39 protein-coding genes, 2 tRNA genes and 1 pseudogene are annotated in these 41103 nt (G+C 63.4%); 25 read left to right on the forward strand and 17 right to left on the reverse strand.

What is annotated here, in order from left to right; all coding sequences use genetic code 11:
* Positions 1-110 precede the first annotated feature (110 nt).
* On the forward strand, positions 111-509 hold the full coding sequence (locus G520_RS0112305; RefSeq protein ID WP_028535932.1) for a helix-turn-helix domain-containing protein: 399 nt from the start codon (positions 111-113) through the stop codon (positions 507-509).
* 37 nt (positions 510-546) lie between these two features.
* A pseudogene (locus tag G520_RS24470) lies at positions 547-1040 on the forward strand (transposase); the annotation flags it as partial.
* Positions 1041-1166: 126 nt separating this feature from the next.
* Here the strand turns inward: G520_RS24470 and G520_RS24945 are convergent.
* Positions 1167-1796, reverse strand: a complete 630-nt coding sequence (locus G520_RS24945; RefSeq protein ID WP_028535934.1) for a hypothetical protein — start codon at positions 1794-1796, stop codon at positions 1167-1169.
* Between the two features lie 255 nt (positions 1797-2051).
* On the opposite strand from G520_RS24945, the gene G520_RS22655 reads away from it, so the two are divergent.
* Positions 2052-2513 carry a glycoside hydrolase family 73 protein gene (locus G520_RS22655; RefSeq protein ID WP_036666233.1) on the forward strand — a complete coding sequence of 154 codons (462 nt, stop codon included), beginning with the start codon at positions 2052-2054 and terminating at the stop codon, positions 2511-2513.
* Positions 2514-2568: 55 nt separating this feature from the next.
* On the opposite strand, the gene G520_RS0112325 is transcribed toward G520_RS22655, so the two are convergent.
* The 3 genes from G520_RS0112325 to apaG form a co-directional block, all read right to left on the reverse strand.
* Entirely contained in the window at positions 2569-4020 is a 1452-nt protein-coding gene (locus G520_RS0112325) for an aminoacyl-histidine dipeptidase (protein WP_028535935.1), read from the reverse strand.
* 81 nt (positions 4021-4101) lie between these two features.
* Positions 4102-5898, reverse strand: a complete 1797-nt coding sequence (locus tag G520_RS0112330; protein ID WP_028535936.1) for an ABCB family ABC transporter ATP-binding protein/permease — start codon at positions 5896-5898, stop codon at positions 4102-4104.
* Positions 5899-6003: 105 nt separating this feature from the next.
* Positions 6004-6384 carry a Co2+/Mg2+ efflux protein ApaG gene (gene apaG, locus G520_RS0112335; protein WP_028535937.1) on the reverse strand — a complete coding sequence of 127 codons (381 nt, stop codon included), beginning with the start codon at positions 6382-6384 and terminating at the stop codon, positions 6004-6006.
* A 103-nt stretch (positions 6385-6487) separates the two neighbouring features.
* On the opposite strand from apaG, the gene rpe reads away from it, so the two are divergent.
* Together rpe and G520_RS0112345 are read left to right on the forward strand one after the other, a co-directional pair.
* A complete protein-coding gene (gene rpe / locus G520_RS0112340; protein WP_028535938.1) occupies positions 6488-7168 on the forward strand; it encodes a ribulose-phosphate 3-epimerase in 681 nt (226 codons plus the stop codon).
* Between the two features lie 34 nt (positions 7169-7202).
* Positions 7203-7883, forward strand: a complete 681-nt coding sequence (locus G520_RS0112345) for a phosphoglycolate phosphatase (protein ID WP_036666235.1) — start codon at positions 7203-7205, stop codon at positions 7881-7883.
* A gap of 130 nt (positions 7884-8013) precedes the next feature.
* On the opposite strand, the gene G520_RS22660 is transcribed toward G520_RS0112345, so the two are convergent.
* The 3 genes from G520_RS22660 to G520_RS0112365 all read right to left on the reverse strand — a co-directional run bounded on the left by G520_RS22660 (position 8014) and on the right by G520_RS0112365 (position 9615).
* Entirely contained in the window at positions 8014-8313 is a 300-nt protein-coding gene (locus G520_RS22660; protein WP_036666237.1) for an H-NS family nucleoid-associated regulatory protein, read from the reverse strand.
* A gap of 50 nt (positions 8314-8363) precedes the next feature.
* Positions 8364-8993: a TetR/AcrR family transcriptional regulator gene (locus tag G520_RS0112355; RefSeq protein ID WP_028535940.1), complete on the reverse strand. Its 630-nt coding sequence runs from the start codon at positions 8991-8993 to the stop codon at positions 8364-8366.
* A 361-nt stretch (positions 8994-9354) separates the two neighbouring features.
* Positions 9355-9615 (reverse strand): hypothetical protein, encoded by a 261-nt coding sequence (locus G520_RS0112365; protein ID WP_028535942.1) that lies wholly within the window; start codon positions 9613-9615, stop codon positions 9355-9357.
* 313 nt (positions 9616-9928) lie between these two features.
* Here G520_RS0112365 and G520_RS22665 point away from each other — a divergent pair, with 313 nt between their 5' ends.
* The 7 genes from G520_RS22665 to trpE all read left to right on the forward strand — a co-directional run bounded on the left by G520_RS22665 (position 9929) and on the right by trpE (position 18586).
* Positions 9929-10570, forward strand: a complete 642-nt coding sequence (locus G520_RS22665; protein ID WP_051229367.1) for a TetR/AcrR family transcriptional regulator — start codon at positions 9929-9931, stop codon at positions 10568-10570.
* Positions 10552-11535 carry a secretion protein HlyD gene (gene hlyD, locus G520_RS0112375; protein WP_028535943.1) on the forward strand — a complete coding sequence of 328 codons (984 nt, stop codon included), beginning with the start codon at positions 10552-10554 and terminating at the stop codon, positions 11533-11535. Before G520_RS22665 ends, hlyD begins: the two co-directional genes overlap by 19 nt.
* A gap of 5 nt (positions 11536-11540) precedes the next feature.
* Positions 11541-13286 (forward strand): ATP-binding cassette domain-containing protein, encoded by a 1746-nt coding sequence (locus tag G520_RS0112380; RefSeq protein WP_028535944.1) that lies wholly within the window; start codon positions 11541-11543, stop codon positions 13284-13286.
* On the forward strand, positions 13283-14401 hold the full coding sequence (locus tag G520_RS0112385; protein WP_028535945.1) for an ABC transporter permease: 1119 nt from the start codon (positions 13283-13285) through the stop codon (positions 14399-14401). The genes G520_RS0112380 and G520_RS0112385 overlap by 4 nt, the downstream gene beginning before the upstream one ends.
* A 13-nt stretch (positions 14402-14414) precedes the next feature.
* Positions 14415-15515 carry an ABC transporter permease gene (locus G520_RS0112390; RefSeq protein WP_028535946.1) on the forward strand — a complete coding sequence of 367 codons (1101 nt, stop codon included), beginning with the start codon at positions 14415-14417 and terminating at the stop codon, positions 15513-15515.
* A 13-nt stretch (positions 15516-15528) separates the two neighbouring features.
* Positions 15529-16992 (forward strand): efflux transporter outer membrane subunit, encoded by a 1464-nt coding sequence (locus G520_RS0112395; protein ID WP_028535947.1) that lies wholly within the window; start codon positions 15529-15531, stop codon positions 16990-16992.
* Between the two features lie 130 nt (positions 16993-17122).
* A complete protein-coding gene (gene trpE, locus G520_RS0112400; protein WP_028535948.1) occupies positions 17123-18586 on the forward strand; it encodes an anthranilate synthase component I in 1464 nt (487 codons plus the stop codon).
* Between the two features lie 30 nt (positions 18587-18616).
* Here the strand turns inward: trpE and G520_RS24015 are convergent, their stop codons facing one another.
* The 3 genes from G520_RS24015 to G520_RS0112415 all read right to left on the reverse strand — a co-directional run bounded on the left by G520_RS24015 (position 18617) and on the right by G520_RS0112415 (position 21805).
* The gene (locus G520_RS24015; protein WP_028535949.1) at positions 18617-19249 is read right to left on the reverse strand and encodes a class I SAM-dependent methyltransferase; all 633 of its coding nucleotides are present in this window, start codon (positions 19247-19249) and stop codon (positions 18617-18619) included.
* Between the two features lie 260 nt (positions 19250-19509).
* A complete protein-coding gene (locus tag G520_RS22675; RefSeq protein WP_051229368.1) occupies positions 19510-20520 on the reverse strand; it encodes a GAF domain-containing protein in 1011 nt (336 codons plus the stop codon).
* A gap of 127 nt (positions 20521-20647) precedes the next feature.
* Positions 20648-21805 carry an iron-containing alcohol dehydrogenase gene (locus tag G520_RS0112415; RefSeq protein WP_028535950.1) on the reverse strand — a complete coding sequence of 386 codons (1158 nt, stop codon included), beginning with the start codon at positions 21803-21805 and terminating at the stop codon, positions 20648-20650.
* A gap of 246 nt (positions 21806-22051) precedes the next feature.
* Here G520_RS0112415 and G520_RS0112420 point away from each other — a divergent pair, with 246 nt between their 5' ends.
* The 5 genes from G520_RS0112420 to G520_RS25375 all read left to right on the forward strand — a co-directional run bounded on the left by G520_RS0112420 (position 22052) and on the right by G520_RS25375 (position 24941).
* A complete protein-coding gene (locus G520_RS0112420) occupies positions 22052-22297 on the forward strand; it encodes a hypothetical protein (RefSeq protein WP_028535951.1) in 246 nt (81 codons plus the stop codon).
* Positions 22298-22424: 127 nt separating this feature from the next.
* Positions 22425-23432 carry a sulfate ABC transporter substrate-binding protein gene (locus G520_RS0112425; RefSeq protein WP_028535952.1) on the forward strand — a complete coding sequence of 336 codons (1008 nt, stop codon included), beginning with the start codon at positions 22425-22427 and terminating at the stop codon, positions 23430-23432.
* A 38-nt stretch (positions 23433-23470) separates the two neighbouring features.
* On the forward strand, positions 23471-23743 hold the full coding sequence (locus G520_RS24475; RefSeq protein ID WP_084637613.1) for a DUF2325 domain-containing protein: 273 nt from the start codon (positions 23471-23473) through the stop codon (positions 23741-23743).
* Entirely contained in the window at positions 23740-24288 is a 549-nt protein-coding gene (locus tag G520_RS0112435) for a hypothetical protein (RefSeq protein ID WP_028535954.1), read from the forward strand. The genes G520_RS24475 and G520_RS0112435 overlap by 4 nt, the downstream gene beginning before the upstream one ends.
* 281 nt (positions 24289-24569) lie before the next feature.
* Positions 24570-24941 (forward strand): helix-turn-helix domain-containing protein, encoded by a 372-nt coding sequence (locus G520_RS25375; RefSeq protein ID WP_211222824.1) that lies wholly within the window; start codon positions 24570-24572, stop codon positions 24939-24941.
* A 42-nt stretch (positions 24942-24983) separates the two neighbouring features.
* On the opposite strand, the gene G520_RS0112445 is transcribed toward G520_RS25375, so the two are convergent.
* On the reverse strand, positions 24984-26879 hold the full coding sequence (locus G520_RS0112445; protein ID WP_028535955.1) for a methyl-accepting chemotaxis protein: 1896 nt from the start codon (positions 26877-26879) through the stop codon (positions 24984-24986).
* Between the two features lie 818 nt (positions 26880-27697).
* On the opposite strand from G520_RS0112445, the gene G520_RS24020 reads away from it, so the two are divergent.
* The 3 genes from G520_RS24020 to G520_RS0112460 all read left to right on the forward strand — a co-directional run bounded on the left by G520_RS24020 (position 27698) and on the right by G520_RS0112460 (position 30641).
* Positions 27698-28780 (forward strand): porin, encoded by a 1083-nt coding sequence (locus tag G520_RS24020; protein ID WP_028535956.1) that lies wholly within the window; start codon positions 27698-27700, stop codon positions 28778-28780.
* Positions 28781-28972: 192 nt separating this feature from the next.
* On the forward strand, positions 28973-30007 hold the full coding sequence (locus tag G520_RS0112455; RefSeq protein ID WP_028535957.1) for a collagen-binding domain-containing protein: 1035 nt from the start codon (positions 28973-28975) through the stop codon (positions 30005-30007).
* A gap of 97 nt (positions 30008-30104) precedes the next feature.
* A complete protein-coding gene (locus G520_RS0112460) occupies positions 30105-30641 on the forward strand; it encodes a phospholipase D family nuclease (RefSeq protein ID WP_028535958.1) in 537 nt (178 codons plus the stop codon).
* Here the strand turns inward: G520_RS0112460 and G520_RS22690 are convergent.
* Positions 30603-32735 (reverse strand): EAL domain-containing protein, encoded by a 2133-nt coding sequence (locus G520_RS22690; protein WP_051229369.1) that lies wholly within the window; start codon positions 32733-32735, stop codon positions 30603-30605. The genes G520_RS0112460 and G520_RS22690 overlap by 39 nt on opposite strands.
* Positions 32736-33050: 315 nt before the next feature.
* On the opposite strand from G520_RS22690, the gene G520_RS0112470 reads away from it, so the two are divergent.
* A complete protein-coding gene (locus G520_RS0112470) occupies positions 33051-33284 on the forward strand; it encodes a hypothetical protein (RefSeq protein WP_028535959.1) in 234 nt (77 codons plus the stop codon).
* Positions 33285-33461: 177 nt separating this feature from the next.
* Here the strand turns inward: G520_RS0112470 and G520_RS24025 are convergent, their stop codons facing one another.
* Positions 33462-34013 carry a phasin family protein gene (locus G520_RS24025; RefSeq protein WP_084637615.1) on the reverse strand — a complete coding sequence of 184 codons (552 nt, stop codon included), beginning with the start codon at positions 34011-34013 and terminating at the stop codon, positions 33462-33464.
* A gap of 810 nt (positions 34014-34823) precedes the next feature.
* Positions 34824-35348: a glutathione transferase GstA gene (gene gstA, locus G520_RS22705; RefSeq protein ID WP_246542652.1), complete on the reverse strand. Its 525-nt coding sequence runs from the start codon at positions 35346-35348 to the stop codon at positions 34824-34826.
* Between the two features lie 132 nt (positions 35349-35480).
* Between gstA and G520_RS0112490 the strand changes: the two genes are divergently transcribed.
* On the forward strand, positions 35481-36371 hold the full coding sequence (locus tag G520_RS0112490; protein ID WP_028535960.1) for a LysR family transcriptional regulator: 891 nt from the start codon (positions 35481-35483) through the stop codon (positions 36369-36371).
* 421 nt (positions 36372-36792) lie between these two features.
* Here G520_RS0112490 and G520_RS0112495 read toward each other — a convergent pair.
* A tRNA-Leu gene (locus tag G520_RS0112495) sits at positions 36793-36877 on the reverse strand.
* Positions 36878-37108: 231 nt separating this feature from the next.
* Between G520_RS0112495 and G520_RS0112500 the strand changes: the two genes are divergently transcribed.
* Positions 37109-37801 (forward strand): Bax inhibitor-1 family protein, encoded by a 693-nt coding sequence (locus G520_RS0112500; RefSeq protein WP_028535961.1) that lies wholly within the window; start codon positions 37109-37111, stop codon positions 37799-37801.
* A gap of 152 nt (positions 37802-37953) precedes the next feature.
* The gene (locus G520_RS0112505; RefSeq protein WP_028535962.1) at positions 37954-38559 is read left to right on the forward strand and encodes a hypothetical protein; all 606 of its coding nucleotides are present in this window, start codon (positions 37954-37956) and stop codon (positions 38557-38559) included.
* Here the strand turns inward: G520_RS0112505 and tilS are convergent.
* Together tilS and G520_RS0112515 are read right to left on the reverse strand one after the other, a co-directional pair.
* Positions 38493-39887: a tRNA lysidine(34) synthetase TilS gene (gene tilS, locus G520_RS22710; RefSeq protein ID WP_084637617.1), complete on the reverse strand. Its 1395-nt coding sequence runs from the start codon at positions 39885-39887 to the stop codon at positions 38493-38495. The genes G520_RS0112505 and tilS overlap by 67 nt on opposite strands.
* Positions 39859-40824 carry an acetyl-CoA carboxylase carboxyltransferase subunit alpha gene (locus G520_RS0112515; RefSeq protein ID WP_028535963.1) on the reverse strand — a complete coding sequence of 322 codons (966 nt, stop codon included), beginning with the start codon at positions 40822-40824 and terminating at the stop codon, positions 39859-39861. The genes tilS and G520_RS0112515 overlap by 29 nt, the downstream gene beginning before the upstream one ends.
* A gap of 203 nt (positions 40825-41027) precedes the next feature.
* On the opposite strand from G520_RS0112515, the gene G520_RS0112520 reads away from it, so the two are divergent.
* Positions 41028-41103 (forward strand) — tRNA-Val (locus G520_RS0112520).

The raw sequence follows: 41103 nt of genomic DNA on the forward strand, positions 1-41103 counted from the left end.
AAACGCCTGGAGCGTGAGATCCTGCGTAAGGACAAGGCTCTGGCGGAGGCAGCGGCATTACTGATTCTGCAAAAAAAAGTGCGCGCCCTTTGGGGCGACAACGAGGACGATTGACCCTGCTGGAGCACCGTGAGCAGCTCACCGACTGGGTACAACAGGCATGCAATGACGGCGCTTCGCTGTACCGTTCTTGCGCGGTGGTCGGCATCTCGGTGCATAGCTGGTATCGCTGGCGGCAAGATGGCGTCGTCAGCCCCGACCAGCGCCCTCTGGTTGATCGACCCGAGCCCGCCAACAAGCTCTGCGCCGCGGAACGACAGGCGGTGCTGGCACTGTGCAACAGCCCGCGCTTTGATAGCGTGCCGCCGAGCCAGATCGTGCCGATTTTGGCGGATGAAGGCCGCTATGTCGCCTCCGAATCCACCATGTATCGGGTCCTGCGCGCGGCCGCGATGCTGCACCAGCCCCGCCCCCCCGGTGTTAGGGTAGTTGTCGTGTCTTCAGATTGAATGGATTCATCATCCGGGGGCGGGGAAAGTTTTTGCTATGGCACGTTACTCACCTGAGCGCCGTGAGGCCTTACTCAAGAAGCTGTTACCACCTTTCAACATGACCGTGGCTGAGCTGGCACGTCAGGAAGGTCTCTCCGAGCAGACTCTGTACAATTGGCGCAAACAGGCCAAAGCCGGAGGAGCCGCAGTGCCAGGAGACAAGAATCGCGCCGAGGATTGGCCCGCTGAAGCCAAGCTGGCGATCGTTATCGAAACCGCCTCGCTTTCGGAGATCGAGCTGAGCGAGTATTGCCGCAGCAAGGGTCTGTACCCGGCGCAAGTTCAGGCTTGGCGCCAAGCTTGTCTCACTGATCAGCATTCAAGCCGAGAGCCGCGCTTGAATGAGCAGGCACAGTCCCGGGCCGACAAGAAACGCATCAAGGAACTCGAACGCGAATTGCACCGTAAGGAGAAAGCGTTGACGGAGGCCGCTGCGCTCCTGGTGCTGCGAAAAAAACTGGATGCCTTCTGGGAGGACGACAGCCTGGTATCACGTCTGGTGCCGTACCGGTTTGCGCCTCATCCTCGACCACGTCCAGCCCGAACAATTTGCGATCCTCTGGCAGGGAGAGGACGGCATCCATCATGGCGCTTGCCGCCGCAGCCGACCTCGCGCTATGACCCCACCCCGCCACCCAGCCACGCGCCATACACGAACAGCGGCAGGAAACCCGCGCCGGCCGCCAGATACAGAATCAGCAACACCTCCCGGCCGCGCGCGAGCCGACCGAACAGCCGCGTCATCACCACGGCGATGGCGCCGGTGGCGATGTACACGCCGACGCACAGCAGCAACTCGTACAGCGCAAAGACGATACCCGGCCACGGGGCGACGCTCCGCGCGGCAGCATAGCGCGCGATAAAGGCCAGCAACGCACCGCCCAGGGTCAGGCTCTGAAACGCATGGACTTCACCGAGCACAGGCAGGCGCGGCAGCAGCAGCGTCGCCGCGAACAATCCCGCCAGCAGGGCCGCCGTCGCCGACGGGTGGCCGAAGAACGCATGCAGACCCCGGCTCCACGGCGCATCGACGCCGAGCATATGCGGCCACATGAGCAGCACGAAAGTCAGCTGCGCGGCGACAAGCGACAGCGAGTGGCGCAGCACCTCGCGCAGCGGGCCGCCCTCCCCCAGGAACCAACGCCAGGATGGCGCCGAGGCGATCGCCAGGAACAGCGCCACTCCCCCGGCATTCTGCCAGCCGCGCATGCCGCGCACGGCAGCCGTCATGCAAGCCAAAAACATCGCGATTGCTCCCCCTCCCTCTCTCCGACCGGCACATGCCTGCGGCGCCGTCGGTCTCCCTTGATCGATCACTTGGCCCCGATCCAGGCAGCCGATTCTGCTTATTTAGACCCCTATCACGATGCCAGAAGCTATTCCAACCGCGTGACCTTTACCGGCGCTTGCGCTTCGCGTCCACTAGCCGGTGATCGAGCCGTTTTCATCCCCGGCCGGCGCGCCGCTCGATGGCGCCGCCGGCAGTACGAAAGGAGCGCAATGACCCCGCACGCATTCATCGCCTTGATCGGTCCCGCCGCACAGGCCTCGTCCCGCGCGAGCGACATCCCGGCCAGCTTTACCGTGGCGCAGGCGGCACTGGAATCCGGCTGGGGCGAGTCCCGCCTGGCGCGCGAAGCGAAAAACCTGTTCGGCATCAAGGCCGGGCCGGCGTGGCCGGGCGAGATCCTGACGCTGGAGACGCGCGAATTCATCGCCGGCGAGTGGGTGATGCAGACCTCGCACTGGCGCAAATACCCGAGCTGGCGCAGCGGCATGGACGACCACGCGGCATTTTTATGCGACAACCCGCGCTATGCGCGCTGCTTCGACCATCGCAGCGGCGAAGACTTCGCCGCTGCCGTCGCGCGGGCCGGCTACGCCACCGACCCCGACTATGCGGCCAAGCTGCAGGCCATCATCGTCCGCTACCGGCTCGGCGAACTCGACAGTGTCGCCTGACGCGAAAACGACGGGGCGGACCTGCCCCCATCCCGCCGGCCTGCGCCCGGCCCGTCTAGCGCGCGTCGACCGCGGCCAGGATGGACTTGAGCAGCGACCAGGCCTGGCCGACCGATTCCACGCGAACGCGTTCGCCCGGCGCATGCGCGCCGCGGATGTCCGGACCGAACGACACCATGTCCATCTGCGGATACTTCGACCCGATCAGCCCGCACTCGAGCCCGGCGTGGATGACCTGCACGCGGGCAGCGTGGCCATGCTCGCGCTCGAACACCCGGCGGCACAGCGCGAGCAGTTCGGACTCGGGGTTGGGTGCCCAGCCCGGGTAGCCGCCCTCGAGTTCGATCTCCGCGCCGATCAGGCCGAACAGGCTTTCGATTTCGCGCGCGAGCATCCAGGTGCCGCTGTTGATCAGCGAGCGCACCATCATGTTGGCGAACAGGCTGCCGTTTTCCAGCGTGACCACGCCGAGATTGTTCGAGGTTTCCACCACGCCCGGCACGCGCCGGCTCATGGCCTTGACCCCGTGCGGAGCGGCGTGCAGCGCGGCCATGATCGCGCGCTGATCGTCCCGCGCCATCACCTCGGCGCCGTCGGCCGCGGCGATGGTCAGCGCGATCGCGTCGTCGACACCGGTGTACTCGTCGCGCAGCACGCCTTGCAGCGTATCGCCGAGGGCGGCGAATTCGGCTTCGCTTGCGGCCGGAAAGGCGACCACGGCAAACGCTTCGCGCGCGAGCGCATTGCGCGCGGTGCCGCCGTTGAGGCTGACGACGCGCAGGTCGAGTTTGGCTTCCAGTTCGCGCACCCAGCGGATCAGCGCCTTGATGGCGTTGGCACGGCCGAGATGGATGTCGGCGCCGGAGTGGCCGCCGGTCAGGCCGGAGACGGTCAGGCGGCGCACCGCATAGCCGGCGGGCAGCGCTTCGCGGCGATAGTCGCGGCGCACGTTGACGTCGATGCCGCCCGCGCAGCCCATGTAGAACTCGCCCCACTCTTCGGTATCGAGATTGATCAGCAGGCTGCCTTCGAGCAGGCCCTGCTCGAGGCCGAGGGCGCCGCCCATGCCCTGCTCTTCGTCGAGCGTGAACAGCGCTTCCAGCGGGCCGTGCGCGATGTCCTCGCTCTCGAGCGCAGCCAGCGCCAGCGCCACGCCGATGCCGTTGTCGGCGCCCAGCGTGGTGCTCTCGGCGACCAGCCAGCCGTCTTTCAGCACCGGACGGATCGGGTCCTTGAAAAAATCATGCACGGTGCCGGCGTTGGCCTGGCACACCATGTCGAGATGGCCTTGCAGCACCACGCCGGGCCGGTTTTCCATGCCCGCCGTCGCCGGCTTCCTGATGATCAGGTTGCCGGCCGCGTCGATACGGCTCTCCAGGCCGCGCAATTCGGCCCAGCCCCGCAGATAGTCGCGCAGCGCCGTCTCGTGCTTGGACGGACGGGGGATGTCGCACAGGGTCTGAAAATGCGCCCACACCACGGCGGGTTCGAGTTCTGCCATCGTCATTGCATGTTTCCTTGCATTCGTTCAAGCGCGCAATGTACCACGCCACGGCCGCGGCTTAAACCGCGCCCGCGTTTTGTACACTCACCAGCCGGCCTCGACCGCGCTCTCGCCCTGCTGTTGCAGGCGCCACATTTCGGCATAGCGGCCGTCGCGCTCGACCAGTTCGCGGTGGGTGCCGGATTCGATCACGCGCCCGCCGTCGAGCACCGCGATCTGGTCGGCATCGACGATGGTCGACAGGCGGTGGGCGATCACCAGCGTGGTGCGATTGGCCGAGATTTCGGCCAGTTCGTGCTGGATCGCTTTTTCGGTGCGCGAGTCGAGCGCGCTGGTCGCTTCGTCGAAAATCAGGATGGGAGGGTTCTTGAGCAGCGCACGCGCGATCGCGACCCGCTGTTTCTCGCCGCCCGACAGTTTCAGCCCGCGCTCGCCGACCATGGTGTCGTAGCCGTCGGGCAGCCCCTGCACGAAGTCATGGATATGCGCCGAGCGCGCGGCATCGAGCACGTCCTCGCGCGCGGCATCGGGCCGGCCGTAGGCGATATTGTAGTAAATGGTGTCGTTAAACAGCACCGTGTCCTGCGGCACGATGCCGATATGGGCGCGCAGCGAGTCCTGCGTCATGTCGCGCACGTCGACGCCGTTGAGCGCGAGACGGCCGCCGCTGACGTCGTAGAAGCGAAACAGCAGCCGCGCGAGCGTCGACTTGCCGGCGCCGCTGGTGCCGACCACGGCCAGCGTCTTGCCGGCCGGCACATGCAGATCGACGCGGTGCAGGATCTGGCGCTTGGGGTCGTAGGAGAAGTCCACCCCTTCGAAATCCAGGCGCGCGCTCGTCGTCGCGAGGATCTGAGCGCCCGGTCGATCCGACACTTCCGCATCGGATTTCAAAATATCGAACATGCGCTCCATATCGGCCAGCGAGTGCTTGATCTCGCGGTAGACGAAGCCCAGAAAATTCAGCGGTGCGTACAGCTGCGTCAGGTAGGCCGACACCAGCACCACGTCGCCGACGCTCATCTCGTGCCGCACCACGCCGCGCGCGGCCATGGTCATGATCAGGGTCACGCCGATGGCGATGATCGCGCCCTGCCCGGCATTGAGCATGGACAGCGACACCTGGTTCTTGGTGGCCGACGCTTCCCACGCGGCGAGATTCGTGTCGTAGCGCTCGGCTTCGAAGCGTTCGTTGTTGAAATACTTGACGGTTTCGTAGTTGAGCAGCGCGTCGACGGCGCGCGCATTCGCGCGCGAGTCGAGGTCGTTCATGCTGCGGCGGAATACGGTGCGCCATTCGGTCACCACCAGGGTGAAGACGATATACAACACGATGGTGCCGAGCGTCACCAGCGCGAACGCGCCCTGGTAGCGCGCGAGCAGGATGCCGGTCACCAGCGCGATTTCGAACAGCGTCGGCAGGATGTTGAACACGGTAAAGTTGAGGACGAAGCCGATGCCCTTGGTGCCGCGATCGATGTCGCGGCTCATGCCGCCGGTCTGGCGCGTCAGGTGGAACGCGAGCGACAGGCGCAGCAGGTGTTCGAACACCGAGCGCGCGACGCGGCGCACCGCCCCCTGGATCACGCGCGCGAACACCGCGTCGCGCATTTCGCCGAGCAGGCTGGCGGCGAGCCGGGCGATGCCGTAGCCGATCAGCGCGGCGACCGGCAGCATCATCGCCGTCGCCGGCAGCGACAACCGATCGATGATGTTCTTCAGGTACAGCGGGACCCAGACATTGGCCACCTTGGCCAGGATCAGACAGGACAAGGCGGCGCCCATGCGCCACTTGAATGCCATCAGATAAGGCATCAGGGTCTTGAGGGTTTGCCAGTCGTTACGGTTGCGCGGCGCGGTGCCGCTATGGGTAAAACGCATGAATGCTGCCCGGGTGAACGTCGGCGCGAGCGGTGTCGCGGCGGCGGCGATTCGAAACGGACGCCGCTCGGACGTCCCCGTCGCACGGCGCGCGAGCGCCGCGCGTCAATGCAGTACGCGCCGGGCCACCAGCACCATCTCCGGTATTTCGGCGTCGAAACGGGTGCCGTCCTGCGACACCATCTGATAGCGCCCGCGCATGCTGCCGAACGGGGTTTTCAGCGAGGTGATGCTGGAGTACTCGAACTGGGCGCCCGGCTCTATCCACGGCTGCTCGCCGACCACGCCCAGACCGCGCACTTCCTGCACCTGTTCGTTGGCATCGGTGATGATCCAGTGGCGGCTGACCAGTTGTGCGGGTTCCGCCCCCAGATTCGTGATACGGATCGTGTAGCCGAACGCGTACACGTCGGCGGCCAGATTGGATTTTTCTTCCGAGTAGGCCGACTCGGGCTGCACCAGCAGTTTATAACGTTCGGTATTCATCGCATTTACCTTTCCCCGGCCCGCCCGTGCCGCGCACGGGTGGGGTTTTGGCGACGGTCTGCGTTACAATCACGGAAATCAACCTCTCCGGATCAACACGACCATGGGTTCTTTTCGTATTGCCCCCAGCATTTTGTCGGCGGATTTCGCCCGCCTGGGCGAGGAAGTCCGCGACGTGATCGCCGCCGGCGCCGACATGATTCACTTTGACGTCATGGACAATCACTACGTCCCCAACCTCACCATCGGTCCCATGGTATGTGCAGCCATACGACCGCATGTTCAAGCCCCGATCGACGTGCATCTGATGGTCAAGCCGGTCGACAGCCTGATTGCGCTGTTCGCCGACGCCGGCGCCGACATCATCACCTTCCATCCCGAGGCCTCCGAACACATAGACCGCAGCCTCGGGCTGATCCGCGATCGCGGCTGCAAGGCGGGGTTGGTCTTCAACCCGGCCACCCCCCTATCCTACCTCGATCATGTGATGGACAAGATCGACATGATTCTTGTCATGTCGGTCAACCCCGGCTTCGGCGGGCAGTCTTTCATCCCGCACGCGCTCGACAAGATCGCCACCGCACGGCAACGCATCGACGCGTGGCGCGAGAACCACGACAACGAGATCTGGCTCGAAGTCGACGGAGGCGTCAAGGTCGACAATATCGCGGCGATCGCCCGCGCAGGCGCCGACACCTTCGTCGCCGGTTCCGCCATCTATAACACCCCCGACTATGCGGCTACCATCGCAGCGATGCGCACGGCCCTCGGGCAACACCGTTAAGCGCGGCGCCACGCCGCTGCATCAAGGCCTGACAATGACACTGCAAAACATCAAGGCAATCGCCTTCGACCTGGACGGCACCCTGGTCGACTCCATCCCCGACCTCAGCGCCGCCGCCAACGCGATGCGCGATTTTCTCGGCCTGCCGGCCCTGCCCTCGCTACGCATCCAGGAACACGTCGGCGACGGCATCGGCAGCCTCGTGCACCGCGCGATCACCGACGAGCGCGACGTCGAGGCGCCGGCCGATGTATGGGAAAAAGGCTACCGCTTTTTCATCGAATACTACCGCGACCACCTGACCGTGCACACTACGGTCTACCCGGGCGTCACCACCGGCATCGGCCTGATGCGCGCGCTGAATCTGCCGCTGGTGGTCATCACCAACAAATCGGAGCGCCTGGCGGTGCCGGTGCTGCAACAGCTCGGGCTGGCGGACGATTTCTGCCTGGTGCTCGGCGGCGATTCGCTGCCGGAGAAAAAACCGTCGGCCATGCCGCTGCTGCACGCCTGCGCGACGCTGGGCGTGAGCCCGCACGAAATCGCGATGGTCGGCGATTCGCCTAACGACGTACTGACGGCGCGCGCGGCCGGAGCCACCTCCATCGTGGTCAGCTATGGCTACGGCGACGCCGCGACGCTGGGCGCCGACCTCGTGCTCGACAGCCTGACCGAACTCTATCCGCTGCTGCGTCCGAACGTGCAGCCGGCCTGAACCGGCGCGACTTCTATCAGAATAGCTCAACAGCCCGCCGTTCCGCGGTTTTCACGCGGCATGGCGGGCTGTTTCATGTGGGGCGGGCTGAACGGCAGGGACGGAAAGCGGCAATGAAACCGGCGGCCGATCAAATGGCGAGGTCGGACAACCTACCGCCGCTGTCCAGGTACCAGACCACCCAGCGCGGAGGACGGCCACGGCCGCCCCAGGTCAGGGCCGGGTTGCTCTTGCAGCGGTACTTGGCTATCGCCAGCCGGCTGTCCCGCTTCTCCTCGGCCAGCGCTTGCTCATCGTAGCGCATACGGCAGGGGGCGATACCGAGCCCGGCCACCAGCCTGTCTTCATCCCCGTCTTCGAGATCGAGCAGGGCCGCCTCCTCCATCCCGAACAGATCGTTGACGACGTAGGGATCATCGTTTTCTTGCATGCTGGCACCTCACGTTAACGGCGAGCGCCATAAATGTACCGCAACGTTCACTATAAAACAAGCCGCCCGAGGCGTGTCTTATCGACACCGTAGGCCCGCAGAAAAACGGCAAGCGCGCGCCGCACCGTCTGCGCAACCGACGGCAGCGCATCCGCCTCCACCGCCAGCAGCAGCAGCGGGTCGCGCCGTTCGGCCTGCAGCAGCATCAGCAGATGCAAGGACGCCAGCGAGGCATCGTCGTCGCGCAAATCACCCCGGTCCATGCATGCGCGCAGATAGCGCGCGAGTTGCCTGCGCGTCGCATCCGGCCCGTACTTGTAGAAATCGCGCCCGAGATTCGCACGCGCAGGCTCGGCATAAACAATGCGCTGCACTTCGAGAATCTTCGGCTGGCACACGAAGGCAAGATAGGTCTCGCCGAAGGCATGCAAGGTCGCAAGCAGCTCGCCCTCCGGGTCCAGGGTATCGTACAGGTGCACCTGACTATCGCGAACGGAGCGGTACACGACCTCGACGAACAGGGCCTCCTTGGAGGCGAAATAGTTGTAGAGCGTCGCCTTGGACCCCCCGAGCTGCGCCGTGATCTCGTCCATCGAGGTCGCGTCGAAGCCCTTCTCGTGAAATAGCCGTTCCGCCACATCCATGATGGCCTGACGACGGCTCTCTTGCTTCATCCGCATAGCGCTTCCATTCATAACCGGACAGTTCAGTATAGCTTTTTGCGCCCCGCCCGTCTTCAAAGCTGTACAATGTGGTTTAGTTATATGCAAAAACGGGACGCGCCCCGCTCGATTTGCCGGCGGCACTCCGGGCGCCGAGACGCCCGGGGCCGGCGCGGCGGTAGCCGTCAGCCGGAAAACGATGCCCGCGACCGTCGTGCCAGGCCGCAACGCCGGAGATGTCGCACGGCCGGCACGAAATCCCGGCATGGTCGGCAGTGTCATCGCTCAACATCGCTGGTGGCGGGATTCGGCACACCATGGCTCGCACCAGGAGGCAAGGGGGACGGGTAAAAAAAGCGCACATCGAAACGGCGGCTCTTCAGGCTGGCTTCATCATCCCTTGCGTGACAATGAAGTCATTGCCGTGACGACGCACCAGGCGCGCGAGCTCGGCTTCGAACCGTTCCCAGTTGGATTCGAGCAGGCTCAGCGAATTCATGTCGCCCAGCGGCGGCAGGCTCAGCCAGGCGTCGACCACGCGCGGCTCGAGGTGAAAAAAGGCGGGATAGCCATCCAGCCGTGTGTTTACCAGGATGTTCCCGCTGCGATCCAGCCGAGCGGCCAGCAGTTTCATCTTCATGGCGACCTCCTTTCATGGCGTGCAGACTAGGGCATTCGTCCTCTGAATACAAGCCAGGCCGCGCATTGTGCCAGGCAACAATTGCAACTACATTTAAATTAATCATCAAGTATGACGTTGTTGTTCCCTGCATTGCCTGCAACACCAGGTCCACGACTTGGCAGCCGGTCCGGCGTCTCTCCCGCCGACCGGCTTTTTTTCAGTGCGTCGCACATCAGCACCCTGGCCCACCCCTGAAGACTGCTGTTTCCGACCGTGGCAGGGAGCAAATAATGACACTTGATTTTCTTATACAGGCGTATAAAATCACACCATGATCACGACTCAACAACGTCTGCTCGAGACCGGTCTCGACATCGCCCGCCGACACGGCCTGCGCAGTCTCACGGTGCGAGGACTCGCCCTGCAGGCCGGCGTCAACCCCGGCAGCTTCGTCTACCACTTCGGTACACGCGAGCGCTTTATCGAGGCCCTGATCGAGCACTGGTATGCGCCGCTGCTGGAACGCCTGACCTTGCGCGCACGCGCAGGCGGTTCGCCCCAGGCCCGCCTGCTCAGCCTGCTGGAACAATTGCTGGACAACCTGCTCGATCATGGCAGCTTCATCGGGCAGTTATTCATGGATGCCACCGCCGGCGAGGCTGGCGTACTCCGCTTTATCGCGACCCTCGGCGACCGCCATATCCGCCTGATGCTCGAGGCCGTGGCCGATGCCCAGCGCGCGGGCCAAATCCAGGCGGACGAGCCCATCCATGTCCTGATGTTCATTATGGCGGCAGCCGGTCTGCCCGCCTTGCTGCACTTCGGCCTGGCCGAGCCCAAATGCCTGCCGGCCGAAATCTGCGACGCGCTCGACCGTCTCGCCGCCGACCGCGATCATGTCCGCCGCCGCCTGCGCTGGGCGCTCGCCGGTGTCGCTTATGGAGCTCACCCTGTATGCAACGACGTTCCCTGATTCTTATCGGCGCAGCCGCCGTCCTTGCGCTGGCAGCCGGCTGGGCCTGGCATCAAAGCCGGCGCGACGACGGCAGCCTGACCCTCTATGGCAACATCGACATCCGTAGCGTCAATCTGGCGTTCCGGGTCGGTGGGCGCTTGCAGACGCTGAACGTGGACGAGGGCGCGATCGTGCACGCAGGCCAGCCGCTCGGCCAACTCGACGCCGAACCCCTGCGCCACGCCCTGGCCGACGCCGAGGCTAACCGCGCGCTGCAGGCCGCCAACGCCGCGCTCTACCACCACGGCACGCGGCAGCAGGATGTCGCCGCCGCGCGCGCGAATCTGGCCGGCTTGAACGCGACGCTGGCGGGCGCCGAAAAAGCTCTCGCGCGGCAACAGCAGCTGGCCGGCACCGGAGCCGCCCCGGCGCGGGCGCTCGACGACGCCCGCGCGACCCGCGACGCGGCGGCGGCCCAGGCCGCTAGTGCCGCGCAAAAACTGGATGCGCTCAGCCAGGGCTTCCGGCGCGAGGAAGTCGCGGCGGCCGATGCCAATCTCAAACGCGCCGATGCGGCCCTGGCCAGCGCCCGCCTGCAATGGCAGGACAGCACCCTGGTCGCGCCTTCCGACGGCGTCATCATGACGCGGGCGGTCGAGCCCGGCAGCATGCTCGGCGCAGGCGCCACGGTCTTTACGCTATCCCTGACGCGGCCGGTATGGGCACGCGTCTATATCGGCGAAACAGAGCTCGGCCGTGCCGCGATCGGTCGCGCGGTCACCCTGTACAGCGACAGCCGCCCCGGCCATCCCTACCACGGTCGCATCGGTTTCGTCTCGCCGGCCGCCGAGTTCACCCCCAAGAACGTCGAGACCGAAGACCTGCGCAGCGCGCTCGTCTATCGTGTGCGCATCGTGGTGCAGGACCCCGATGCCGCGCTGCGGCAAGGCATGCCGATCACCGTCGTCCTGCCCGCGCGGTGAACGCGATGGACACCGAATTCGCGATTCGCGCCGACGGTCTGGAAAAACGCTTCCCCGGAGCCGGCCCGGCAGCCATCGCCGGCATCGATCTGCGCCTGCGCCGCGGCCTGATCACCGGCCTGGCCGGTCCGGATGGCGCAGGCAAGACCACGCTGCTGCGCCTGTGCGCAGGCCTGCTGGGGGCAAGCGGAGGGACACTGGCGGTCGAGGGGCACGACCCCGGCATCGATGCCGCACGCCTGCACGACATCATCGGCTATATGCCGCAGAAATTCGGCCTGTACGAAGACCTGACCGTACTGGAAAACCTCGAACTGTATGCGGATCTGCGCCAGATCATCGGCACGGACAGACGCGAGCGCTTCGACCGGCTGCTGGACTTTACCGACCTGGAGCGCTTCACTTCGCGCGCGGCCGGCAAACTGTCGGGCGGCATGAAGCAGAAGCTTGGCCTGGCGTGCGCGCTGCTGGGCACCCCGCGCGTGCTGCTGCTCGACGAACCCAGTGTCGGCGTCGATCCGATCTCGCGACGCGAGTTGTGGAGCATGGTCAAAACCCTCGCCCATGACGGCATGACCGTGCTGTGGAGTACGTCCTATCTGGATGAAGCCGAAGCCTGCGATGAAGTGTGTCTGATGCATGCCGGCCGCATCGCCTATGCCGGCCCGCCGCAGACGCTGATGGGTCGGATGGAGGGACGCAGCGTGCAGATCCGCGACATCGAGGGCAGCCGCCGCCAGCTGCTGCAGCGCATCCAGCGACGCGATGACATCATCGACGCGGTCATACAGGGCCGACAGCTGCGGCTGGTATTGGCCGCCGGCGCCGCCCTCCCCGACCCGGGCGAGCTCGGAGCCGGGACGCAAGCCCGTGTCGTGCCCGTCGCGCCACGGCTGGAGGACGCGTTCATCGATCTCGCCGGCGCGGTGCGGCACGAGTCGCAACTGGCGGCACGGCTGACGGTGCGCCCGCTGCCAGACGGGGTCGACGATGGCGCCGTGATCGAAGCGCAAGCGCTGACGCGGCGCTTCGGCGATTTCGTCGCCACCGACCATATCGACTTTCGCGTCGCGCGCGGCGAAATTTTCGGGCTGCTCGGGCCCAATGGCGCCGGCAAATCGACCACGTTCAAGATGATGTGCGGCCTGCTCGCGCCGAGTGCCGGCCGCGCGCAGGTCATGGGCCTCGATTTGCAGAAAAGTCCGAGCCGGGCACGTCAGCAAATCGGGTATATGGCGCAAAAGTTTTCCCTCTACGGGCAGTTGAACATTCTCCAGAATCTGCGCTTCTTTTCGGGGGTTTACGGACTGAGCGGACGCCGGCAGCGCGAACGGATCGCAGAGATGGTCGACATTTTTTCTTTCGGCGACTATCTGGAACAGGATGCGGGCCAGCTTCCGCTCGGCATCAAGCAGCGCCTGGCGCTGGCCTGTGCACTGATGCATGCGCCAGGCATCCTATTTCTCGACGAACCGACATCTGGCGTCGATCCGGCCACACGCCGCGAATTCTGGTCGCACATCAACGGACTCGTGGACAAGGGCGTCACCGTGATGGTCACCACCCACTTCATGGATGAAGCCGAGTATTGCGACCGCATCGGCCTCGTCTATCGCGGCCGCATGATCGCCAGCGGCACCCCGGATGCGCTCAAACAGCTGGCCGCGACCGCCGACATGCCCGACCCGGGCATGGAGGCCGCCTTCATCCGCCTGATCGAAAACGACGATAGCGCGAGGAGACCCGCATGAGGCCCGCCGTACGGCGGCTGTGGGCACTGTGCCGCAAAGAAAGCTTCCAGATCGTTCGCGATCCGAGCAGCATCCTGATCGCCTTCGTGCTGCCGGTGATGCTGTTGTTCATCTATGGCTACGGCATCAATCTCGACGCCAGCCGCCTGCACGTCGGCATCGTATTGGAGAGCGACTCCGCCGACGCGCAAAGTTTCACCCAGGCTTTATACGGCTCGCCGTATATCGACCCGGTGCGCAGCCACGACAGGCGGGTCATGCTGCGGCGGCTGGACCAGGGCGAAGTCCGCGCCGTGGTGATCGTGCCACCGGATTTTTCGCGCCGCCTGGCGCAAGGGCAGACCGCGCTCGAAGTCCTGACCGACGGCGCAGAGCCGAACACGGCCAACTTTGCCGCCAGCTATCTGCAGAACGTCTGGCTGACGTGGCAGCAACAGCGCGCGCGCGACAGCGGCCGCCCCGCGACGGCACCCATCACGCTCACGCCGCGCTACTGGTTCAACCCATCCACCGTCAGCCGCAATTATCTGGTGCCCGGGTCGATCGCCGTCATCATGACCATCATCGGCGCGCTGCTCACGTCCCTGGTGATCGCCCGCGAGTGGGAGCACGGCACCATGGAGGCGCTGCTGTCGACGCCGGTCACGCGTTTCGAGCTCCTGCTGTCCAAGATCCTGCCCTATTATCTGCTCGGCATCTGCGCAATGCTGCTGTGCGTGCTGGTCGCCCGTTTTCTGATGCAGGTTCCCTTCCACGGCAGCATCGTCGTTCTGTTCGCTGTCAGCAGCTTGTTTCTCGGCAGCGCGCTCGGCCTCGGCCTGCTGCTGTCCAGCGCGACCCGCAACCAGTTTCTCGCGGCCCAGGCCGCGCTGACAGCCGCCTTCCTGCCGGCGATCATGCTGTCAGGTTTTGTGTTCGAAATCGCCAGCATGCCGGCTCCGGTGCGAGCGGTCACCTACCTGATTCCCGCCCGCTACTTCGTCAGTGCCTTGCAGACCCTGTTCCAGGCCGGCACCCTCTGGCCGGTGCTGCTGCCCGACCTGCTGTTCCTGCTGTTGTCGGCGGTGTTCTGGCTCGGTCTGACTGCGCGTCAGAGCGCGCGCCGGCTCGATTGAGAGGAGAACGCGCATGTGGCACCGTCTGTTGACGCTGATCGTCAAGGAGTTGCAGGCTCTGCTCAGAACGACGCAGGGGCGGCGCATGCTGATCATGCCGGTCGTGATCCAGTTGGCAGTCTTTCCCTTCGCCGCCACGCTGGAAGTCAAAAACGCGACGCTCGCGATCTATGACCAGGATCAGGGCGCGGCATCGATCGAACTGACGCAGCGGCTGGGAGCGGGCAGCGCCTTCACCCGGCTGCTCGTCGTTCACGACGAGGCCGGTCTGAAACGGGCGATAGACGAGAAACGGGCCTTGCTCGCGCTGCGTTTCGCACCGGATTTTTCGCGCCGCGTCGAATCGGGGCAGCCGGCCGACATCCAGGCCATCATAGACGGACGCCGTTCGAACAGCGCCCAGATCGCCTTTTCCTACGTCGGCCATGTGGTCGACGATTACGCGCTCGAGCGCGGAAACGGCAACGGCAGCGCATCGCAAATCGCGGTGCGCAATCTGTACAACCCCGATCTCGAGTATCGCTGGTTCGTCCTCCCCTGCCTGATCGCGATCATTACAACCGTAGGCTGCCTGATCGTCACGGCCTTGTCGCTCGCACGCGAACGCGAAGAAGGGACGTTCGAACAATTGCTGGTTTCGCCGCTGACGCCGGCCTACATCATGGCCGGCAAGGCGGCGCCGGCCATTCTGGTCGCCATGGTGCAGGCCACGCTGATCGCCGCCGCCGCGGTGTGGATTTTTCATGTTCCCATGCGCGGTCCGATCTGGCTGCTTTATCTCGGCATGCTGTGTTACAGCGTGTCGCTGATCGGCTTCGGCCTGTTCATTTCCGCGCTGTGCTCGACCCAGCAGCAAGCGTTTCTCGGCGTGTTCTGCTTCATGGCGCCGGCCGTGATTCTGTCCGGCTATATGGCGCCGGTCGAGAACATGCCGCCCGTTCTGCAATGGGTGTCCGCCGCCGATCCGCTCACTCACTTCATCATCATCGTGAAGGGAGTGTTCCTGAAGAACTACGACTTCGCCCTGGCCTGGCCCGAACTCTGGCCCCTGTTACTTATCGCCGCGATCACCCTGGCTCTCGCCTACGGGATGTTTCGCCGCCACAGCGCTTAAGCGGGAAACCATCATGACCCACCAGTTCGCCCCCCTGCTCTGCCTCACCCTGCTGGCCGCCTGCAGTGTCGGCCCCGACTATCGCGCCCCCGATGCCCGCTCCCTGCCCACGCACTTCATGGGCGAAAGCGCGGCGACATCGGCTGCCGCCGGCCGCGACGACTGGTGGCGCGACTTCGGCGATCCGCGCCTCGACAGCCTGGTTGCCGCCGCCCTGCGCGACAGCCCCGACCTGCACGCCGCCGCCGCCCGCGTGCGTGTCGCCCGCGCCGAGGCAGGTATTGCTGCCGCCAATCGGGCTCCCACCCTGCAGGCACGTGCGCGCACCTCGCGCGATCAACTGAGCCGTAATGGCGAAAGCTTCGCCAATATGCCGATCGCCAATCCGCAAACCGCGTTCACCGATCGTCTGGTCGGCTTCGACGCCAGCTGGGAGATCGATCTGTTCGGACACAATGCGCGCGCGCTCGAGGCGGCCTCGGCCCGTGCCGACAGCGCACTCGAGCAGCAGCACGACGCGGTCGTGCTGGTGGCGGCCGAGACCGCGCGCCTGTACTTCGATTACCGTAGCGGGCAGCGGCGGCAGCTGAATCTGCAGCGACAGATCGATGCGGCGGAAGAAGATCTGCATCTGACCCGGCGCGCGCAAGCGGCCGGCATCGTCGGCGCCGGCGACAGCGCCGCCGCCTCGGCCACGCTGGACACCGCCCGTGCCGCGCTGGCACCGCTTGAGGCCGCGACGCGCGCGAGCCTGGCCAGCCTGGCCGCGCTGCTGGCACGCGACAGCCGGGGACTGCAAGACGAGCTTGGCGCGGCGGACGGCAGCCTGGCCTTGCCGACGCGCGTCCCGGCCGGCTTGCCATCCGAGCTGCTGCGGCGGCGCCCCGACATCCGTCGCGCCGAACGCGAACGCGCGGCAGCCAGCGCCGACATCGGCACGGCCGAGGCCGCGCGCTATCCGAGCTTCAGCCTCACCGGCAGCGCCGGCTTCGACTCGATCCACAGCGGAACGCTGACCGACCAGGCCAGCCGTTTCTGGAGTATCGGCCCCACGCTCACGCTGCCCCTCTTCAACGCAGGGCGTCTGCAAGATCGTGTCGACTCCAGCCGTGCCGCCTTCGACGCCGCCGACGCCACCTATCGCAAGGCCGTGTTCGCGGCGCTGGCCGACACCGAGGGCGCGCTGGTCCGCTACCAGCAGGAATGCGGCCGCAGGCGCGATCTCGCGCACGCCGCGGCGGCCGGCGCCGAAGCGCTATGGCTCGCCCAGCGCCGCTTCGAAGCGGGCGAAGCCTCCCGTCTCGACGTGCTCGCCGCCAGCATCGCCTGGCGCGGTCAGGTCGACCAGCAACTGGCGTCCGAAGGGCAGTGCGCGGCCAATATCATCGCCTTGCACAAGGCGCTGGGCGGTGGCTGGGGGGCCGCCGCCGATGCGACGGAACGCGACGGGGATTTACTTACACGGCGAATTCCATAAAAATAGACGGCATCAGCCCACTACTGTGTTCATTCGATGAGATTTCTACCCACCCCGGCCAGTTGGCGATGGCGGCAGTAATACAACGCCCGTTTTTTTCAACTCCACTCGCCCACTGCAAGGAAATCTCATGACACTCGACGAATTCAACCGGCTCGCCGCCGCCGGTTATAACCGCATTCCCGTCGTTCACGAACTGTTCGCCGATCTCGACACGCCGCTCTCGGTTTATCTGAAGCTGGCCAACCGGCCCTATTCCTATCTGCTGGAGTCGGTTCACGGGGGTGAACGCTCGGGCCGCTACTCCTTCATCGGTCTGCCCTGCTCCACCCGCCTGCGCGCACAGGGTCAGGACATGCAGGTCGAGCGCGACGGCGAGATCATCGAACGCCATCACGGCAATCCCCTCGATTTCATCGATGCCTACCAACGCCGCTTCAAGGTCGCACAACCGGCCGGACTACCGCGCTTCAACGGCGGGCTGGTCGGCTACTTCGGCTACGACACCGTGCGCCACATCGAACGCCGGCTTGCCGACTGCGACAAGCCCGATCCTATAGGCACACCCGACATCCTGCTGTTGCTGTCGGAAGAACTGGCGGTGGTCGACAATCTGTCGGGCAAACTCTATCTCATCGTTTACGCCGATCCGGCGATCGAGAATGCCTACCACCAGGCCCTGTCGCGCTTGGCCCGCTTGCGAGCCCAGCTGCGCGAGCCGGTCGTCATTCCGCTGTCACTGCCGTCGCGCGTCAACCAGGCGTTATCCGAGTTCGGCGAACAGGCGTTCTGCGACGCGGTCGATGTCTGCAAGCGCTACATCCGAGATGGCGACATCATGCAAGTGGTGCTGTCGCAACGCATGCAGATGCCCTACCCGGACGAACCGATCAGCCTGTATCGCTCCTTGCGCAGCCTGAACCCGTCGCCGTATATGTTTTTCTATCATTTCGGCGATTTCCATGTAGTCGGCTCGTCGCCCGAGATCCTGGTGCGGCGCGAGGAGTCGACCGTCACCGTTCGCCCGATCGCGGGCACCCGGCCGCGCGGCAAGACGCGCGAAGAAGACCAGCGCCTGGCCGAAGAATTGCTGGCCGATCCGAAAGAGATCGCCGAGCATGTGATGCTGATGGACCTGGGGCGTAACGATGTGGGGCGCACCGCCGCGATAGGCAGCGTGCGCGTGGTCGAGGACAGGGTGATAGAACGCTACTCGCACGTCATGCACATCGTTTCCTGCGTCGAGGGCAGCGTCGGCCCCGAGGTCGGCAATATCGACGTGCTGAAGGCGAGCTTCCCGGCCGGCACGCTCTCCGGCGCGCCCAAGGTCAGGGCGATGGAAATCATCGACCAGCTGGAACCGAGCAAGCGCGGCATTTATGGCGGGGCGGTCGGCTACCTGGGCTTTTCCGGTGACATGGATCTGGCAATCGCCATCCGTACCGCCGTCATCAAAGACGGCATGCTCTATATCCAGGCCGGCGCGGGGCTGGTGGCCGACTCTCAGGCCGCATCCGAATGGCAGGAAACCCAGAACAAGGCGCGCGCAGTCATGCGCGCGGTTGAACTGGTCCAGCGCGGACTGGACAGTTAGCCCGGGGCGCGGCTTTCGCCGCGCCCCTCCTCAGTCGTCCCGGCGAGCGAACAAACGTGCGATCGCATGATAGTGCGGAACGCCGTGGCCGGTATCCAGCGCGTACTCCTCCTGGTAGGCCAGCAAGGTCAGGCCGGCGAACTGCGCACGCAGTTCGCCGGGCCGATAATAGTGCATAACATAGGCCGCCGTTTCGCTGGCCTGCCGTCCCTGCGCCGCATAGCCCGGGTCATCCTGCATGAACACCGAAACGAACAGCAAGCCGCCGCGAAGCAGCCCCCGCTGCATGCCGGCGGCCAGTCTCGCGCCGCCGGCCTCATCCAGGTGGTCGAGCGAGGTATTGGCAATGATCAACCGATAGCGGTCTTCAGCGATGTCCAGCGCGGCGAGATCGGCGACCTGCCCGCTGATATTCAGCCTCTGTTCGCGTGCCCGGCTCTCCAACACCGCAATGGCCTCGGCCGACCCGTCCACCGCCTGCATGTCGAAACCGCGCCCGGCCAGATACAGGGCGTTGCGACCCTGGCCGCACCCGAGGTCGAGCCCTGCTCCATGGCCGTCGACAGCGAACTTGTCCAGATAATGAACCAGAAACGGAGAGGGGCGCTCCCCGTAGAACGATGTATTCGAACGATAGACGCCGTCAAAATCCCTGAATGCCATCTTGAGTATCCCCGATTTGAGCACGGCGCATCCGTTCCGCCGCGTTGACCATGATCATAATATATTTACATGTTATAAGTATTTATACTCATGAATCAGCATGATTAATGACAAAATTGCAACAGCAAAGCGCCCCCGGACGCAAGAGCACAGTCAAAACAGATGGGATACCGCTTGCCGCACACGGCAGCGGCGTGCGCACGGGGACGGCCGGAGCCGGAGACAGAAGACGGCCCGCCCGGTCTTGATAGCGTCGCGGCTCAACGCTCCGATGCGCGCTGTTGGGCCAGCCCGTCGAAGCGCGCGACACGCAGGTGATGATCTATCGTCACCAGGGCGGCGGCCACGTCCCAGTGCGGCCCCTGGACCAGCGCACCGCCGACGCTGACCGCAAGCGCCCTGGCCGTGCGTGCCGCCCCACGCGCCGCCAGCACCACGTTGCGGCGTGCTTGAGCGAGCGTCGCGGCATCGCACGGCGAGAGCATCAATCCGAACGTTGCCTCGCCCAGACGCGAAACGGCATCGCTGGGGCGCAGCGCGCGCCGCAAACTGGCGGCGACGGCAACCAGCACCCGCTCGCACTCTTGTGCGATCTCGCTCGGAAACGCCTCCACTTCCAGCAGCAGCAAGGCGAAGTCTTTCTGCTGCTGGCGCGAAAATGCGGCTTCGGCCTGCAGCAAAGCCTCGAATCCACTGCGATTCCACGCCCCGGTCAGCGGGTCGAGCAGAGCGCGGCGCTGACTCTGATCGCGCTGCGACAACAGAATCTGCTGCGCGGACAGGGTCGGCTCATATTGCATCTCATGCTCCGCCATCGCCGCCAGGTCGATCAGCATGGCCAGTTCGGAGTCGGAAAACTCGCGCGGCACGGTATCGATCACGCACAAGGTTCCGGCAGACAAGCCCGCTGCCATCGATAGCGGCACCCCGGCGTAGAAACGGATATACGGCGGCCCCAGCACCAGCGGGTTGTCGTGAAAACGCGGATCGAGCCGCGCATCGGGCACAAGCAGCGGCCGACCGGCGGCGACCGCGTGACCACAGAAGGAAATCGCGCGCGGCGTCTGGTCGGCAAGCAGACCGACACGGGACTTGAACCATTGACAGGATTCGCCGACCAGGCTGACCAGCGCAATCGGCACGCCGAGCGCGCGCGCCGCCAGACGGGTTATGCGATCGAAGCGCTCCTCTGCCGGAGAGTGCAGTAAATTGATCGCATCCATGGCGGCCTGACGCAAGCCTTCGTTTTCCGGCACAGGTGGAATATACATATTTTCTTTTAGGGGCGAGTCTTCGATAGCGAGCCCTATATCTTGTGTATGACCCATATCGGGCGCTCTAGCAAGAATGGGGACCGCCGCCAAGACAACGGCATGCAAACCAAAGCCGAATTACCCGTTACAGGGCCGACAGAAAGACCTGCCGGCTCATTTCCGGCGTCACCGTCCCGTGCTCGCCCAAGGCCACCATCTCGTGCGCCGTCAATTGCCCGATCAAGGCATCGATATGCTCGGCACCGATGCGGTAGGCCCCCAGCCGCGTCGGCAGTCCCAACGCGGTGAAGAACGCTTCGGTGCGCGCGATGGCCTCTTCGATACGGCGGTCTTCATCGCCTTCGGTGCAGCCCCATATCCGCGCACCGTACTGCAAGAGCTTGGCGCGCTTTTCTTCCCGCCTCACGCGCAGCATCGCCGGCAGAACCACTGCCAACGTTCGCGCATGGTCTATGCCGTGCAGCGCCGTCAATTCGTGACCGAGCATGTGCGTGGCCCAGTCGCGCGGCACACCGCAGGCGAGCAGTCCGTTGAGCGCCAGCGATGCGCACCACATCAAATTGGCGCGTACATCGTAGTCCGCAGGCTCTGCCAGCGCCCGCGGCCCGGCCTCGACCAGGGTCAGCAACAACGCTTCGGCCAGTCGGTCCTGCACCGTGGCGCCGACCGGGTAAGTCAGATACTGCTCGAGGACATGAACGAAGGTATCGACAATACCGTTAGCCACCTGGCGCGGCGGCAGGGAAAACGTTTTTTCGGGATCGAGAATGGAGAACTGGGGAAACACCCATTCACTCTTGAACGACAGCTTGGCCTGCATGGAACGGCGGGTGACGACCGCCCCGCTATTCATCTCGGAACCGGTCGCCGGCAAGGTCAGAACGGTGGCGAACGGCAGGGCGGACCGTATCGTCTGCCCGCGTCCGGACAGGATCTCCCACGGATCGCCCGCATACCGCGCCGCCACGGCGACGAATTTGCATCCGTCGATGATGGACCCTCCACCGACCGCCAGCAAAAAATCGGCGCCGTGCTCGCGCACCCGCTCCACCGCCTGCAGCAAGGTCTCATACACCGGGTTGGGTTCGATACCGCCGAATTCGCCGACGCGGCGTTCGCCCAGCGCCGCCCTTACCTCGTCCAGAACCCCATTGCGCTCGGCGCTGCCACCGCCGTACAGCACCAGAACGCGCGCATCGGCAGGGATTTTTTGCCCGAGCAAGGCGATCTTGCCCCGGCCGAGAAAGATACGGGTCGGATTGTAAAAAGCGAAGTCAAGCATGATGAGCCTTTGCGATGAAATCGGTAACGGGGGCTAGTATGCTACGCCGCAACGCCCGCGGTACAGGTTCGGCGTGCGGTCGGGGATATGTACAATTGATTACAAAACCATACAAACGCATCACAGACGCCCCGGCGTGGAGGCGGCGATAATAATGTTCCATACCCTAGCGGTCCGCCGCTGCGGCGGCGCGGAAACAAAGGATGCGTAGTTCGCGCAGACCTATTTTGCTCTGGAACCAAACCGATGAATAAAATTATTGCCGCCATCCTGGCTGCAAGCTTCGGCTTGGCCTATGCGATGGTACTACCGGCCCGCAATCCCCCCGCCAGCAGCGGCGCGCATTTCACGGCACCGGCAGACGACGACGATGCCGCGCCGCCGATTCATATCCATCACACCATCACCAAGGGCAAAGGCAGCCACGCTCCGGCCCCCGCCCCCGTGCATCGCACGCCGCGCCGTTCGCGCCCGGCTTCGGCCCCGCAGTGAGCGGCAAGCGCCGCCGCACCCGCTTATCTCTAATTGTTATTTAAAAATAGAAATTCATAATTTCTAGGCATTTTGAATTAACGGTAGACTCTGTGCATCGTTTCAAATTCTGCACAAGGAGTCCCGGATGAGCTTCCCCCCCAAGCGCTGGCTGAGCGCCCTCGCCCTTGCCGGCGCATTGACCCAGGTTCAGGCTGCGCAGATCGACCTGCTCAACGTCTCGTACGACCCGACGCGCGAGTTTTATCAGGCGATAGACAAATCCTTCGCCGCCGCCTGGCAGAAACAAAGCGGCGACACCCTGCAGATCCGCCAGTCGCATGGCGGGTCCGGCAAGCAGGCGCGTTCCATCATCGACGGCATCGACGCCGACGTGGCGACGCTGGCGCTCGGCTACGACATCGACGCCCTGGCCGACAAGGGCCTGCTTGCGCACAACTGGCAGGCACGCTTGCCGCACAACAGCTCGCCCTACACCTCGACCATCGTGTTTCTCGTGCGCAAGGGCAACCCCAAAGGCATACACGACTGGAAAGACCTGATCAAACCGGGCGTGCAAGTGATCACCCCCAACCCTAAAACCTCCGGCGGCGCGCGCTGGAACTACCTCGCCGCATGGGGCTATGCCTTGCATCAAGCGGGCGGCAACGATGCCCGCGCCCGCGACTTCGTCACCAAACTCTATCAGCACGTCCCGGTTCTCGATTCCGGCGCCCGCGGCGCCACCATCACCTTCGCTCAGCGCGGCCTCGGCGACGTACTGATCGCCTGGGAAAACGAAGCGCTGCTGTCGCAGAAAGAGCTCGGGGCCGGCCAGATAGAAATCGTCACCCCCTCGGAAAGCATACTGGCCGAACCGCCGGTCGCCGTCGTCGACAAAGTCGTCGACCGCCGCGGCACGCGCAAGGTGGCCGAAGCCTACCTGCGCTTCTTGTACACGGCGGAAGGCCAGACCATAGCCGCCGAGAATTTCTACCGTCCGACCGATCCGAAAATCGCGGCGCGCTACGCTTCGCAATTTCCGAAAGTGAAATTGTTCACCCTGGCCCAGGTCTTTGGCGACTGGCGCAAGGCGCAGACGCGACACTTCAACGACGGCGGCGTATTCGACCAGATCACGCAAGGACGCAAATAAGCCGCGCCACACGGGATTCGTCACACGGGGAGCAGAGCATGCGGGCACTGATTGTCGGAGGCGACACGATAGAACCGGTTCGCCGCCAGCTTATCGCACAGGGGTATAATGAGCTGGATCACTGGAAAGGCCGAAAGCCGGGCGAGTGCCGCAGGCCTTTCCCCCGCCACATCGATCTGGTTGTCATCATACTGGGTTACGTCAACCATACCTTGTGCCAGCGGGTCAGACACGAAGCCGCGCGGCAGGATCTGCCGATTCGTTTCTGCGGCCGTAAATTTACCAGCTTGCAACCGGGAGGCCCCCCGTGACCGATCTACTGGACTTTTTCACCAGCCGCGTCCAGAGCCAGTATTTCAGCGGCTTCCCGATTTACCAGTCCGCCGAGGGAGCATTTTACGGCGAGTATATGAAAATCCGCCTGTTCAGCCGTTTCGACGAGCTAGGCGACGGCCAGGCGCTGGCCTCGCTCGTCGGGCTCACCGCGCTGGGCACACCGATCGAGCCCGCCACGCTCTACCGCCTCAGTCCGACCAGTCAGTCGGCGGCGGTGCTCGACCGCTTTATCCGTTCCATCCACCTGCTGAACTTCCTGCAGCAGCCGACCCGCTACCAGCCGCTCTACCTCGGCGTCTCCAGCGCGCTGATAGACGAAGTCCATGGCGAGCACGGCCGGACTTTCCGCGACATTCTGCAACGCCTCGATCTCGACGGCCACCCGTTCGGCATCGTATTGCCGGACGAACTGGCCGCGGCGCCGGCCCGGCGCCGCCAGATTGCCGCCAACTATCGGCGCCATGGCTTTCTGGTCGCGGTGTACGATGCGGCCGGCGGCATCGCGCCGCTGGCCGAGTAAAGCGCTGGCCGGCTCGCCCGCCGGCAAAGGCAATACGCGTTGCGTAGGGCCTGCTGCTTTTCAGCTATGCATTTCGGATTTCTCCTAGCACACCCCAGCTTAGAATCAGCGAACTTTCCCGTCGGCAACCGCACTATCGACTATGCCCTCCCGCCGTGACGACCGCGCGCCGGCGCGTGAATGGGTATCGTGCCGAGCAGACTTGCCAGATTCGGGAACTTTGTCGAAACTAAACTGACTATGTAAAGTGTTGAAACAGAATATTTAAGGAGAGAGCCGAAATGCCAAATAAAGAGGTCGAATTCGATCCCCGCGCGATGCGCAGGGGCCTGGACCTGAATCAGCAGGAGTTCTGGTCCGCCGTCGGCGTCACCCAGTCCGGCGGTTCGCGCTACGAACAGGACCGCCGCATTCCGCGGCCGGTCATGGAACTGTTGCGACTGCGCTATCAGCTCGGCATCCGCCTCGAAGACATCACCGCGCAAAACGCGTCCATGATACGCGCAATCACCGAGGGCCACCTCGACACCGGCACCCTGAAGAAACAGCTCGAAAAGATACAACGCGTGATCCAGAGCAGCCAGCAGCTGGCGAGCAGCGCGAGCGAACTGTCCGCCGCCGCCGAGGCCGTGCTCGAAGAACGCGTCGGCTGAAACCGTCCCGTCCGCCCCCGCACGGAGGACGGGACGTATCCCCTACAGGCGGAAGCGGTCGAAGGCGGACTGGATCTGGCCGGCGACCGCGTCGAGGCGCGACAGGGCCTGGCGCGCGGACTGCATATCGGAATCGGACTGCACGATCTGGTTGTTGATCGATTCCGTGCTCTGCGCCATCGCCACCGCCGCCTGCTGCTGCTCGCCGGTGGCGAAAGCGATGGAGCTGATCTTCGCAATCATGTCGTTCATCGTCAAGGAAATGGCCTCGAGCCGTTCGCGCGCGCCCTGCGTCAGACCGACGCTGGACTCGACCATGCCCATGGTGCCCTGCATGGTCGCGACCGCGCGCTTGATTTCATCGAGAATGCTCTCGATCATCTGCGAAATTTCCACTGTCGCCTGCCCGGTCCGCTCGGCCAGCTTGCGCACCTCGTCCGCCACCACCGCGAAGCCGCGCCCTTGCTCGCCTGCGCGCGCCGCCTCGATCGCCGCGTTCAGGGCCAGCAAATTGGTCTGATTGGCGATAGCGCTGATCACATTGGTGATCTTGGTGATTTCCTGCGAGCGTTTTTCCAGCGACTCCAGCAACTGCGACAGATCCGAAACCGAGCGGCTCGTATGCGACATCTTGTCGCTGATATCCTGGACATCGCCCGCGCTCTGCTGCGACGCCTCGCCGGTACGCTTGGCAAGGGCATCCGTTTCCTGGGCGGTGGCGGCGATATTCGACACACTGACCGACACTTGCTCGATCGAGGCCGCGTTCGCGCTGGAAATATCCGACAGCCGGTTCGAGTCGCGTGCGACCCGCTCGACCAGGCCGTTGACTTCGACCACCCCGCTAGTCAGCACCCCGGCATTATCGCGCAGCTCGCGGAACAAGGCGGCGATACGGGAAACGAAATCATTGAATGCGTGCGCGGTCTCGCCGACTTCATCGTGCGTGTCGACCTCGATGCGGCGAGTGAGATCGGCCTCGCCCTGCGAAATCTCGCGCATCGCATCGCGCACTTTGAGCAGGGCGGCCAGCTGCATGACGATGTAGCGTCGACAGGCCACCAGCACGATCAGCAAAATCAGCGCGAGCACCGCCAACGTCTTGGCCAGCTTGGCATACAGCGGCTGCAACAGGGCGGAACGGTTGGCGACCACGACGAGCAGGAAATCGCTATGCGCAATCGCATAGGCGCTCACCATGCTGGAGGCGCCGTTTACATCGAGCGTGGCAAAATCATGCCGCGCACTCAGACCCGACAAGGCCTCGCCGGTCAGCCCCGCTCCCAGCTGCGTGGCGGGCTGATTCAAGAGCTTTTTGTCGGAGTGCGCAAAAATCCTGCCGTTGCGATCGGCGATGAACATATAGCCATTGCCCATGACGGTGATGTACTGCAGCTCGCTGAGAATCGACGCTATCTGCATGTCGGCGCCGAGTACGGCCACGACCTTGCCATCATGCGTGAGCGCGCGCGCCATCGACGACACGGCCTGGCCGGTCGCGGCCGCCACCGACGGCATGTCGACAAAAGCATGATCGGGCTCGGCGTAGGCACGCTTGAACCAGTTCCACTTGCGCGGGTCGTTGTTGTCGGGCGGCAGTTGCACCCCGTTGGCGTTGTCCTGTTTGCCATCCGGATAGGCGATGAAAATATTATCGAACGATGCCGCATCGCGCGCGTATTTCAGCCGCCCGGGCAACTGGGCGGGGTCGACGTCGGCGGGAAATGCGTCCAGCACGCGGGTCTTGGAGGCGATCCAGGTGCTCAGGTGCGAGCTGTAGAGCTTTCCGACCGAGGAAATCTCCTGCCGCGCGGTTTGATCGACATCGGCAGCGGACAAACCAAAGTCCACCGCCGACACCACGGCACCGGTCACGACGACAAACCCGGCCACCGCCAACGTCAGTTTCTGACGCAATCCGGCAAAACCTTTACTCATTATTTGTGACTCCCAGCGTCATTATTGTATATGGCTGTCGCCCCGGCCCATGAGGCCGGAACCAACGCCCCCGCATCATAGCCGCATCCCGCCTTGTAATGAATATGTAATCTTGCGGGAACGCGCCTACCCGCGTCCCCGCACTCGCCCCGGCGAAGCTTGGCCTGCCCCGCGCGCTCGCGCCTTAATTATTAAATGTATGCGCGCGAATAGCATGCTTTGTAATACACGCACTACATTTTTTTGTTTTACGCAAGTAATTCGTGTCAGAACGGTCAATCCAGCCAACTGCGATGCCGTATGGACCGATTTCAGACAGAGTGGCGTGGGGGTTTTAGCCACACAAACTGAGCTGAATTAACAATTCGGCAACACAGGGTTGCGTTTATGCAACACACTCACCCTCCCACCCACCCCGCCCCGCGACCCCGCCGGAACGGGCTGGGAGCAGCCTGGGCACATAGCACGCAAGACCCTGTTTTTAAAAGCGTCACGCCATCCGTACCCCCACCGTATAAACGCGTTGCATTTTGGCAATGAGGCGCTAATCTTGTTGTATTCCTGCAGCAAAAAAAGGAGGGCAGTGCAGATAAACAACACTCATGCGCAGAATTCATTCGCACCATGCGAGCAAAGAATATTATGATTTGCATCAATCACGGTAAACCCCCAGCACAAGCGGGTACCGAAACGATTCAGGCAGTCCGATTTTGGCAGTTGCTGTACGGCAGTAGGTTGCGGTCAACCTGATGCATCACTCAATACACAGGCCAACCGCAACACGTTCGATCAACCATAGAGACAATTGGAACGGAACAATGAAAACCAAGCACATCACTCTCGCTATCCTGGCCGCCGCTTCCGCTGGTGCTTTCTCCGCTGCTTACGCTGACGACACTTCCGGCGTGGTCATTTCCGGCTTCGTCCGCGCCGGCGTCGAAAGCCTGAACTCCAACGCCAACTACGCTTGGGGCAACAACAGCACCACCGCCGCCAACGCCACGCGTTCCTCGGCCACCGGCGTCTGGGGCCGTTCGCAAATCAACTTCAACGGTTCCGAAAACCTCGGCAACGGTCTGTCGGCTGTGTTCCAGGTGAACAACCGTTTCTCGACGACCGGCAACGGTTATGACGACCAGCACGGCGCCAAGGCCGGCACCTTCGCCTCCGACGATACCTTCGTCGGCGTGAAGAGCGACAGCTGGGGTGAAATCCGCCTCGGCAAAGGCACCGGCAACACCGAAGACGGCAAGTACGACAACACCTACGTTGTCGGCCCGGACCAGATCCTCGGCTACTTCGGCGGCGTGACCGACAACAACATGGTTCGCTACGACCTGCCGAACTTCGGCGCTCTGTACTCGTCGGTTCAGTACTCGACCGATGAAAACAAGACCACCACCACCAGCGCCACGCAACGCGTAAGCGTAAACGTCGGTTACGATGTCGGCCAATGGGGCGTGTCGGGTGCTTACGGCAACAAGAGCAATGTGGTTAGCCCGTTCGGCTGGTCCAACAGAACCGGTACCGCATCGCTGACCGACCTGCACTTCACCGCTTCCTACAAGCCTATCGATGCGCTGCAACTGGCCGTCGAACTGCAACGCGAAAGCTGGAACAGCCAATCGCAAACCAAGTCGGCCCTGTACGCCTACTACACGATCAACAACGTGCAACTCGGTCTGCAAGGCGGCGTGCAAACCTTCAGCGGCGACAAGATTGCCAACCTGAAGAACGGCAAGTTCGTTGACGCCTTCGTTCACTACGCGCTGAGCAAGCAAACCACCGTTTACTTCGAAGCCGTGACCGACCGTGACGGTTCCAGCGCCATCGACAACAACAACACTGTTGTCTCCGGTGCTCGTAACGTGTTCATCGTAGGCCTGCGCAAAGGCTTCTAAAAAAAAGACAACGCTCGTTAGCCGTAGACAAGAGCCTGCTTCGTGCAGGCTCTTTTTTTATCTGAATTTGCAGAAAAACCTGAAAGTGGTATTTAAAACAACAGATACAATCATTTTCAATGGTAACTATTGCCAAGTCCAAATGACAACTGAGACAATAGTCTTAACATAAATCAACACGGATTTGCGACCATGATGAAGCTGCCCAGCGCCCTTCTCCTTGCGTCCGGCCTGTTTGCCGCGGCACAGGCCAACGCCACTCTCAGCTTCAGCAGCATCGCCGGTTCGTACAATCTGTTTCTGTCCGGTAATCTAGGATCGTCCTCGGTCGCCTACAGCGGCGACACCCAGGGAGCGATGGCCGTAGGCGGCAACGCCTGGCTGCAATCGTACTCCGTGGCCGCCACTTCGAACGCGAGCGGCACCGCTCTGGTGGTCGGCGGCTCGCTGACCCAGAACGGCGGCACGATCAACGGCAACGCCTATGTCGGCGGCAACGCGAGCTTTCCGACCAATTACGGCGGCACCACCATCAATGGCAGCCTTACCTATGGCGGCAGCTTGAACTCGGCCCCGACCCAGGTCGGCACGACCACGCACAGTGCGAGTGCGGCCGGCACCCTGGACTTCAACGCGGCGGAAGCCACGTTGCAGCAGACTTCGGCCTATCTCGCCAACAGTGCGAACTTCGGCGCGAGCCAGACCGGCACGGTCAGCGTCGCACCGTGGACGACCAACAACTACGTGCTGACCGGGACCAACAGCAGTCTGAACGTATTCACCATGACCACCGCGCAACTGGCGGCGCTGAGCAGCGGCAGCTTTACCATCAATGCGCCGTCGTCGTCGACCGTGGTCATCAATATCACCGGCAGCAGCGCGACTTTCGGCGCGCCCGGCAACTTCGGCTTCTTCCTCAACGGCGTCAGCGCGAGCCACGTGCTGTTCAATCTGGATAGCGCGACCTCGGTCAATATCTCCGGCCTCGGCGTCTACGGCAGCATCCTGGCGCCAAACGCGGCGGTCACTTTCAGCAACGGCCAACTGAACGGCACGCTGATGGCGGCTTCGCTGTCCGGCTCGCAGTGGCAGGGCGGACAACTGAATTCGGTCGCCTTCACCGGCACCCTGCCGACGATCTCGCCGGTCCCGGAACCGGCCAGCTACGCCCTGTTCGGGCTGGGCTTCGCCGGCCTGCTGCTGCGGCGACGCCGCAAGACGCACTGAGAAAAAGCCGCCTGCGGGCGGCTTTTTCATGGCCGCCCTGCCGGCGGTGTGCGGATTTTGACAGCAGGCGCGCGTCGGCTCTGCTAGAATCCCGCGCATGAAACTCTCCGCCCCCCTGCTGCTGGCCGTTCTCGCCTTCCCTGTCGCACCCGCGCTGTGCGCGCCATTGCCGACCAACGCCGATTACGATGTCGGCTTTTCGCCCGGACAAGGGTCGCTTGAGCTGATTCTGAAAGAAGTGCGCAGCGCGCGCGCATCGATTCTGGTCGCGGCCTACTCTTTCACCAGCAAGCCTATCGCCAGTGCTTTGCTCGACGCCAGCCGGCGCGGCGTCAAGGTTGCGGTCGTGGCAGACGAAAAATCCAACTCGCGAAGCTATAGCGCGGTCAGCTATCTGGCCAATAGCGGCATCCCGGTCCGGCTAAACGGTCATTACGCGATCTTTCACCACAAGTTCATGGTCATCGACGGCGCGACACTCGAAACCGGCTCGTTCAATTACACGGCCGCCGCCGCCAAATCCAATGCCGAAAACGTTCTGCTGCTGCGCAACGTCAAACCGCTGGCCGCGCATTACACCCAGGAATGGCGCCGCCTATGGGACGAGGCCACCCCCCTGGGCAAAAGCTACTGACACGGCGGCTTCACGCCTGCCGCCACGAATCGGGGGATGGCTCTGAAAATAATTCAGACAGCGCACCTCGTCCAGCGGCGGGCTGTGCAGATAGCCCTGAAACAGATCGCAGCCCATCTGCGCGAGCGCTTCGCGCTGCTCCTGCGTCTCGACGAATTCGGCCACCACCTCCACGCCGCGCGCACGACCCAGCGAAACGATAGAACGGATAATGTCGGCATTGGTGCTGTTGCTCAGCACTTCGCGCGTGAGCGAGCCGTCGATTTTGATCGCATGCACTTGAAAACGGCGCAGATACAATAGCGATGAATGCCCCATCCCGAAATCATCCATCGCGAAACGCACCCCGGTCTGGCTCAAGCTTCTCAGGGTCTGGTCGACCATGGCGCTATCCGGTATCGCCGTCGATTCGGTGATCTCAAGCTCGATCTCCTGCGGTTCCAGCTCGAACTCGTACAGACAGCGCTCGAGAAAGTCTGCCAGCCCCAGGTCGGTCAACTGGGCCGGGGAGACATTGACCGCCATCGTCAGCGCCCGGTAACCGCGTGCATTCCAGCGCGCCTTGCAGGCGCAGGCCTGGCGCAAGACCCAGCGCCCGAGACGATGGATTTCGCCGCCATCCTCGGCCAGAACAATCGCCAGCAGAGGCGAAACCGGACCGTGATGTGCATGATTCCAGCGCAGCAGGGCCTCGACGCCGACCAGTCTTCCGCCGCCATCGTGCTTGGGCTGGTAGGCCAGGGTCAGCACATTGCGCTTGAGATCGGCCTGCAAATCGGCCCACAACGCACGCGCGATCATCCCGACCTGGCCCTGCAACCTGATGGCAGGCATGCGGCCGGCCTCGTCGGACAGAATCGCCTGCGTCGCGGCCGCGAATGCGCGCCCTTGATCCCGCACCCGCCTGGCTTCGGCCCGCAGCACAAAGGGCCAGTACATCGCGGTACTGAGGGCGAGTTCCGCCAGCTGCCAGGCCGCGCCGCGCCAAGAGCCGGTCAGTAGCCAACCGGAGATCACGGGCGGCGTCGTCCAGGGCACATAGCGGCCGGTAAAGGCGATGAGGCCAAGCTGGACCGCCAGCCCGGTCAGCCCGGCCAGCACGGCGGGGACCAGCAGAAACGGCAGCAGATAGACCGGACGGAACACCAGGGGCAAACCGAACAGCAGGGTTTCATTGATATTGAACAAGGAGGACAGCAACGAGAGCAGTCCCACCCTGCGCTGAGGCCCCGCGCGCACGAGCAGCAGAATGGCCAGCAGCAGCCCCAGGGTCGCACCGGAGCCGCCAAGCATGACAAAGCCGTTGAATAGCGGGCGGTAGGCAAGCGTATTGTCATAGCCGGCCCCGAATGGCAAAAACAGATCACTGCCATAGGCGCTCAGCACATGACTGCCCTGCACGCCAAAAAACCAGAAAATCTGATTGACCTGTGTCGCCAGCACACTACAAAGCCAGACCCCGGCATGGTGCATCTGCGCCCACTGCGCGAGCGGGCGCAGCAGATGCGGCCCCGGCGAGCCGACGGCACAAAGCAGATGAGCCAGCATGAACGCGGTGACAGCCGAGAACATCAGCGGCAGGCACAGGCGGATGGAATCGTAAAACAGCACCTCGGTGTCGCACGGCGCACGCACCAGGTTCAAGCCGCGCACGCGCACCAGCGCCCGCAGCGCCTCGGCGGAAGCCACCCCGATGAGCATGGCCGACAGCATGCTGTCGTAGCCAAGACTGGCAACCGACAGCGGCGCGCGCACCAGCGTGAATACCATGAAATTGACCAGCGCGGACAGCCCGACATACCATTCTGGGATTTCATCGTCGTCGCCATGCCGTGCCACCAATGCGCGATCCAGACGTATCGCCACGATGGCAACCAGGCAGACTGAAAAAATGCCATGCGTCGCCGCCACGAGCAGCTCGAGATTCAACGATGCGGACCAGACTGGATTAGACAGGAAGGACACGCGTTGCGGAGCTGACAGGGACAGAAGGGCTTGCAAAACCATGACCACGACGCCGATAAAGGTCACCGGCAGTAATATAATGAAGGCATCCCTCACTGCCAGCAACCACAAGCGCACCCGCTCACCCATTCAACACCCCGCTCAACTCGTTGTTCAGTCGGAGTGGAGCCCCCGCTCCCCGCCCCCTGCACCGGAACATCCCGCGCCTGGTTGCGCCTGGAAGCCGGTTTAATTTCAAACGTCATTATTTACATAAATATGCATATCAGTCTAGCAACTTAATATTCCCAGCCTCAATCACAAGCTAAGCTTACAAATCGCACGCCCTGAAAATAGCCCGCTCCTCGTCACACCCGCCATCCGGACACAGGTATAGTTATCAGCAGGCGACCACCCAGCGTCGTACGCACGCAGCGACCCGCTGGCAATGAAAGAGGGGGATGCATGTCAAAATTCGAATACAAGGGCATCGCCGTGCGCTGTGCAGCCACAGAGCAGGAAGACGGTCTCTTCAATGGAGCCGCTTTCGTTTACCTCAGAGGGCCCGACGACAGCCCGCACTACATGCCCAACGCGGTTCGTGGCGCGGAGTCGGCGGCAAGCGCGACCGAGGGCGCATTCGCGGCCGCCCGCAGCTATATCGACAGCCACTTGCCGCGCCGCCGAAAAATACATTGAATACGGAGGGTCGCGGACAGCGCCCCCCCCCCCCCCCCGCAGCTCACGCCGGATGCGTCGGCCCCGATAAAGCCGGCCCTCGTCCCTGCAACTGTAAAAATGCCCCGCCTTGCCTGCGGCAAGACGGGGCATGAGCGACCCCGGGAGCGACGCCGTGCCAGACGTGGGCGCCGGCTTTCAATGCGGCGGCGCGACTCGTGGCTTTCTGCCGCCGGACTTCGCCGCTAGCGGCGCGACGGGCTTGGCGCCGGAATCCGCAACCGGCGCGACGACTTCCACACCCTGCGGCAGATCGGCAACGCCCCCCGTCGCCACTGAAACCGTGGAGGCGGATCTGACGGCGACGCCAGGAGCCTCCTGCACATCGGACGTCAGAGCTTCCATGCGACCGAGCACCGCTTTGCCCAACATGCTCACGTTTTCTTCCACGAGCCGGGCCCATTCGCGCTGCGCCTGCACGGCGATACCGTAAAGTCCGAGCGAACGGGCGAGTGCACGCTCCAGCGACTGCCCCACATGGGCATTGAAGCGCTCGACAGCCTGCTGCGGATCGCGTGCTCCTGCCAGTTCGGCCGCCGCATCGGCCCGGGCCGCCAGCGACGTCTTGAAATACTCGAGATTCAGCTCCACCGCACGCTCCACGCTATCGAGCGCAATGCGCGTGAAGCGCAGTGCCGGCTCGAACCCCGTGGTGAAGTACACACTCAACGACTCATTAGACTTATCCATCAGATTATCCTCACAAGCGTTGCAAGCCCCTCCATTCCTTGTGCGACAAGGCGGGAAGGAATAGAAAAAGACCAGCGAATACCACCGGCCGGGCGAAGCTGGCGGCAGGCGTGCCACCGCACGCCGTGCGGACGCGCCCTTGCGGGCTGGAACGCAAGGGAAACTGCTCTCCAGTTTAGATCATCGGCATGCAAATACAGGAAAAACACGAGCCGGAATTCGTCTGTCTCCCCCAAGCACCCGCCCCGCTGTGCGCAGCCTGGGGCAACGGGTTTTCCTATTCCACCGTGTCCGGAAATACCCAGGCAGGTCACTGCCCGCATGGCAGGCATTTAGCCAAGCGACCGATATCCGGCCGATTCGTAATGCCGGCCACTATTATCGTATGTGCGAGTTGCTGAACGTATTGAGGGAGGCCCCCCAGGGTAACGATCAGCATCCGTTATGGGAATACGAGACCACCCGCCACCCGCAGCCCGAGTCGACGGGTATTGATGGCCTGCGTTTCCTGATGCAGGGACACGGGTTGCGTCTGGGGGATCTGCCCGAAATCGGTAGTCAGGACGTTGTCTCCTAAATCATCTCGGGCCGACGCGAGTTGAATCTGCGCCAGGCGAAAGCGCTCAGCCGACGACTCGAGGCAAGCACGGCGGCATTCATCGGCTGAGGATCGGTGACGGAACTCCCAGGTGCTGACGCATTTCGGGCATGCTTCCTGGCGGCTCGCGGCCATTACACGGCTTCTGCCCGCAAGGCCGCCTGTACGGCGGGCCGCGCCCCGACCCGCTTCACATAGGCCTGCAGCGCGGGTCAGCGGCCAATATCGATGGAGAAGAACGCGCACCAGCCCAACACGGTGAACAGGTAGGCATCGACCACACTGAAAGACACGCCCGCCAGGTAGTCCTGCCGGGCCAGAGTGGCTTGCAGGAAGTCGAGCCGCTTGAACAGCTTTTCGCGGAAGAATGCCTTGGCGTCCTCGGGCAGCGCGGCATTAAACAACGGCGCGGAACCCGCGTGGATTTCGCTGGTGACGAAGTTCAGCCACTCTTGTAGGCGCACCCGCTCCCAAGTGCCTGCGGCGGGTACCAGGCCGTTTTCCGGCTTGAGGTCGGCCAGGTACTGAACGATGACCGGGCCTTCGGTCAGGACCTGGCCATCGTCCAGCTCCAGCGCGGCGACATAGCCCTTGGGGTTGACGGTGCGGAAGTCGCGACCGTCGGCGGTCAGCTTGGTCTTGTTGTCCACCTTTACCAGCTCGAACGGCAATCCGAGTTCGCGCAGCACGATGTGGGGCGACAACGAGCAGGTATAAGGGGCGTAATACAGTTTCATGAAGACTCCGTGGAAAGTTGAAAGCCCGTCGCGCGGCATGCTGCCTGGCGTTACATGGCACTGTGCTTGCAGGGAGTAATTCTGTAAAATTAATATCCAATTAATTATGTATTAGACAGGCTACTAACAACCATGATGAACCTCCTGCACTGGCGTCTGATGGTGGCCGTGGCGGATGCTGGCAACATCTCGCGCGCCGCCGAGCGCGTGGGCATCACCCAGTCGGGCGCTAGCCAGGCCATCGCGCAGTTGGAAGCCGCGCTGGGCTTCCAGCTGTTCGTCCGCGAGCGACGGAATGTCGCCGTGACTGCCTTGGGCGAAAAGGTCATCGAACACGCCCGCGTCATGCTGGCGCGGCTGGACGCGATCCGACTGCTGGCCGACGACAGCAGCGGACTCAATGGCGCACGCATCCGCCTGGCGAGCTTTCCGTCGGTGATTTCGACACTGCTGCCCGGCCTGCTGCGCGATTTCCAACGCCGTCATCCGGGCATCGAGCTGGTGGCGTTGGAAGGAACGGACGAGGAAGTGGAAGACTGGCTGGCCACAGACACCGTGGAGCTGGGCGTGGTGCTAAACCCGGCGCCGGGCCGCGCAGCGGCGGTGCTGGGGTGTGATGCCTGGGTCGCCGCGCTGCCCGCCAACCATCCGCTGGGACGCCGTGCCAGCGCGGGCGGCGTCACCCTGGAAGAACTGGCCACGCAGCCCTTCATCCTCGCCACGGGCGGCTGCGCCGTGAACGGACAAAGCCTGATGGAGCAAGCGGACCTGCACCTGTCGGATGTGCGAGTGACGGTACGCGATTGGGCCAGCGCCTGCGTGCTGGTGCGCGAAGGCATGGGTGTGGCGCTGGTGCCCGAATCGACCCTGCCTGACGATCAGCGCAGCTTGCGCGTGATGCCGCTGCTACCGGCGATCCACCGCAAGTTCGGCTTGGTCTGCTCGGAGGCAGGGAAGGCTTCGCGGCCAACACAGGCACTGCTAGAAGGACTGCACAAGGATGTCCTCGCCAGTAGCCGGTGACGGGACGCCGACTCCCAATCTCCATGACACCATGCCACCCGCGCAGCGCCGCGGAGAGCGGCGGTCCCAGCCGCAGGCCGCCACGGCACCAGGGGCCGTCTGCAAACCATTCCGCTCGCTCGAGCCCTATCGCGGCTTCTATCCCGACGCTCCAGGCCATGGCCTCGGCCTTAGTGCGAAACGTGGCAACGGGAGATGACTTTTTGCCGGACGCGGGCGCGCCAGCCGTTTTGTCGTTTATCGGGTGCAGCCATCGCCGGGACAAAACGGGGACAAATTTGGGACAACGGGTAGCGAAAACAGCGGCAAAACACGGGGACCGGCGGCAGGCGCCACAAGCGCGCTTCAACACGGATAATCGACAGGGACGGGGCTTGCCGGGGATATCTGCACTACGGAGAGGATTTGAACCAAACCAGGCTGGTGCGAGTGAAGGGACTCGAACCCCCACGCCTTTCGACAATAGAACCTAAATCTATCGCGTCTACCAATTTCGCCACACTCGCACGCCGTTCGTCCTCCGGGTCGGCACGGCCATGACTGGCAAGCGCGCCGACAAACGCGTACCATTGTGCGGTCACGCTTCCGAAGTGACGCAAGGATACCCGAAGGCGCCACCGCAGGCAAGACGCCATCGCCGTCCTCTTGAAGAAACTATTTCTGATGCCATATGTCTATCGTGCATCAGTCATGAAACATCATCAACACGCACGTTTACACGCGCAGGAGAAACACATATGCAACCGAACCTTCAGACGGCTTACCGAACCACCTCCGTGGCCGATTCGCGCCACAAGGTTCTGCGCAACACCTATGCCCTGCTCGGCCTGTCCCTGATCCCCACGGTCATCGGCGCGCTGGTCGGCACCAATATGAACTTCACGCTGTTGCGGGCCAGCCCCATCATGGGCATGCTCGCCATCATGGCCGTTTTCTACGGCCTGGTGTTCGCTATCGAGAAAAACCGCTATTCCTCGCTCGGCATCTACCTGATGCTGGGCTTCACCTTCATGATGGGCCTGCTGCTCGGACCGCTGCTCCAGCTCGCGCTGCGCTTCAGCAACGGCGGCAGCCTGATAATGGTCGCCGGCGGCGCCACTGCGCTGGTCTTTCTGACGATGGCGTCCATCGCCACCACCACCCGGCGCGACCTGTCCGGGCTCGGCAGCTTCCTCACCGTCGGCTGCGTGATCCTGATGGTCGCGGTCGTGGCCAACCTGTTTCTGCAATTGCCGATGTTCCATCTGGTCATCGCAGCGGCCTTTGCCCTGTTCAGCTCGCTGATGATACTGTGGCAGGTCAAGGTCATCGTCGACGGTGGCGAAACCAGCTACATTTCGGCGGCCCTGTCGATCTACATCAGCATCTATAATCTGTTCACCAGCCTGCTGCAGCTGCTGCTGGCCTTTGGCGGCAACAACCGCAACTGATTGAACGGTGACTGACATGCAACGGCGGACCCTGGTTCGCCGTTGTTTTTTATGTAAACCGCCGTCGGCCGCCGAATAACCGTCATTGCCTTTATTCACAAAATACGCGTTATACGTATCGTATACTGCGACCTTTGCCCCCCACTCTGGCAATGAAACGCACACTTCTCTTTCTGTTCGCCCTGCCCCTGTCTGGCGCATGCGGCGCCGAGCCCGTGACCGCACCCGTCTTCCGCCCTGGCGACAACTGGGTGCTGCGCACACTGGATGGCTACAAGCAGGACAAGGAATTATCGCGCGAAGCGCTGACCGTGAAATCGATCAGGAACGGCCTGGTGATTTACGAGATCCGGTCAGGGGACACGATACGTCAGGGTGCGAGCAGCATCGACTACAACCCGGTCTCGGTCGACGCCCAGCACCATCTGCAGGTAAGGAAACACTGGCAATGGCCGCTTGAACCGGGAAAACGCTACGACTACCCGGTGGACGATGCCAATATCACACGCGCTTCGGTCGAGGTCGGGCAGATGGAAAAAATCACCACTCCCGCCGGCCGTTTCGATGCCATCAAGGTCACGACCGAAGGCGGCTGGCGCAACAACAGCGGCCGGGGCGCCACCGGCCGCTGGGTCAAGACGGAATGGTATGCCCCGGCGGCAAAATGGGTGGTCAGATCGGAGTACCGCGACTACTCGTCCAAGGGTGACATCGCCAACTGGATCGTGACCGAAGCCGTGTCGGTCTCCGCCGACTGAAACGCCGGCACGCCGGCCTCCGGAACCCATCGCGGCCAGAGCCCCTGGCCGCAGGCCAGTTCCCTATCCACGGCGATGCCGGGCACGGCCGCCAGTCGTCCGTCGGGCAAATACAGCAAGGGCCAGCGCGCGCGCAAATGAGGGGGAATGCCGGCCTCCTGCAGCAAGGTCTTGACCGGCTTGCCGCCAAACCCCTGGCGCAGACGCTCGCCCCCCCGCCGCGGACGCAATGCAAACCCCGCCGCCAGCAGCGCCGGAGGCAGGCCGTACTCTCGCTCTTCCCACTGCAGGCAGCCGTTCCAGCCCGTCACACGGCCATCATCCCCCCACGCCAGGACCTGTTCCTGCGGCAAGGGAGAGCCCCTGTCCACCCACAGGTAACCGCGGTAACGAATCAACCGACCGTGCGCCAGCTTCAAGCTCGGGTTGCGGTCAGCAACGGCCGTCAGCACCTGCTCGCGAAATGCCTCCAGCGACAGCGGCCCGGGTTCGCCCAGGCCCAGCCCACCCACCCAGCGCAACAGCACCTGCCGCTGCCGGGCCGGGCCACGTTGCGCAAGCATCGCACAATCGAGGCGGCCGTCGCACAGGCAAGCCGCCAGGTCGGATGCCGCCACTTCGTCCAGCACCTGTGCCGCGTCGGCCATCAAGGCGGCAGTACGCTGAAAATGTTGGCGATAATCGGGCACGCCGCGTTCCAGCCGGGGCAGTAGCGCATGCCGGAGCAGGTTCCGCCGCCAGCGAAGATCGTCATTGCTATCGTCGTCGACCCATTCGAGGCCTCGCCAGGCCGCGTAGCGTTCGACTTGCGCGCGCGTTGCCGAGAGCAAAGGCCGCCACAGGATCTTGTCGCCCAGCGCACGCATCGCCGGCATCGCCGCCAGCGCGCGCGGCCCGCCGCCGCGCAACAACTGCAACAGAACCGTTTCCGCCTGATCGTCAAGGTGATGGGCCAGGACAATCACGTCGGCCTGCGTCGCCCCGAGCGCAGCGTAGCGTTTATCGCGCGCCACCGCTTCCAGGCTCTGGCCGGGGCCGGCATCGACCTCGACCCGCTCGATGCGCAGGGGCAGCCCGAGTGCGTCGCACTGGCGGCGGCAATGCGCGGCCCAAGCGTCGGCGCACGGATTCAGACCATGGTGTACATGACAGGCCGACAATGAAAAATGGCGCCGCTCTCGCGCGCGCCACAACAGGTCCAGCAGCACCATGGAATCGATGCCGCCGCTCAGGCCAAGCTCAAAAGCACATTGGCCGGACAATGCGGCCGGCCAATGTGCGATGAAGTCATCGAGCAGATCAGGCGGCCTGTTCCTTGAATCGTCCATAACTCATCAAACGGTCGAAGCGGACTTTGAGGAAATCATCCACCGAACGACCGCCCAGTTCCTTCAGTTGTTCCTGCAAGGCGCGTTTCATCGTGCTCATCATCTGGGCGTGGTCACGGTGAGCGCCGCCCAGGGGCTCGCTGATGACGCGATCAACCAGACCCAGCGTCTTGAGCCGATGCGCGGTAATGCCGAGCGCCTCGGCCGCATCGGAGGCGCGTTCGGCCGTCTTCCACAGAATGGAAGCGCATCCCTCGGGCGAAATCACCGAATAGGTCGAGTATTGCAACATATTGATGTAGTCGCCGATGGCGATCGCCAGGGCTCCGCCGGAGCCGCCCTCACCGATCACGGTTGCAATGACCGGCACCCGCAACTTGGACATTTCATACAGATTGCGACCGATTGCCTCGCTCTGACCGCGCTCTTCGGCGTCGATGCCGGGATAGGCTCCAGGCGTATCGACGAACGTCATCACCGGAATGCCGAACTTTTCCGCCAGCTGCATCATGCGCAGAGCCTTGCGATAGCCTTCGGGGCGAGGCATGCCGAAATTGCGGAAAATCTTTTCCTTGGTGTCGCGGCCCTTCTGATGGCCGATGACCATGACCGACTGGCCGTTGAATCGCGCAAGGCCGCCGACGATGGCTTGATCGTCCGCAAAATGTCTATCGCCGTGCAACTCTTCGAAATCGGTAAAGATAGCGCCGACGTAATCGAGGGTGTAGGGCCGTTGCGGATGGCGCGCGACTTGAGAGATCTGCCAGGGCGTCAGTTTGCCATAGAGGATTTTGGTCAGCTCCTGGCTTTTCTTCTGCAGACGGGAGATCTCTTCTGATATATCCAGAACCGAATCGTCCTGGACAAAGCGCAATTCTTCTATCTTGTTCTCGAGCTCGGCTATCGGTTGCTCAAAATCGAGAAAGGTGGGCTTCATTCTTTACATCATCCGATAGGGAGAATCGAAGAATGATACATGAGGGGCAAACCCGCCGTCACCCTCTGAGCCGGACAAAATTCAAGAAATACGGCCCAGGCGCTTGAAATCGGAAAATCAAGCAAGAATTGTCATCTTCCCTCTTGCGCAAGCTGATACGGTATGTTTTAATTCGCCTCCTGCCAACAACGGCGGGCATTACAGGGCGTTTAGCTCAGTTGGTAGAGCGTCTGCCTTACAAGCAGAATGTCGGCGGTTCGACTCCGTCAACGCCCACCA

This window comes from Paludibacterium yongneupense DSM 18731, assembly GCF_000422925.1.
In the GTDB taxonomy this organism is placed as follows: Bacteria; Pseudomonadota; Gammaproteobacteria; order Burkholderiales; family Chromobacteriaceae; genus Paludibacterium; species Paludibacterium yongneupense.

Bases quoted from the DNA above. Each gene is read 5' to 3' on its own strand.
- G520_RS24945 (WP_028535934.1), bottom strand. From the start codon at position 1,796: ATGTTTTTGGCTTGCATGACGGCTGCCGTGCGCGGCATGCGCGGCTGG.
- G520_RS22655 (WP_036666233.1), top strand. From the start codon at position 2,052: ATGACCCCGCACGCATTCATCGCCTTGATCGGTCCCGCCGCACAGGCC.
- G520_RS0112325 (WP_028535935.1), bottom strand. From the start codon at position 4,020: ATGACGATGGCAGAACTCGAACCCGCCGTGGTGTGGGCGCATTTTCAG.
- G520_RS0112330 (WP_028535936.1), bottom strand. From the start codon at position 5,898: ATGCGTTTTACCCATAGCGGCACCGCGCCGCGCAACCGTAACGACTGG.
- apaG (WP_028535937.1), bottom strand. From the start codon at position 6,384: ATGAATACCGAACGTTATAAACTGCTGGTGCAGCCCGAGTCGGCCTAC.
- rpe (WP_028535938.1), top strand. From the start codon at position 6,488: ATGGGTTCTTTTCGTATTGCCCCCAGCATTTTGTCGGCGGATTTCGCC.
- G520_RS0112345 (WP_036666235.1), top strand. From the start codon at position 7,203: ATGACACTGCAAAACATCAAGGCAATCGCCTTCGACCTGGACGGCACC.
- G520_RS22660 (WP_036666237.1), bottom strand. From the start codon at position 8,313: ATGCAAGAAAACGATGATCCCTACGTCGTCAACGATCTGTTCGGGATG.
- G520_RS0112355 (WP_028535940.1), bottom strand. From the start codon at position 8,993: ATGCGGATGAAGCAAGAGAGCCGTCGTCAGGCCATCATGGATGTGGCG.
- G520_RS0112365 (WP_028535942.1), bottom strand. From the start codon at position 9,615: ATGAAGATGAAACTGCTGGCCGCTCGGCTGGATCGCAGCGGGAACATC.
- G520_RS22665 (WP_051229367.1), top strand. From the start codon at position 9,929: ATGATCACGACTCAACAACGTCTGCTCGAGACCGGTCTCGACATCGCC.
- hlyD (WP_028535943.1), top strand. From the start codon at position 10,552: ATGCAACGACGTTCCCTGATTCTTATCGGCGCAGCCGCCGTCCTTGCG.
- G520_RS0112380 (WP_028535944.1), top strand. From the start codon at position 11,541: ATGGACACCGAATTCGCGATTCGCGCCGACGGTCTGGAAAAACGCTTC.
- G520_RS0112385 (WP_028535945.1), top strand. From the start codon at position 13,283: ATGAGGCCCGCCGTACGGCGGCTGTGGGCACTGTGCCGCAAAGAAAGC.
- G520_RS0112390 (WP_028535946.1), top strand. From the start codon at position 14,415: ATGTGGCACCGTCTGTTGACGCTGATCGTCAAGGAGTTGCAGGCTCTG.
- G520_RS0112395 (WP_028535947.1), top strand. From the start codon at position 15,529: ATGACCCACCAGTTCGCCCCCCTGCTCTGCCTCACCCTGCTGGCCGCC.
- trpE (WP_028535948.1), top strand. From the start codon at position 17,123: ATGACACTCGACGAATTCAACCGGCTCGCCGCCGCCGGTTATAACCGC.
- G520_RS24015 (WP_028535949.1), bottom strand. From the start codon at position 19,249: ATGGCATTCAGGGATTTTGACGGCGTCTATCGTTCGAATACATCGTTC.
- G520_RS22675 (WP_051229368.1), bottom strand. From the start codon at position 20,520: ATGTATATTCCACCTGTGCCGGAAAACGAAGGCTTGCGTCAGGCCGCC.
- G520_RS0112415 (WP_028535950.1), bottom strand. From the start codon at position 21,805: ATGCTTGACTTCGCTTTTTACAATCCGACCCGTATCTTTCTCGGCCGG.
- G520_RS0112420 (WP_028535951.1), top strand. From the start codon at position 22,052: ATGAATAAAATTATTGCCGCCATCCTGGCTGCAAGCTTCGGCTTGGCC.
- G520_RS0112425 (WP_028535952.1), top strand. From the start codon at position 22,425: ATGAGCTTCCCCCCCAAGCGCTGGCTGAGCGCCCTCGCCCTTGCCGGC.
- G520_RS24475 (WP_084637613.1), top strand. From the start codon at position 23,471: ATGCGGGCACTGATTGTCGGAGGCGACACGATAGAACCGGTTCGCCGC.
- G520_RS25375 (WP_211222824.1), top strand. From the start codon at position 24,570: ATGCCAAATAAAGAGGTCGAATTCGATCCCCGCGCGATGCGCAGGGGC.
- G520_RS0112445 (WP_028535955.1), bottom strand. From the start codon at position 26,879: ATGAGTAAAGGTTTTGCCGGATTGCGTCAGAAACTGACGTTGGCGGTG.
- G520_RS24020 (WP_028535956.1), top strand. From the start codon at position 27,698: ATGAAAACCAAGCACATCACTCTCGCTATCCTGGCCGCCGCTTCCGCT.
- G520_RS0112455 (WP_028535957.1), top strand. From the start codon at position 28,973: ATGATGAAGCTGCCCAGCGCCCTTCTCCTTGCGTCCGGCCTGTTTGCC.
- G520_RS0112460 (WP_028535958.1), top strand. From the start codon at position 30,105: ATGAAACTCTCCGCCCCCCTGCTGCTGGCCGTTCTCGCCTTCCCTGTC.
- G520_RS22690 (WP_051229369.1), bottom strand. From the start codon at position 32,735: ATGGGTGAGCGGGTGCGCTTGTGGTTGCTGGCAGTGAGGGATGCCTTC.
- G520_RS0112470 (WP_028535959.1), top strand. From the start codon at position 33,051: ATGTCAAAATTCGAATACAAGGGCATCGCCGTGCGCTGTGCAGCCACA.
- G520_RS24025 (WP_084637615.1), bottom strand. From the start codon at position 34,013: ATGGATAAGTCTAATGAGTCGTTGAGTGTGTACTTCACCACGGGGTTC.
- gstA (WP_246542652.1), bottom strand. From the start codon at position 35,348: ATGAAACTGTATTACGCCCCTTATACCTGCTCGTTGTCGCCCCACATC.
- G520_RS0112490 (WP_028535960.1), top strand. From the start codon at position 35,481: ATGATGAACCTCCTGCACTGGCGTCTGATGGTGGCCGTGGCGGATGCT.
- G520_RS0112500 (WP_028535961.1), top strand. From the start codon at position 37,109: ATGCAACCGAACCTTCAGACGGCTTACCGAACCACCTCCGTGGCCGAT.
- G520_RS0112505 (WP_028535962.1), top strand. From the start codon at position 37,954: ATGAAACGCACACTTCTCTTTCTGTTCGCCCTGCCCCTGTCTGGCGCA.
- tilS (WP_084637617.1), bottom strand. From the start codon at position 39,887: ATGGACGATTCAAGGAACAGGCCGCCTGATCTGCTCGATGACTTCATC.
- G520_RS0112515 (WP_028535963.1), bottom strand. From the start codon at position 40,824: ATGAAGCCCACCTTTCTCGATTTTGAGCAACCGATAGCCGAGCTCGAG.